56 protein-coding genes (1 of these 56 only partly in view) are annotated in these 55,834 nt (G+C 70.9%); 27 read left to right on the forward strand and 29 right to left on the reverse strand.

The features are described from left to right. Positions 1-1,011 precede the first annotated feature (1,011 nt). Both AQI94_RS40910 and AQI94_RS40915 read left to right on the forward strand, forming a co-directional pair. Positions 1,012-2,085, forward strand: a complete 1,074-nt coding sequence (locus AQI94_RS40910) for a C40 family peptidase (protein WP_031056534.1) — start codon at positions 1,012-1,014, stop codon at positions 2,083-2,085. Between the two features lie 272 nt (positions 2,086-2,357). After that, complete coding sequence (locus AQI94_RS40915; RefSeq protein WP_031056536.1) at positions 2,358-3,677, forward strand: PP2C family protein-serine/threonine phosphatase; 1,320 nt, start codon at positions 2,358-2,360, stop codon at positions 3,675-3,677. 429 nt (positions 3,678-4,106) lie between these two features. On the opposite strand, the gene AQI94_RS40920 is transcribed toward AQI94_RS40915, so the two are convergent. The 3 genes from AQI94_RS40920 to AQI94_RS40930 all read right to left on the reverse strand — a co-directional run bounded on the left by AQI94_RS40920 (position 4,107) and on the right by AQI94_RS40930 (position 5,952). After that, positions 4,107-4,445: a DUF2516 family protein gene (locus tag AQI94_RS40920; protein WP_031056538.1), complete on the reverse strand. Its 339-nt coding sequence runs from the start codon at positions 4,443-4,445 to the stop codon at positions 4,107-4,109. A gap of 143 nt (positions 4,446-4,588) precedes the next feature. Then, positions 4,589-5,260 carry a hypothetical protein gene (locus AQI94_RS40925; protein WP_031056540.1) on the reverse strand — a complete coding sequence of 224 codons (672 nt, stop codon included), beginning with the start codon at positions 5,258-5,260 and terminating at the stop codon, positions 4,589-4,591. 92 nt (positions 5,261-5,352) lie between these two features. Beyond that, positions 5,353-5,952, reverse strand: coding sequence for a helix-turn-helix domain-containing protein (locus tag AQI94_RS40930; protein WP_031056542.1), 600 nt, complete (start codon positions 5,950-5,952; stop codon positions 5,353-5,355). Between the two features lie 134 nt (positions 5,953-6,086). On the opposite strand from AQI94_RS40930, the gene AQI94_RS40935 reads away from it, so the two are divergent. From AQI94_RS40935 to AQI94_RS40950, 4 genes are read left to right on the forward strand one after another with little or no spacing between them, the layout of a single operon-like run. Then, positions 6,087-6,434 (forward strand): ArsR/SmtB family transcription factor, encoded by a 348-nt coding sequence (locus AQI94_RS40935; RefSeq protein WP_031056544.1) that lies wholly within the window; start codon positions 6,087-6,089, stop codon positions 6,432-6,434. Beyond that, the gene (locus AQI94_RS40940; protein ID WP_031056548.1) at positions 6,434-6,934 is read left to right on the forward strand and encodes an SRPBCC family protein; all 501 of its coding nucleotides are present in this window, start codon (positions 6,434-6,436) and stop codon (positions 6,932-6,934) included. Before AQI94_RS40935 ends, AQI94_RS40940 begins: the two co-directional genes overlap by 1 nt. Beyond that, complete coding sequence (locus tag AQI94_RS40945; RefSeq protein WP_031056550.1) at positions 6,934-7,617, forward strand: dihydrofolate reductase family protein; 684 nt, start codon at positions 6,934-6,936, stop codon at positions 7,615-7,617. The genes AQI94_RS40940 and AQI94_RS40945 overlap by 1 nt, the downstream gene beginning before the upstream one ends. Positions 7,618-7,627: 10 nt before the next feature. After that, entirely contained in the window at positions 7,628-8,368 is a 741-nt protein-coding gene (locus tag AQI94_RS40950; protein WP_031056553.1) for a VOC family protein, read from the forward strand. Between the two features lie 5 nt (positions 8,369-8,373). Here AQI94_RS40950 and AQI94_RS40955 read toward each other — a convergent pair whose 3' ends face one another. From AQI94_RS40955 to AQI94_RS40965, 3 genes are read right to left on the reverse strand one after another with little or no spacing between them, the layout of a single operon-like run. Further along, a complete protein-coding gene (locus AQI94_RS40955; protein WP_031056555.1) occupies positions 8,374-9,099 on the reverse strand; it encodes a class I SAM-dependent methyltransferase in 726 nt (241 codons plus the stop codon). Continuing rightward, positions 9,092-9,649 carry an HAD domain-containing protein gene (locus tag AQI94_RS40960; RefSeq protein ID WP_051832774.1) on the reverse strand — a complete coding sequence of 186 codons (558 nt, stop codon included), beginning with the start codon at positions 9,647-9,649 and terminating at the stop codon, positions 9,092-9,094. The genes AQI94_RS40955 and AQI94_RS40960 overlap by 8 nt, the downstream gene beginning before the upstream one ends. An 8-nt stretch (positions 9,650-9,657) precedes the next feature. Beyond that, positions 9,658-10,281 carry an RraA family protein gene (locus AQI94_RS40965; protein ID WP_031056561.1) on the reverse strand — a complete coding sequence of 208 codons (624 nt, stop codon included), beginning with the start codon at positions 10,279-10,281 and terminating at the stop codon, positions 9,658-9,660. A 193-nt stretch (positions 10,282-10,474) separates the two neighbouring features. Here AQI94_RS40965 and AQI94_RS40970 point away from each other — a divergent pair, with 193 nt between their 5' ends. Continuing rightward, the gene (locus AQI94_RS40970) at positions 10,475-11,317 is read left to right on the forward strand and encodes a nitroreductase/quinone reductase family protein (RefSeq protein WP_031056566.1); all 843 of its coding nucleotides are present in this window, start codon (positions 10,475-10,477) and stop codon (positions 11,315-11,317) included. A gap of 25 nt (positions 11,318-11,342) precedes the next feature. On the opposite strand, the gene AQI94_RS40975 is transcribed toward AQI94_RS40970, so the two are convergent. From AQI94_RS40975 to AQI94_RS41000, 6 genes are all read right to left on the reverse strand, one after another. After that, positions 11,343-13,388, reverse strand: a complete 2,046-nt coding sequence (locus tag AQI94_RS40975) for a HelD family protein (RefSeq protein WP_031056569.1) — start codon at positions 13,386-13,388, stop codon at positions 11,343-11,345. Positions 13,389-13,443: 55 nt separating this feature from the next. Beyond that, the gene (locus AQI94_RS40980; protein ID WP_031056571.1) at positions 13,444-14,052 is read right to left on the reverse strand and encodes a TetR family transcriptional regulator; all 609 of its coding nucleotides are present in this window, start codon (positions 14,050-14,052) and stop codon (positions 13,444-13,446) included. Between the two features lie 29 nt (positions 14,053-14,081). Beyond that, the gene (locus AQI94_RS40985) at positions 14,082-16,049 is read right to left on the reverse strand and encodes a phosphotransferase family protein (RefSeq protein ID WP_225890407.1); all 1,968 of its coding nucleotides are present in this window, start codon (positions 16,047-16,049) and stop codon (positions 14,082-14,084) included. A 245-nt stretch (positions 16,050-16,294) separates the two neighbouring features. After that, entirely contained in the window at positions 16,295-17,179 is an 885-nt protein-coding gene (locus tag AQI94_RS40990) for a GntR family transcriptional regulator (RefSeq protein ID WP_037945023.1), read from the reverse strand. A gap of 208 nt (positions 17,180-17,387) precedes the next feature. Continuing rightward, positions 17,388-18,056, reverse strand: coding sequence for an HAD family hydrolase (locus tag AQI94_RS40995; protein WP_031056578.1), 669 nt, complete (start codon positions 18,054-18,056; stop codon positions 17,388-17,390). 80 nt (positions 18,057-18,136) lie between these two features. Continuing rightward, positions 18,137-19,015 carry a winged helix-turn-helix domain-containing protein gene (locus AQI94_RS41000; RefSeq protein WP_031056581.1) on the reverse strand — a complete coding sequence of 293 codons (879 nt, stop codon included), beginning with the start codon at positions 19,013-19,015 and terminating at the stop codon, positions 18,137-18,139. 169 nt (positions 19,016-19,184) lie between these two features. Between AQI94_RS41000 and AQI94_RS41005 the strand changes: the two genes are divergently transcribed. Next, positions 19,185-19,373 (forward strand): hypothetical protein, encoded by a 189-nt coding sequence (locus AQI94_RS41005; protein ID WP_031056585.1) that lies wholly within the window; start codon positions 19,185-19,187, stop codon positions 19,371-19,373. Between the two features lie 35 nt (positions 19,374-19,408). On the opposite strand, the gene AQI94_RS41010 is transcribed toward AQI94_RS41005, so the two are convergent. Further along, positions 19,409-20,326: a winged helix-turn-helix domain-containing protein gene (locus tag AQI94_RS41010; protein ID WP_078902903.1), complete on the reverse strand. Its 918-nt coding sequence runs from the start codon at positions 20,324-20,326 to the stop codon at positions 19,409-19,411. 186 nt (positions 20,327-20,512) lie between these two features. Between AQI94_RS41010 and AQI94_RS41015 the strand changes: the two genes are divergently transcribed. Continuing rightward, positions 20,513-20,698, forward strand: a complete 186-nt coding sequence (locus tag AQI94_RS41015) for a hypothetical protein (RefSeq protein ID WP_031056588.1) — start codon at positions 20,513-20,515, stop codon at positions 20,696-20,698. A gap of 278 nt (positions 20,699-20,976) precedes the next feature. On the opposite strand, the gene AQI94_RS41020 is transcribed toward AQI94_RS41015, so the two are convergent. Together AQI94_RS41020 and AQI94_RS41025 are read right to left on the reverse strand one after the other, a co-directional pair. Next, the gene (locus tag AQI94_RS41020) at positions 20,977-22,227 is read right to left on the reverse strand and encodes a GNAT family N-acetyltransferase (protein ID WP_031056591.1); all 1,251 of its coding nucleotides are present in this window, start codon (positions 22,225-22,227) and stop codon (positions 20,977-20,979) included. Between the two features lie 79 nt (positions 22,228-22,306). Then, a complete protein-coding gene (locus AQI94_RS41025) occupies positions 22,307-22,930 on the reverse strand; it encodes an RsiG family protein (RefSeq protein ID WP_031056593.1) in 624 nt (207 codons plus the stop codon). 158 nt (positions 22,931-23,088) lie between these two features. Between AQI94_RS41025 and dtd the strand changes: the two genes are divergently transcribed. Continuing rightward, positions 23,089-23,514: a D-aminoacyl-tRNA deacylase gene (gene dtd, locus AQI94_RS41030; RefSeq protein ID WP_031056595.1), complete on the forward strand. Its 426-nt coding sequence runs from the start codon at positions 23,089-23,091 to the stop codon at positions 23,512-23,514. A 2-nt stretch (positions 23,515-23,516) separates the two neighbouring features. Here the strand turns inward: dtd and ygfZ are convergent, their stop codons facing one another. The 6 genes from ygfZ to AQI94_RS41060 all read right to left on the reverse strand — a co-directional run bounded on the left by ygfZ (position 23,517) and on the right by AQI94_RS41060 (position 29,160). Then, a complete protein-coding gene (gene ygfZ, locus AQI94_RS41035) occupies positions 23,517-24,482 on the reverse strand; it encodes a CAF17-like 4Fe-4S cluster assembly/insertion protein YgfZ (RefSeq protein WP_031056598.1) in 966 nt (321 codons plus the stop codon). A gap of 10 nt (positions 24,483-24,492) precedes the next feature. Then, positions 24,493-24,930 carry a Fur family transcriptional regulator gene (locus AQI94_RS41040; protein WP_007382988.1) on the reverse strand — a complete coding sequence of 146 codons (438 nt, stop codon included), beginning with the start codon at positions 24,928-24,930 and terminating at the stop codon, positions 24,493-24,495. An 81-nt stretch (positions 24,931-25,011) separates the two neighbouring features. After that, positions 25,012-25,587: an FABP family protein gene (locus tag AQI94_RS41045; protein ID WP_007382989.1), complete on the reverse strand. Its 576-nt coding sequence runs from the start codon at positions 25,585-25,587 to the stop codon at positions 25,012-25,014. Between the two features lie 215 nt (positions 25,588-25,802). Next, positions 25,803-26,639, reverse strand: a complete 837-nt coding sequence (locus AQI94_RS41050) for a hypothetical protein (RefSeq protein ID WP_063760204.1) — start codon at positions 26,637-26,639, stop codon at positions 25,803-25,805. Between the two features lie 923 nt (positions 26,640-27,562). Further along, a complete protein-coding gene (locus AQI94_RS41055; RefSeq protein WP_078902844.1) occupies positions 27,563-28,405 on the reverse strand; it encodes a hypothetical protein in 843 nt (280 codons plus the stop codon). Continuing rightward, positions 28,402-29,160 (reverse strand): hypothetical protein, encoded by a 759-nt coding sequence (locus tag AQI94_RS41060; RefSeq protein WP_225890408.1) that lies wholly within the window; start codon positions 29,158-29,160, stop codon positions 28,402-28,404. Before AQI94_RS41060 ends, AQI94_RS41055 begins: the two co-directional genes overlap by 4 nt. A 109-nt stretch (positions 29,161-29,269) precedes the next feature. Between AQI94_RS41060 and AQI94_RS41065 the strand changes: the two genes are divergently transcribed. From AQI94_RS41065 to AQI94_RS41090, 6 genes are all read left to right on the forward strand, one after another. Next, on the forward strand, positions 29,270-29,632 hold the full coding sequence (locus AQI94_RS41065; protein ID WP_031051812.1) for a DsrE family protein: 363 nt from the start codon (positions 29,270-29,272) through the stop codon (positions 29,630-29,632). A gap of 242 nt (positions 29,633-29,874) precedes the next feature. Beyond that, a complete protein-coding gene (locus AQI94_RS41070) occupies positions 29,875-30,603 on the forward strand; it encodes an LmeA family phospholipid-binding protein (RefSeq protein WP_031051811.1) in 729 nt (242 codons plus the stop codon). A 417-nt stretch (positions 30,604-31,020) separates the two neighbouring features. Then, positions 31,021-31,860, forward strand: a complete 840-nt coding sequence (locus AQI94_RS41075; RefSeq protein ID WP_031051810.1) for a sulfurtransferase — start codon at positions 31,021-31,023, stop codon at positions 31,858-31,860. 59 nt (positions 31,861-31,919) lie between these two features. Next, positions 31,920-32,207, forward strand: a complete 288-nt coding sequence (locus AQI94_RS41080) for a DUF1416 domain-containing protein (RefSeq protein ID WP_007382995.1) — start codon at positions 31,920-31,922, stop codon at positions 32,205-32,207. Positions 32,208-32,282: 75 nt separating this feature from the next. Continuing rightward, the gene (locus tag AQI94_RS41085) at positions 32,283-32,543 is read left to right on the forward strand and encodes a DUF3099 domain-containing protein (protein WP_031051809.1); all 261 of its coding nucleotides are present in this window, start codon (positions 32,283-32,285) and stop codon (positions 32,541-32,543) included. Positions 32,544-32,553: 10 nt separating this feature from the next. Beyond that, entirely contained in the window at positions 32,554-32,943 is a 390-nt protein-coding gene (locus tag AQI94_RS41090) for a VOC family protein (RefSeq protein WP_031051808.1), read from the forward strand. On the opposite strand, the gene AQI94_RS41095 is transcribed toward AQI94_RS41090, so the two are convergent. Genes AQI94_RS41095 through AQI94_RS41105 form a run of 3 tightly spaced genes read right to left on the reverse strand, consistent with a single transcriptional unit; the run spans position 32,936 to position 35,243 of the window. After that, complete coding sequence (locus AQI94_RS41095; protein ID WP_062230316.1) at positions 32,936-34,099, reverse strand: hypothetical protein; 1,164 nt, start codon at positions 34,097-34,099, stop codon at positions 32,936-32,938. The two genes, AQI94_RS41090 and AQI94_RS41095, sit on opposite strands and share 8 nt — an antisense overlap. Positions 34,100-34,101: 2 nt before the next feature. Next, complete coding sequence (locus AQI94_RS41100) at positions 34,102-34,356, reverse strand: MoaD/ThiS family protein (RefSeq protein ID WP_031052027.1); 255 nt, start codon at positions 34,354-34,356, stop codon at positions 34,102-34,104. A gap of 38 nt (positions 34,357-34,394) precedes the next feature. After that, positions 34,395-35,243 carry an alpha/beta hydrolase gene (locus tag AQI94_RS41105; RefSeq protein WP_031052023.1) on the reverse strand — a complete coding sequence of 283 codons (849 nt, stop codon included), beginning with the start codon at positions 35,241-35,243 and terminating at the stop codon, positions 34,395-34,397. A 118-nt stretch (positions 35,244-35,361) separates the two neighbouring features. Here AQI94_RS41105 and AQI94_RS41110 point away from each other — a divergent pair, with 118 nt between their 5' ends. The 10 genes from AQI94_RS41110 (at position 35,362) to AQI94_RS41155 (ending at position 46,850) form a co-directional block, all read left to right on the forward strand. Then, positions 35,362-36,129: a winged helix-turn-helix transcriptional regulator gene (locus tag AQI94_RS41110; RefSeq protein WP_031052020.1), complete on the forward strand. Its 768-nt coding sequence runs from the start codon at positions 35,362-35,364 to the stop codon at positions 36,127-36,129. A 119-nt stretch (positions 36,130-36,248) separates the two neighbouring features. Next, on the forward strand, positions 36,249-37,271 hold the full coding sequence (locus tag AQI94_RS41115) for a LacI family DNA-binding transcriptional regulator (protein ID WP_078902847.1): 1,023 nt from the start codon (positions 36,249-36,251) through the stop codon (positions 37,269-37,271). A gap of 143 nt (positions 37,272-37,414) precedes the next feature. Then, entirely contained in the window at positions 37,415-38,569 is a 1,155-nt protein-coding gene (locus AQI94_RS41120; protein ID WP_031052014.1) for a S1C family serine protease, read from the forward strand. Between the two features lie 28 nt (positions 38,570-38,597). Next, positions 38,598-38,777: a hypothetical protein gene (locus AQI94_RS41125; RefSeq protein WP_062230317.1), complete on the forward strand. Its 180-nt coding sequence runs from the start codon at positions 38,598-38,600 to the stop codon at positions 38,775-38,777. Positions 38,778-38,886: 109 nt separating this feature from the next. Next, the gene (locus AQI94_RS41130; protein ID WP_031047084.1) at positions 38,887-39,624 is read left to right on the forward strand and encodes a response regulator transcription factor; all 738 of its coding nucleotides are present in this window, start codon (positions 38,887-38,889) and stop codon (positions 39,622-39,624) included. Beyond that, on the forward strand, positions 39,621-41,084 hold the full coding sequence (locus AQI94_RS41135; RefSeq protein WP_031047082.1) for a sensor histidine kinase: 1,464 nt from the start codon (positions 39,621-39,623) through the stop codon (positions 41,082-41,084). The genes AQI94_RS41130 and AQI94_RS41135 overlap by 4 nt, the downstream gene beginning before the upstream one ends. A gap of 132 nt (positions 41,085-41,216) precedes the next feature. Then, the gene (locus AQI94_RS41140) at positions 41,217-42,074 is read left to right on the forward strand and encodes a hypothetical protein (RefSeq protein ID WP_031047080.1); all 858 of its coding nucleotides are present in this window, start codon (positions 41,217-41,219) and stop codon (positions 42,072-42,074) included. 79 nt (positions 42,075-42,153) lie between these two features. Further along, positions 42,154-44,193: a pectinesterase family protein gene (locus tag AQI94_RS41145; protein WP_031047075.1), complete on the forward strand. Its 2,040-nt coding sequence runs from the start codon at positions 42,154-42,156 to the stop codon at positions 44,191-44,193. Positions 44,194-44,273: 80 nt separating this feature from the next. Next, complete coding sequence (locus tag AQI94_RS41150; RefSeq protein WP_031047072.1) at positions 44,274-46,034, forward strand: immunity 49 family protein; 1,761 nt, start codon at positions 44,274-44,276, stop codon at positions 46,032-46,034. 114 nt (positions 46,035-46,148) lie between these two features. Further along, complete coding sequence (locus AQI94_RS41155; RefSeq protein ID WP_031047070.1) at positions 46,149-46,850, forward strand: response regulator transcription factor; 702 nt, start codon at positions 46,149-46,151, stop codon at positions 46,848-46,850. 17 nt (positions 46,851-46,867) lie between these two features. On the opposite strand, the gene AQI94_RS41160 is transcribed toward AQI94_RS41155, so the two are convergent. From AQI94_RS41160 to AQI94_RS41170, 3 genes are all read right to left on the reverse strand, one after another. Next, positions 46,868-48,652 carry an ABC transporter ATP-binding protein gene (locus AQI94_RS41160; protein WP_031047067.1) on the reverse strand — a complete coding sequence of 595 codons (1,785 nt, stop codon included), beginning with the start codon at positions 48,650-48,652 and terminating at the stop codon, positions 46,868-46,870. 596 nt (positions 48,653-49,248) lie between these two features. Next, positions 49,249-50,385, reverse strand: coding sequence for an LmeA family phospholipid-binding protein (locus AQI94_RS41165; protein WP_031047065.1), 1,137 nt, complete (start codon positions 50,383-50,385; stop codon positions 49,249-49,251). A 70-nt stretch (positions 50,386-50,455) separates the two neighbouring features. Continuing rightward, positions 50,456-52,297, reverse strand: coding sequence for a bifunctional metallophosphatase/5'-nucleotidase (locus AQI94_RS41170; protein WP_031047063.1), 1,842 nt, complete (start codon positions 52,295-52,297; stop codon positions 50,456-50,458). Positions 52,298-52,443: 146 nt separating this feature from the next. On the opposite strand from AQI94_RS41170, the gene mshD reads away from it, so the two are divergent. Continuing rightward, positions 52,444-53,370: a mycothiol synthase gene (gene mshD, locus AQI94_RS41175; RefSeq protein WP_031047061.1), complete on the forward strand. Its 927-nt coding sequence runs from the start codon at positions 52,444-52,446 to the stop codon at positions 53,368-53,370. Between the two features lie 613 nt (positions 53,371-53,983). On the opposite strand, the gene AQI94_RS41180 is transcribed toward mshD, so the two are convergent. Both AQI94_RS41180 and AQI94_RS41185 read right to left on the reverse strand, forming a co-directional pair. After that, entirely contained in the window at positions 53,984-54,643 is a 660-nt protein-coding gene (locus AQI94_RS41180; RefSeq protein ID WP_062230319.1) for a hypothetical protein, read from the reverse strand. After that, a protein-coding gene (locus AQI94_RS41185; RefSeq protein ID WP_031050625.1) for an ABC transporter crosses the window boundary here: on the reverse strand, positions 54,630-55,834 show its 3' portion. The gene runs 340 nt beyond the window's last position; the window shows 1,205 of its 1,545 coding nt (coding positions 341-1,545); the start codon falls outside the window, past its right edge; it ends in the stop codon at positions 54,630-54,632. Before AQI94_RS41185 ends, AQI94_RS41180 begins: the two co-directional genes overlap by 14 nt.

The following is a 55,834-nucleotide window of genomic DNA, read 5'->3' on the forward strand; positions in this document are numbered from 1 at the left end:
CTCCGGCGCATAGTGGCCGCTCAGTGAACTCCGTCGCATGGTTGTCCCTGAGGTGAACTCCGGTGCGCCGCGTGGCGGCGCCCATCCGCTTGCGTGAACTCCCGCTTGGCGTGGTCACTCGGGAGAACTCCGGCGCGTGGTGCCCGCGTACGCGAACTCCGGTGCGCCGTGTGCCGATGCCACCCGCGCGCGTGAACTCCTGCCTACCCTGGCCACTCGGACGAACTCCGACGCACGGCACCGCGCAGGGGAACTCCGCTGCACCGCGCGGCACGCGTGCCGACGCCCATCCGCGCGCTTGAACCCCCGCATTTCAACTGACGCGCAGGCCAACCCGCTGCGCCGTGCGCCGGCCGCGCCGATACCCACCCCCTCGCGCAAACCCCCGCCCACCCTGCCCACTCAGGCGAACTCCCATGTACCGGCCCGTGGCCCCCGGCGCGCGCAACACGCAAACTCCGGTCCTCTCGCACGGGGAGACCGGGAAGTCCCCGCACTCGCCCCCCGCACAGGCCGCCACGCACGAACTCCGGCACACGACCAACCTCGGGCCCATGCCACCCTCAGTTCGCCTCCCCCGTGAACCCCGCGACACCCCTCCCCCCCCCGAAACCCGAAGGCCACGCGCCACCGCACCGCACGGCATGTCCGACGCACCCCGCCCCTGTTCGCCCCGCCCGGAAGCCCGGAAGCACCGGGACTGCCCACCCCCAACCCCGCGGAGCCACCCCGCAGACAGACCCGGCACGCCCGCCGCCCATGAACTCCGGGATGCCGCCCAGGAATCCCTCCGGACGCCCTGACCTGCCGGGGAACGATCTCGGTGAGTCGTTCGTCACAAAGTCGGGGAGATCGTCTTCGGGGGGCGGGGAGTGGGGGAGGCACCGTGCAGCGCCGGGACGTGAAGGGATACGCCAGGAAGGCCTACCTCTGTCGCTTTCGGCCCTGACGTGGCACGATCCCCCGAGCACCGCAAGTTACTGACGGTAAATCAGCTTTGGGGGCAAGGGTATGGGGACGGGCAAGCGCGGTCTGATCGCCACGGCCGTGACCGTGATCGGCGCGATGGCCGTGCTGGCGGCGCCGGGCACCGCCTTCGCCGCACCGAGTCCGACACCCTCCCCCACCGCCTCACCGACGGCCGTCACCAACAAGGACATCGAAGCCGTACGCACACAGCTCGACGCGCTCTACCACGACGCGGCCGTCGCCACCGACGCCTACAACGCCGCCGAGGAGAAGGCCGAGCAGCAGTCGGCGCAGATCGTCGCCCTGGCCCAGAAGATCGTCAAGGGCCAGGAGAAACTGGCGAAGCTGAAGGCCCGCGCGGGCGCCGCGGCCGCCGCCCAGTACCGCACCAACGGCCTGCCGGACGGGGCCCAGCTGGTGCTGAGCGACGATCCGCAGGAGTTCCTCGACGGCACCCGCCGTGTCCTGCAGGGCCAACGCGCCACCAAGGCCCTCATCACGGAACTGACCCGGACCCAGCAGGACTTGAAGCAGTACGCCGCCGACGCCTCCGCCCAGTGGACCCGGCTGGAGGCCAACCGCAAGGCCAAGGCCACGGCCAAGAAGCGGGTCGAGCAGCAGATCGCGGCGGCCGAGAAGCTCGAGTCCCAGCTGGAGGAGAAGGAGAAGAAGCGCCTGGCCGAACTGGAGGAGCAGGCCGCCCACCAGGCACAGACCGCCTGGCTGGACTCCGGCATCCTCAAGGACATCAGCGGCAGGGCGAGCGAGGCCGGGAAGGCCGCCGTCGACTACGCGACGACCCAGATAGGCAAACCGTACGAATGGGGCGCCGAGGGCCCGAAATCGTACGACTGCTCCGGACTGACCTCACAGGCCTGGGCGAGCGCCGGCAAGCCCATTCCGCGCACCTCGCAGGAGCAGTGGAAGCAGCTCAAGCACGTCGACGTCAAGGACATGCGGCCCGGCGACCTGATCATCTACTTCGACGACGCCAGCCATGTCGCCATGTACCTCGGCGACGGCGCGATCGTGCACGCCCCGCGGCCCGGGCGGACGGTGACGATCGCCGGGGCGGGATCGATGCCGATACTCGGCGTGGTGCGGCCCGACGCGTGAACACCCGGACGACCGGCTGAGACCTGGGTCATGTGATGCGGCGCACGCCTGACGACGCCGCAAACCTGCCGCGAACGTGACGTTCGTCATCCCCGCGACACCCGCAACGTGTCCAACTGCGGTACATAACGCGGCATATGACAGTGGCCACCGGCCAAGCGGCGTGTCTCACGCCATTCCTTTCCCGGCCCGGCACCCGCTATGGTCCCCGTCGGTGGATCGAGGTCCCTCGCTCCACCATGCCCTCGGGGGGAGGGAAGGAATCCAAGACGATGCCCGTACCCATACCGCGGCAGCGAGCGATCCCGGCCGTGGAAAGTGGTCAGGCGCCGGCCGCACCCCAGGACGAGCCCTCTGCGAAGGACGAGCCCTCCAAGAAAGAAGCCCCGCGCAAGGAAGCCACGGTCGACAACAACGCCGCCACCCAACTGAGCCTGCTGGTGATCGAGGACGATCCCGGCGGGTCCACGGTCGTCCCCGAACTCGTCGACTCGGCCGGCAAGCCGATCCGGGTCCGTACGGCCCGCAACCTCACCGAGGCGGAGCGGCTGCTCACGGATGACGTGCACTGCATCCTGCTCGATCTCGCGCTGCCCACGCCCGGCCGCTCCCCCGACGACGACGAGCTCGCAGTACTCCGCCATGTCCTCGAACTCGCACCCCGGCACGCCGTCCTCGCGCTCACCGCGTCCGGCGACGCCGAGCGCGGCGCGGAGGCGGTCCGGGTGGGCGCCCAGGACTACCTCTTCCGGGACGAACTGGACGGCCGGCTGCTGAGCCGGGCGATCCGGTACGCGGTCGAGCGGAAACGTTCCGACACGGCGGAGCGCAGGCTCGCCGAGGGACGGGTGCGGGCGCAGGAGAACCGGCGCCTGGAGCGCGGGCTGCTGCCCACACCGCTGCTGGAGGGCTCGTCGCTGCGGTTCGCCGCACGCTACCGGCCGGGCCGGTCGCGGGCACTGCTCGGTGGTGACTTCTACGACGTCGTACGGACTCCCGACGGGACCGTGCACGCGATGATCGGCGACGTCTGCGGGCACGGCCCCGACGAGGCAGCACTCGGCGTGGAGCTGCGGATCGCCTGGCGTGCGCTGACCCTGGCGGGGCTGTGCGGGGACGAGCTGCTCGGCACGCTGCAGGAGGTACTGGAGCACGAGCGCTCGGACGACGAGATCTTCGCGACGCTGTGCACGGTGGACATCGCGCCGGACGGACGACGGGCGGGCCTGTGTCTCGCCGGGCACCCTTCGCCGCTGGTGGCCCGACCGGGGCGGCCCGCGCGGCTGCTGCCGTACGACAACAACGGCCCCGCGCTGGGGCTGCTGCCGGGGGCTCGCTGGCCTCGGATGCAGGTGGAGCTGGGGGCCGAGTGGAGCCTGATGCTCTACACCGACGGCCTGATCGAGGGGCGCGTCGGGGAGGGCCGGGAGCGGCTGGGCCAGGACGGGATGGTGTCCATGATCCGCCGCCAGCTCTCCGAGGGACTGCGCGGCGAGGCGTTGCTGCGGGCCGCGGTGAACGAGGTGCGCACGCTGAACGGCGGCGAGCTCGCGGACGACGTGGCGGTACTGCTGCTCGACCGGGAGAGCTGACGGCCGAGCGAGCCCGGCTCACCCTCGCGGTTCGGGCGGCTCCGGCGGGTCCGCCGGCGTTCGTCGCGGGTCACGGCGGGTCCACCGCAAGCCCACCGCGGCTCACCTCGAACCCGTCGCGGACCCGTCCCGGCTCACACCGGCCCCTGGCGATTTCTGTCATGAGCCGTCTGCGGGCTCACGGCGGTCCACGGAACAGGTTCCGGCCCAGGCGGCGGCCCGCCCGTGGGTGCACAGCGGCCCACGCGCGGCCCTTCCCTCGTAAGCCGTCCGCGGGGCTGGCTCGTCGTGGCCTCGCGCTTGTGTCGTAAGCCGTGGCCGTCCGGGGTTCACCCGGCCGCCACGGCACTCCACGCACGCCGCAGAGCAGGACACCCGACCGCCAGCCGCGTCAGCCGGGCCCCGCGGTGGAGCCGCCGGGCGCTGGGCCTATCGGCCGCCGTTGTACGGGCCGTAAGGGCCGTCACTGCTCGAACCGCTGCCCCGGCCGCTGCGGCCGCCGCCCGGGAGGGCTCGGATCGCCGGGCGTACGTCGACCATGTAGACGATCGTCGCGATGAGGCCGATGATCGGCAGGAACGACAGGATGTTGAAGATCAGGTTCACCACGAAGGCGAGCCCGAGGACGATCAGCCAGAAGGGCTTGGTCTTCTTGTCGGCCGCTCGGTAGGCGTCCTCACGGCGGATGGCGGCGTCGAACAGCGCGAACCCGCTGAAAACGATCAGGGCCATGCTCAGCAGCCACATGAAGCCTGCGAACCCCTGCATCAGCACAACGTCCACCACCCGACTCGGCTCGTCATTTCGCGATTACGCGGTCACCGTACCCGTTCCCGCAAGGTCGCTACCCGGAGAACGGGCCGGGCACTCGGTAAGTGCCCGGCCCGGTGTCCGTCGTGTCCCGCGGTGCCTTACTTGGCGGGCGGGGTCTTCTTCGCCGTGGTGGTCTTGCGCGGCGTGGCCTTCTTGGCGGTGGGTGCCGCCTTCTTGGCCGGGGCCGGGGCGGCGACCGTGGCGGGCGTGACCGGCTTCGCGACCGGAGTCGCGGTCTGGTCCTTGACCTCGCCCGGCTCGGCGTTGGGCTCGACGGCGATCGCCAGTTCCTCGATCTCCTCGGCGGCCTCGCCACGCCAGGTCTTGACGGCCTGCTCGCCGTGCTCGGCGACCTTCTCGTACGCCTCGCGGGCCTTGACGGCGTACTCGGCGGCGACGCCGACGCCACGCAGGGCGAAGTCCTGGGCGGACTCGCCGAGCTTCTTCAGGTCCGCGTCGAGCGTGCTGCCGAGCTTCTTCAGGTCACCGTCGAGGGTGTTGATGAAGTCGCCGACCTTGGTCTGCAGGGTCTCCTGCGTCTCCTTGACCTTGGCGCCGGCCTCCTTGGCACGGGCCTGGGCCTTCTCCTGGACCGCCTTCGGGTCGGTGCCGCGCACGGCCTCGATACGGGCCGGCGCCTCGGCGCGCAGCTGCTCCACCAGACCGGGCACCTTCTTGGCCTCCTGGAAGGCAAGGTCACCGGCGCCGGCGAGGAAGTAGAGCGGGGTCGGGTCCTTGACGGCCTTGCGGATGTCGTCGGTGATGGCCATGGTGATGGTCCTCCCGGATCGCTTTCTGATGAGGGTTTTGGGTCCCGCGGTGCCTGTCGGCGGGCGTCGGGCCATGTCGAACCGTGTCGGTATCAACTGGCCGTCTGCTGCGGGTCGGCGTCGCTGCCGTCGGTCTTGGGGGGCTTGGTGGTGCGGGGCTTGCGGGTGCTGCGGGGCCGGCGGGCCTGCCGTATCGCGGCGGCCCCGTCGGGGTCCCCGCCGAGGTCCGCGTCGGCCGGGACGTCGTCGTCCCGCAGGTCCGCCCGGGTGTCCGCCGTACTGTCGTCCGGCAGGTCGCTCTGCCCGTCGCCCGGCGCGGGAGCCGCGTCCGGCGGGGCGATCTCGAAGCCGTTCTCCTTGCGGAAGGACTCGTAGATCTGGAGCAGCACCTGCTTCTGCCGCTCGTTGAGCGTGGGATCGGCGAGGATGACCGCACGCGTCTCCACGTCGTCCCGGTCGCGCTCGGCGTCGAGGATGCCGGCCCGCACGTACAGCGTCTCGGCGGAGATCCGCAGGGCCTTGGCGACCTGCTGCAGCACCTCCGCGCTCGGCTTGCGCAGCCCGCGCTCGATCTGGCTCAGATACGGATTGGACACCCCGGCGGCATCGGCGAGCTGCCTGAGCGACAGCTGCGCAGTGCGCCGCTGTTCACGCAGATAGTCACCGAGATTGCCGACGTTGAGCGATGCCATGCGTCCACTGTGCACCACTCGCGCTAACTATTGCAAGCAGACGCTTGCAATAGTGTGTCGCGCCACACCCCCCCTCGCGTCGCCGCAACCACTCCCGGAGGACACACATTCCGATATAGGCATATGATGCTGCCATGGCACGAGCGGCGACAACCTCGGACGCGTTCAACGCGATCGCCGAACCGCAGCGACGGGAGATCCTGGTGCTGCTGCGGGACGGTGAGCGGCCGGTGACCGATCTGGCGCGGGACCTCGGGATGACCCAGCCGCAGGCGTCCAAGCATCTGCGGGTGCTCCGTGAGGTCGGGCTGGTGCGGGTCCGCGGGGCGGGCAAGCAGCGGCTGTACGGCCTGGACGCCCACGGGCTGCGGCCGGTCCACGCGTGGCTCGGCGGCTTCGAACGCTTCTGGAGCGAGAGCTTCGACCGGCTGGACGAGTACGTGCAGGAGCTTGCGGCAGGCGACACAGGAGGGACCGCATGATGACGACGACCAGTAGTGACGGCGAGGCCGCGGACCGCGAGATCGTGCTCACCCGCATGATCGACGCCCCGCGGGAGCTGGTGTTCGAGGCGTTCACGCAGGTCCGGCACCTGTCGCGGTGGTGGGGACCGGAAGGGTTCACGACCACCACGCGGTCCTTCACGTTCCGCGTCGGCGCCGAGTGGGACTTCGTGATGCACGGGCCGGACGGAACCGACTACCAGGAGTGGATCACCTGGCGGGAGATCGTCCCGCCGGAGCGGATCGCGCTGCTGCACGGGGAGTCCCGCGACGACCCCAACGCCTTCGAGTCGGTCCTGACCTTCGAACCGGCCGGCGGGCAGACCCGGATCGAGATGCGCACGCTGTTTCCCACCAGGGAGCTGCGCGACGAAGCCGTGGAGAAGTACCACGCGGTCGAGGGCGGCGAGCAGACCCTGCGCAACCTGGCGGCCTACGTCGCCGTACTCGCCGGAAGCGACGAGGGAGCGCGGAGCTGATGGCCGGAAAAGTGTTCTTCAGCGTGACGATGTCGCTGGACGGCTTCATGGCGCCCGAGGCCGTGCCCGTCGAGTCCGTGTTCACACCCGAAGGCCCGCACGACCCGGGAGCCCGGCGCTGGTTGGCGAAGTGGTCGGAGCTGCAGGCGTGGCTGTTCCCGCAGCGCTGGTTCCGGGAGAACCTGGGGCTCGGCGAGGGCGGCGAGGAGGGCGTCGACAACGACATCGCGCGGGGGACGTACGAGCGCACCGGCGCGAGCGTCATGGGCAGGCGGATGTTCGACGCCGGCGAGCTGGCATGGCCGGAGAACGCGCCGTTCCACACCCCGGTGTACGTCGTCACCCACACCCGGCGCGAACCGTGGGAGCGGCCGGGCGGCACCACCTTCCACTTCGTCGACGAGGGCATCGAGAGCGCCCTGCTCCTGGCCCGCGAGGCGGCCGGCGACCGCGACGTGCGCATCGCCGGGGGCGCCGAGACCATCCAGCAGTACCTGGACGCCGGCCTGATCGACGAGTTCTCGATCACGCTCGCACCGGTCCTGTTCGGCACCGGCATCCGCCTGTTCGATCACGTGGACCCCGACCGCCTCAGCCTCGACCAGACCCGCTCGGACGCCTCGTCCCGGGTGACACACCTGACGTACACCGCCGCGAAACGCCGTCCGGCGGCGACTGCCTAGGATCGCCCCCATGGCGCTGCGACCTGTTCAGGTGAACATCAAGGCCGTTGACGCGGCCGCGGTCGGACGGTTCTGGGCCGAGGCGCTCGGATGGTGTGCGTACCGTCCCGGAGTGACCGCCTACGTCGGCCCCGCGGGCGGCCTCGTGTGGCCGGACCCGGTCGTCCTGGGCATCGACGTCGTCCCCGTCCCGGAACCGAAGCCGGCGACGAAGAACCGGGTGCACCTCGATCTCGCCACCACGTCCGCGGCCCATCAGGCGGAGGTGGTGGCGCGCGCGAAGGCCGCCGGCGCGACGCCCGTCGACGTGGGCCAGGGTGACGTGCCGTGGACGGTCCTCGCCGACCCCGAGGGCAACGAGTTCTGCGTGCTGGAGCCCAGGGAGGTCTACCGGGACATCGGGCCGATCGCCGCCGTGGTCGTGGACTGCGTGGATCCGCGGGCCATGGCCCGGTTCTGGGGCGAGGCGACGGACTGGATCCCGCACGAGGTGGCCGACGAGCTGTCGTCGCTGCGTTCCGCCGAGGGAGCCGGCCCTTTTCTCGAGTTCCTCCGCACGCCCGGCGCGAAGACCGTGCCGGACCGCGTCCATCTCGACCTGCTGCCGTCCCCGGGTGACGACAGGTCCGCCGAGGTGGACCGATTGCGTGCCCTCGGCGCCACCGACCTCGACCTCGGCCAGGGCGACGCCCCGTGGACGTGCCTGTCCGACCCGGAGGGCCACGAGTTCTGCGTCCTCGCCCGGTCCTGACGGTCCTATGGGCGCCGCGCCACGAAAACCAGCTCCTTTCCCGGCCGGTCCGGCGCGTCCCGTACGTCCTCCACCACGAACCCCCGCGCGCCCAGTTCCGCCTCGATCTCCGCCCGCTCCCGGAAGCGCAACGTCGAGTCCGAGGTCAGCGTCCGCCCGTCCGAGGCGAACACGTATGTCCACCGGAACGTGACCAACTGCCCGGCCACACAGGTCACTTCCACCCAGCTCTCCACCACCCCGGCACCGGGCACGTCCGTCAGGGCGTACGACGTCTCCCGGTTCCACTCCTCCCAGGCCCGCCGGGCGGGGTCCCGCGTCTCGAATACCAGCCGTCCACCGGGCCGTAGCGCCGCGTACGTCCCCCGCAGCGTCTCCCGCCAGGCATCCGCTCCTACGATCTGCTGGGCGACGTTGGCCGTCATGGTCACCAGGTCGACGCGCAGCGGGGGCAGTTCGCGGGCGTCGCCGTGGATCCAGCGCACCCGTTCACTGCCCGGCTTCCCCCGGGCCACGTCGAGCGAGGCGAGCGCGGGATCGACCCCGACGGCCACGATCCCCCGCTCGGCCAGCAGCAGTGCGAACACCCCTGTCCCGCACCCGACGTCCAGCACTTCGCGCGCCCCGAACTCCTCGACGATCCGGAGATACGCGTCCAGGTCGCTCCGATCGGGATCGAGGGCGTCGTAGATCGCGGCAAGCCGTGGATGCGTGAAGCCTTCGTCAGCCATGCGGGCGACGGTAGGGCGAGCGCGCCGGGCCCGCAGAACGGATATCGCCCCGCCACTCCCCGAGCCACTCCTCCAGCACCTCGAAGTCCCTTTCGGTGAGACCCACTTGGTGATCCACTCGGTGCAGTAGGGCGCGTGCGGGGTGGTGCGCCGCCACCCAGACCCGATCGGCCTCGGTGATCTCGTCGTCGACCCAGACGAAGGGCCGCCCGGCCGCCCAGGAGACGAGCGGACGGGTCTTCCAGTGCGGACCGGCCGGGCCGCCGTCGTCGTCCGGGTCCGGGTCCGGCCAGTCCACGAACGGGAGCCGGGGCAGCCCGAGCCAGGGCGACAGACAGGCGTTGGCGTCGCCCATCCAGGTCGTGGCCCACACCGGCGCGCAGCCCAGCGACAGCAGGCGCGTGCCGAGCGCGGGGTCGACACGGTTCAGCAGCGGATGCCCGGCCACAGCCTCAGGCAGAGGGACGGCCGGCTCGTACGTCGGATACGGCCCACCCCCGAACGGCAGCAGAGTTCCGTCGATGTCGAGGAAGAGCAGGACCGGGTCCACAGCGGTACTCAGTCCTCGAACCCGCCCGCCGCGAGGATCTCGTCGATCCGCCCGCGGTGTGCCGCCTCCCACTCGTCGAGCGTCTCCGCGGCCTCCTTGGCCAGCTTGGCGCGGGCTGCCGTGAGGATGTCCGTGCGGCGGGCGGCCGGGACGGCCACGATCCCCTCCTCGTCGGCGACCACCACGTCCCCGGCCTCGACCCGCACTCCCCCGCACCGCACCGGCTCGCCCAGCGGCGCCACCGCCTTCTTCGTGCCCGGGATCGGGATGACGCCCCGGGCGAAGACAGGGAAACCGGCCTCCCGCACCTCGGCCAGGTCGCGGATCAGCCCGTCGGCGACGAATCCGGCGATCCCCCGCCGCTGCGCGACCGCGCACACGTTGCCACCGGCCAGCGCGTAGTCGAGGTCCCCCGACTCGACCACGATCACCGACCCGGCCGGCGCCCGGTGGATCGCCGCGTGCAGCATCAGGTTGTCGCCGGGTGGACACCGTACGGTGAACGCCGGCCCGGCGACCCGCGGGACCGGCCCCCACAGCGGCCGGATACCGATGTCCATGACCCGGTCACGGCCGAGCAGATCGGCCAGGGTGGTCGTGGGAACGTCAGCAAACTCGGTGGTCTCGATCACGCTCCGGACGTTACCGTGCGGGCATGACTGCCGGGTCGGCCTTGTGCCGTGAGCGAGTTGGGTGCCCGGCCTCTGAGTGAGGCCGGTGAGGGTCCCCCCGCCCGAGCGCAGTCGCCGGTGGGGCAGGACCAGGGGTCCGCCGCTTTCTCCGAGTCGTCCAGGACATGACCGGAGACCAGAGAGAGCAGAGAGAGTGACCAACCCCTTTCACGACTTCAACCAGCAGATCATCGACGAGTTCCGCGCGAACCACGGCCGGGTCGGCGGCCCCTTCGAGGGCGGCCGCCTGATCCTGCTCACCACCACCGGCGCCCGCACCGGCACCCCGCACACCACTCCCGTCGGCTACCTCCCCGACGGCGGCGACCGCATCCTCGTGATCGCCTCGGCCGGCGGCTCGCCCCGCCACCCCGACTGGTACCGCAATCTCCTCGCGCACCCCCGGGTCACCGTGGAGAGCGGGGTGTTCACCTACGAGGCCGAGGCGGTCGTCCTCGCGGGCGAGGAGCGGGACCGGGCCTTCGCTCGGGCCGTGGAGGCGGACCGCGGCTGGGCCGTGTACCAGGAGAAGACCGACCGGGTCCTCCCCGTGGTCGCCCTGCGCGAGATCGCCCGCCCGGGCCCGCCGGACATCAACGCCTCCTCCCCGGCCGAGGCCGTCAGACTCGTCCACGACGTCTTCCGCCGGGAACTGGCTCTCATCCGGCGCGAGTTGGCGACCGGCAGCAGCACCCTCGGCGCCCAACTCCGCGTCAACTGCCTGACGTTCTGCCAGGGCCTGCACAACCACCACACCGGCGAGGACGTGGCGATGTTCCCGTTCCTGGCCGAACGCCACCCGGAGGCCGCCCCGGCCCTGGACCGGCTGCGCGCCGAGCACGAACACATCGCCGCGCTGGTCGAGGAGTTGCGGAGGACCCTCTCCGGCACGGACCTCGACTCCGTCCGCACGGAGGTCGAGCGCCTGACGACCGAGCTGGAGGCCCATCTGGCCTACGAGGAGGAACAGTTGCTCCCCCTGCTCGAACAGGCCTGACCTGATCACGGGCGGCCGCCCCGCGCTAGAACGGCAGCGGCCGCCCGTGCACCACCACCAGCCGTGACACCGCCCGGGTCAGCACCACGTACAGCCGGTGCAGCCCCCGCTCCTCCGCCTCCGCGATCGCGGCCGGCTCGACGGCGACGACATGGTCGTACTCAAGGCCCTTGACCACCCCGGCCGGTACGACGCTCACCCGCGCACCCAGCTCGTCCGGCCCGGCGGTGGCGATCCCGGCCGCGTCGAGGGCCTGCCGTACGCGGGCCACGTCGGCGTCGGCCGCGACGACCCCGACGGATCCCTCGTGGGCGAGCGAGTCCCGTACGGCGTCCACGACCGCGTCCGGCAGAGCGTCCGTCGACGTGGCCCGGATGGCCAGCTCCCCGTCCCCGCGCAGCGACAGCCCCTCCGGCACCTCCACGTCCAGCCGGGCGAGAAGCCGGTTGGCGAGCTGGACGACGGCCCGCGGCACCCGGAACCCGACGGTCAGCGGCACGACCGCCGCGTCCGGCTTGCCGAGGTGCCGCAGGACGGTGTGCCACGAGCGGGCCGCCCAGGGCGTGGTCCCCTGAGCCAGGTCGCCGAGCACGGTGAGCGAGCCGAAGCGGGCCCGGCGGGCGATCGCCCGGCACTCCATCGGCGACAGATCCTGCGCCTCGTCGACGACGAGATGGCCGTACCCCTCGGGATGCTCCACCAGCCCGGCGGCCTCGTCGAGCAGCACCAGGTCGGCCGCCGACCACCGCGCCGACTTCCACGACCTCGGCGGCCTGGCCCACAGCAGGTCCTTCTGCTCCTCGGCGTCGAGAATCCCGTCGGCGGCGGCCGCCAACTCCGCGCTGTCACTCAGCAGTTCGGTCACGACCTCCTCGGGCCGCGCCTTGGGCCACACCGCGTCGAGGAACGCCCCGATCACCCGGGACCGTGAAACCCGCTGCACCCAGGCGCCGTTCTGCGGCCCGGCCCGCCGCTCGGCCTGCAACTGCACGCTCCGCACCACCCGGCTGCGCACCCGCTCCCGCCCGGTCCCGTAGGGCGGTTCCTCCTCCCGTACGTCCGCCACGATCCGAGTGAGTTCACCGGCCCCGACCCGCCAGCTGTACGAACCGTCCCTGATCTCCAGGGAGTCGACCCGGGCGGTCGACACCCGTGCGTACAGCGCCCGGCGCAGCACCTCGGCCATGCGGGGGTCGTGCTTGAGGGCGGCGGTGGGGTCGGCGTCGGTGGCCGTGACCGGATGGCGGGCGATCTCGTCCTGGAGCGTGGACTGCCGTACGCCGCTCTCGCCGAGCGCGGGCAGCACCTGGGAGATGTAGGAGAGGAAGGTCCGGTTGGGCCCGAGGACGAGGAGCCCGCCGCGCCGCATGCGCTGCGGGTGGGTGTAGAGGAGGTAGGCGGCCCGGTGCAGCCCCACGGCGGTCTTGCCGGTCCCCGGGGCGCCCTGGACGCAGACGGACACGGCGAGGTCGCTGCGTACGAGATCGTCCTGCTCGGGCTGGATGGTCGCGGCGATGTCCCGCATGGGACCGACGCGGGGACGTTCGATCTCCCGGGTGACGATGGCACTGGGCCCCGACTCCCCTTTGCCCAGGTGCTCGTCCTCCAGCCCGGTGAGGTCGCCGGAGTCCCCCTTGCTGCCCGCCGCCCACCCGAATCGCCGCCGCACGGCGACCCCCTGCGGATCACTGGCGCTCGCCTGGTAGAAGGCGCGGGAGACGGGCGCACGCCAGTCGACGACGAGGGGCGGGGCGGCGGGATGCTCGGTGATCCGCAGCCGGCCCAGGTGATACGCCTGCCCGGCATGGTCGCCGCGGTCGAACTCCAACTTCCCGAAGAACAGGGGTCCTTCGGGAAGCTCCCGCATCTCCTTGGCCTGGCTGCGCAGCTGGTAACCGAGCACCTCGGCGTCCGCCCCGGACGCGGAGACGTCCTCACCGACGACGACCTGCTCCTGCGCCCCCTCGACCATGGCGGCCAGGGCGGTACGGCAACGGTCGTGGTGGACGCGCTCGCGACGGAGGGACTCTTTCAGGGCGGCGGGGGGCGGAGCGGGGTCGGCTGACGTCATGGGGCCAGCGTACGCGATAAAACGTAACCGAGTTAAATTTTTAACCCGCCCTCACTCACGCGAGCCACGGCAACCCGTCCGCCAGCACCCCGAACCCGCGCTCGGCCGCGGCCACGGCGTGCCCGCGAACGTCCTCGACGGACTCCCCTTTCGCAATCCGCCCCCAGTTCTCCATCGCGAGAATCCGCCGCACGGCGATGATCTGCCCGGCGGCCAGCCGCGCGTCGAGATTCCCCCCGAGCACCTCGGCGAGCGCGGCCTCCTGCCGCTCCAGGTGCCGGTGGGCCCGGGCGACGAGGGCGGGAGTGCCGTAGAGCAGCGAGTGGAAGGCGAGGACATCCGGGTGGTCATTGAGCCCGGTGACGGGATCCTCCCGCTCCAGCCCGTCGAGGAAATGCCGCCGCAGGGCCACGAGAGGCGCCTCGTCCGACTGGGCCACGACCCGCGCGGCCTCATCCTCGTGATCGGCGATCCGGTGGAGGACGAGGTCCTCCTTGGCCGGGAAGTACCGGAAGAGGGTCGGCTTGGAGATCTCGGCGGCGGCGGCGATCTCGGCCACGGAGACGGCGTCGAACCCCTTCTCCAGAAAGAGCCGGACGGCGATCGCGGACACCGTCTCGTACATCCGCTGCTTCTTGCGCTCACGCAGGCCGGGGGCGGTCATGAGGTGAGCCTACGCACCTGGATCGGGAGTCAGGACGCCTTGAGCGGGGCGGGCAGCTTCGGCACCACGCGCTTGCGCATGCGCAGCCCCAGGGAGCCGGTGGCTGCGGTCAGGGTCATCTCGTACGCGTCGACAGCACGCCGCACGTTCGGCGTGTCGAGAGCGGCCCCCGTCGTGATCCGGTCCAGGTCGACGTAGGCAGAGCGGACCTGCTCGATCCAGCGGTAGACGCGCCAGTCCTGCTCCCATCCGGCGACATACTCGGGAGGGAGGGCCCCGCTCCAGCGCTTGAACATACGCGTGCGCATCTCGGGACGGGTCGGCGTCAGATGCAGATGGCGCACCAGGTCGTACAGCGGGTCACCGATCATCCCCATTTCCCAGTCGATGATCGTCAGCCCGCCACGACGCCCATCACGGATCAGATTCCAGGGATTGAGGTCGCCATGGAGGAGGGCGGCGGTACGTTCCGTCACCTGATAGCGACGGAGGATCTGCCGGAGCACCGAGCCGTCCGGCAGCCCCCAGGTCCGGGCGGCCTGCCGGGTTTCGATAGGGAGGTCGTCGACGAATGCGGCCAGCCGTTCACTCAGCCGCGCGTAGAAGGTCTCTTTCGTCGTTTCGAAAGGCAATGTCGAGTAATCCATCATGGCAAGCGTGGCGAGCGCGTCCACGAGTTCATCGGCCTCGCCGGGCAGCAGTCCGTCCTCGGGATGGCTCGGAGCACGGTTCGACGGCCCCTCGTAGGTGTGGATCGCGAAGTGGCGTCCTCGGTCGTCGTATCCCAGCGCCAGGATTCTCGGTGCGCGGAACCGCCGACTGGACTTCTCGATCACCTGCAGGACGGCGTGTTCCTTGAGTTCCCCCTGCTCACGACGGGGTGCCGCCGCAGTTTCGCGCCGGACCACCACGGGCTTCGCGTACGCGTCGAGGTGGACGACGGTGTTGAGGTGAGCCGTCCCGCGAAAGACCCGGTGAGCGGGGGCGACGCCCTCCAGAGCCAGAGCTTGCCGGACCAGGCCGTACGGGAAGTCCTCCCGGTCGGTGACACGTGTGTCCCGCACCCACCGGAACAACGGGATCGGCAGCTGCTTCTTCCGATGCGCGATACGCCCCGACTGCCATCGGAACAGCGCGTCCGCGATCTCCCTCACGGGCGGAACCTCGGACATCCCGAGCACGTCGGACGCGGCCTCCAGAGCGGCCCTGACATCCTCGGCAGCCGCGGCCAGCCGGGGTAGGGCGACCTCGTCGCCGAGAGATTCGGCTGCCGTGATCACTTCGGCGTAAGCGACATTGATGCGCTCGAAGGTGACATAACGCGAAAAATCCCGGCGGGCGCCGTTGACCGCCGTGAGCCTCACGCTTCCCATATCGCGCACCCACGCGTCGAGGACCTCGTCCAGCTGGTGCTCGGGGTAACGCATCCGCACCACATGACTCGCGAGACCGTGCAGCGGATCCCCGTACGACGCGGACCTCCAGTCGAGGCGGGCCATCGAGAGCTTGGGGCCCTCCAGGACGATCGCGTTGTCACGGTTGAGGTTCATGAGCAGGAAGCCGTAGGGGCGGCGGGCCGGGGAGGGCATCCGTCCGGCGAATCCGGCCAGAGCGTCGCCGGGTACGCCCAGCACGGCGAACAGCCCGCTGAAGTCGGTACCACCGGAGCCGAGGATCCGTTGGGTCGCCCGCCGCACGACGGTGTCCAGATAGGCCCGGCTGTCCCTCTCGTTGGGCGGCCATTCGGCCGGCAGCGGAGGCAGCGCTTCCTTGCGCACCAGCATCAGTTGCGCGAGGAGACGGGTCAGTGCCCTGATGGTGATGGGGTCGACGGGCTTGCCGACGGGACATGTCCTGGGCTGCAAACTGCCGCCCGCCTCAGGAAGGGACATGGGTGCCCGCGTGGAGATCTCCAGCCGGTATCGGCTCTTACTGATCTCCGAGAGGACGGCATTACGGACTTCACCCCCGCGGTCAGGCCAAGCCCCGATCGCCACTTGTGCTCCTGAAACGGTAGTTCTAAACCTCGGAGGGGAATGCGCACCCAGGAAAATTGATGCACACATTAGCGGGACGCGCCCCCGCACACGGCCGCTATGCCGCTCTTGGGGAGAGACCTGTCGGACATGTCTGGGCCACGTCGGACTTTTTAACGTCTCCGTGCCCACTTTGTTACGTGGCGAGAAGCCAATCCGCCGAGTCGAAGCCCACGACATCAACGACGTCGATGGCGGACTTGCCGTCACATCGGCGCGAAGCGATGCCAGCAAGAGTCGAACCAGTCCTGCCAGCTCTCCATGAACACGGATCCGATGGCGCGGGGGTCACCCTCGTCGTGAACGAGACGTATCAAGGTGGAGCCCAGCCCCTGGACGTCCCAGACATCGATCTCGGAATCGTCATCCATCAGGATCGTGCGTTCCACGATGCGGTACGGGCCGAGAAGTCCCTCCGCACCACGCCTCAAGTACAGCTTGTGCGTCGGCACGAACGGCACCTCACGGACCGTGACCTCCACGTCCTCCACCAGCCCGTCCGCCTTGAGGTTGCGCAGGACATTGCGCAAAGACGAGGCATGCCGACGGACGATCTCACGGGTTCGCACCTGAAGCTTCCGGTCCAGTTCCGCGACATCGGCAGTGGAGTCCTTCGGCACCCTGGCCCGCGGGTACGGCAGCTCCACCTCATCCGAGGGCAGCAGTATCCGGAGCGCGATGCGCTCGGGGGCCGGAATCTGTCCATGCCGGATCGCCTCGGCCTGCACCCGGACGTGGGTGTCGAGGCTCTCCGAGGTGAAGGTGAAGACATCCAGTTCCACGCTCGGTTGCGCGAAGACGCGGGCGACGAAGGGGCCGAGCGCCACACGACCGGCCGGCACCTCCGTCGCCGACGCCACTTGCAGGGGAGGAGTCGCCAGGACCCTGGATCCGCTGCCTTGGCGGGATTCGATCCAGCCGTCCTCGCCCAGGGCTCTCAGGACCCGCTGGATCGTGTCGCGCGAGACGCCGAACTCCGTGGCCAGATCGCGCTGCGGGGGCAGGTTGCTGCCCGGCTTGTACTTCCCCTCAGAGATGCGGGATCGCAGCGTTGCCAGGACGGTGGCTCCCTTGCCGCGTTCTTCGCTCACACCGCGACCGTACCTCTCCCCTCGGTCACGCAAACCACTTCGCATCCATCAGCAGTCCAACTCGCCGGACCAACGGTCCCACATTTGTTGGTTAGTTAGTCGATCAGGCAGTCCGGGCACAACCCAATTCAAGAGATCCGGCCAATTGGACGGTACCGGTCAGGCAGGGCCTACCAATGTGGATGGAGATGGCTGAGTGGTGGACCGGTTACATGAACGCGGTTCCCTGCCGACGGCGCAGGACGTCCAGCACTTGCTCCATCGAGCCCACGACGACCTCGGCACCCGCCTCCCTCAGGATCCGCTCCTTGTCCTCGTTACGCGCGTAGCCCAGGAACGCGACCCTGGCCTGCTGCGCGGCCTTGAGGTCCGTGGGGGCGTCGCCGATCATCAAAGTGGCCGCGGGAACAGCTCCCATGGCCTTGATCGCCTCTTCCAGACAGTACGGATTCGGCTTCATCAGATCGAGGTTCGGCGTGCGGCCGTAGACGTAAGGGAAACAGTCCGTCAGCCGGCGGCTCTCGACGTACGCCGCGGCCGCAAGGGCGGCGTTGTTGGTGGTGATCGCGAACCTAACGCCGCGCGACGACCACGTCCTGATCAGCGGATCGGCATACGGCGTGGGCCTCGCCTTGGGCACGGCCTGCAATTCACGCCGGGTGAGCCACTCCTCCAGTTCGAGGACCAGATCGCTCCCAGGGCGCCGATCATGGACACCTCGCAATGCATCGTGCGGGTCGTCGCTGGATCGTTCCTGCTCGGTCAGCAATCCGCCCATGCCCAACTGGTCGATCTTCTTCACCAGTTCTCCGGCTATCTGATGCGCCGGATACCCCGCGAACAACCGGCAGATCGGTCCGTCCAGGTCCCAGAGCACGTACCGAGCGGAGGCGACCAGTGATGCGAGTCGTGCTGTCTCTGCTGTCACCGGTTCAGTGTGCGTCGTCTCAGGAGTCACTAGGAGAGTGTCAGGTCCGTCGTGATGGTTTCCCAGAGGGCGTCGAACCACTTCTGCGACTGCGCCACGAACGCGGCGTCGCGTTGGCCGGCGTTCTTGTCGAAGGAGAAGAGCAGGGACTCCGTGCCGAGGACGTCGTACATGTCGAGCATTCCGGTGTCGGTGGCCTCCTCCCGGCGGGCGACCATGTAGTACGCGATCAGCGCCTCCACGCCGTTGAGCAGGTACAGCTTCACCGGCGGAGTGAACGGCAGCGCACGGAACCTGACCTTGACGTCGATCCCGTGGGAGGAGCGCAGGGAGCGGAGGTTGTGGCGCAGGACGTGACCCTGGGCGTTGCGCATCTCCAGCCAGCGCTGGTGGACCGGGTTGTCGTCGTCGGGGGCCTCGACCGGGACCGGGAAGGCCAGGTTGATGTCGCGGGAGGGCAGCAGGATGCGCACGTCGATGGACTCGGGCTGGATCCGGCCCTCGTGAATGAGGCGGACCGGTTCGCTCAGGGCCACCATCAGGGTCTCCGCCGTGAGACAGGCGGCGTCGATCCGGACCTGCGGGCTGGCGAACGCGTCGGCCAGACGGGGCGCCAGGGCCACCATCGTCGGCTGCGGACCCCCCTGGGTGACCGGCACCTCCGCGATCCGCGGCGGACTGCCCTTGCTCACATTGCTGAGCAGCCCGTCCTCCTGCAGCGCGCGCAGCGCCTGGCGGACCGCGCCCCGCTCCACCCCGAACTCCTCGGCGAGCTCGGCCTGGGTGGGGAGGCGGTCACCGGCCTTGAGGTCACCCGTGCGGATGCGTTCCCGCAGGGTGTCGGCGATTTCCTGGGGCGAGAGCCTTCTGCTGCCGTTCACTGCCACGTTCTCCTGGGTCACGACCAAACGGTACAACTCCGATCCATCTATGGGGAGTTGTTCCGAAGTTGTTTATCAACTGCCACCAAGTGGGGACAACATATATAGAGTTGGTTGCCAACTTGGTTGAGTTGGTGGAAGTTTTGCCTCCGCACTGCCCGCCTCGCCCGCCCCGAAGCCCGAAGGGGGAACCACCATGCCTGCCCTCGCCCTCCTCTCCGCCGTCTTCGTCGTCGGCGTCGAGCAGACCCTGCAGTGGAAGTACGGAGCCAGCGGCATCATCGGGATGCTCCTGCTCACCATCGGTCTCAAGGCCAAGAACCCCGCCATCAGCTCGGTGGGGGCCGTGGTGCTCGCCCTGCTCGTCGCGGGACCTGCCCTATGACCCGAGCACACCCCGATCCGCCCCTGTGGGAGACCTCAGCTCGTGAGCGTCAGCTCCGAACTGATCGTCTCCCACAGTGCGTTGAACCACAGGTGGGACTGCTCCACGAAGGTGGTGTCCCGCAGGCCGGCGCCCTGCTCGAAGGCGAACAGCATCGACTGGGTGCCCTCGGAGTCGTACAGCTCCAGGTGCTCGTCGTCGATCTCCTCCTTGCGGCGGGACAGCGTGTAGTACGCGAAGAGCGCCTCCATGCCGTTCAGCAGGTACAGCTTCACCGGCGGCGTGAAGGGCAGGGCACGGAAGGAGACATGGACGTCTATGCCGTGCGTGGCCCGCAGGGCCAGGAGGTTGTGCTGGAGGACCTGCCCCTGCGCGTTGCGCTGGGCCAGCCAGCGCTCGTGGACCGGGTCGTCCTCGCCGCGGCCCTCGACCGACACCGGGAAGGCGAGGTCGATGTCCCGGCCCGGCAGCAGGACACGGACGTCGACCTTGGCCGGATTCAGCCGTCCGGCGTGGATCTGGCGCAGCCCTTCGCCGACGGCGAGGTTGAGGGACACCGACGTCAGACACAGGGCGTCTATCTCGACGTGCGGCGCCGCGAAGGCCGCGGCGATGCGGGGGCCGAGCGTGACCATCGTGGGCTGCGGCGCGGCCCCGGGGCCGCTGAGCGTCCTGCTGAGCCCCAGGTCGGGGGCGACGGTCGCCGGGCTTCCCTTGGAGACGTTGGTGAGCAGGTGTTCCGTCTGCAGCAGGTGCAGCGCCTGGCGTACGACCCCCCGCTCGACGCCGAACTCGTCGGCCAGGCGCGCCTGGGTGGGCATGCGCTGACCTGCCCGCAGCGTGCCGGACCGGATCCGGGTGCGGAGCTCGTCGGCCACTTCGCGATGTGATTTCTGTGGCCGCTGCGACCTCTTCCGTCCATTGACGGAGGCGTGTTTCGGGTCCACGACCAAACACTACAACTTCCCGCCATCTTTGGGCAGTTCACTGAAAGGTGGTTATGAGCCGCATCCAAGCGGAGATAAGTACAGTGAAGTTGGTCGCCAACTTGAGCAACCTTGAAAAACATGGTCAAAGCTTCACAAGGTTGGCCAACTCGGTGGCCGACAGGGGCCACCGTCCCGAAAGGGGGGACCGTCATGCCGTTCATCGCCGTCGCCATCGCCGCCCTCGCCGTCGGCTTCGAGGCGCTCGTCCAGTGGAAGTGGGGTGCGATGGGCATCATCGCGTTCCTCGCGCTGACCATCGGCGTCAAGTCCAAGAACGTCGCGATCGGCGGCATCGGAGCGGTCATCCTCGTGATGCTGCTCGCCCAGTCCGGATGACGCCCGCCCCGCCGGGCCCAGGATCCGGCTGACCGGGCTCCCCCCTGGAGGGGAGCCGGGAGCCCGGTCGGTCTGCACAGCCACAACTGAACATCGTCGGCACCGAGCACAGCCACAACTCAACAGCTCCATGGGGGAGCACCCGCGCACAGCCACAACTGAACACCTTCGCTACGGATGCGAAAGCACGATCAGGAACACCATCAGGAATCCCGACAGCGACACCGTCAGGAATCCCGTCAGGAACAAGGGACACCCGTCCCCGCCGGAAGGGAGCGTCAGAACATGTCCGGGCACCACGGTCGCCTGGACGTGTGCAGCAGGGCGTCGGCCCCCCGGCCGGCGCCCGCTCGTTCTTCCCGCACCCGCCCCAGCGCCGCGAGCCGCACCGCCGACTCGTCCCCGAGCCACAGCGTCGCCAAGTCCCGCACGTCCAGCGTGAGATCGGCGCTCCGGCTCGTGGCCGTACAGGAGGCACCGTCCGGCGTGGCGTCCAGCAGGTAGCGGCCGCCCGTCGTCCCGGAGCCGTCCACGACCTCCAGCACCAGCGTCCCCTCGCCCTCGTACGTCCGCGCCTCCAGGGCCCGTACGACATCCAGGATCCGCACCCACAGCCAGTCCGCCTGCATGGTGATCCTGGCCGCCGGGGGGTTCGGCAGGAGATGCGGGAGCAGGTCGTCAGGGGCTCGCCAGCCGCTCTTGACCCGCATGACCCAGTCGATCGAGCACAGGTAGTGCCACAGGACGCGCTCGGCCGCCGGGGTCGAGGCGATCATGCCCCGCACGCTCGCCGTGTTCGACGGCTGCATGGTGTCGGCCCACTTCTCGTCGACCTCGTACGCCATCAGCCCCTCGACCGTGCCGTCCGCCGCCCGGTACACGGCGAAGAACGGCTCGGTCCACCCCGGTTCGGTGCGCACGGCGCCCGTGTTCAGCTGCCACCACCACTCGTCCCGGCTGATCGCGCCCGGTGTGGCCCGGCGCATCCGGTCGTGCAGTTCGGGACCTAGCTTGCGCACCTCGTCGGGGTCCACCAGATCGATACGGCCGCCGCGCAGATCCGGGCCCCGGGGATCCAGGCCGGCGCGCGGGACGTCGATCGTCCACTCGGTGCCCGAGGTGGCGGGGCCGAAACCGTACCGGCCGTAGATCCGGTACTCGGCGGCGATCAGCGTGGCCAGGACGTCCCCGCGCTCCTTCGCGGCGGCGAGGTCCTCGTTCATCATGCGGGTCAGCAGACCGCGGCGGCGGTGGGTGGCGGTGACGGTGACGCCGGAGATGGCGTCGGCGGCCACCAGCTGCCCGCCGACCGCGGTGACCTCCTGCGCGAACGACCGGAAGGTCGCCACGCAGCGCTCCCCCTCGAAGGCGCCGATGAACCGGCCGTGCTCGAACTGCCCTCTGCGGGCCGCCAGTTCCGCCGCCGACACGACGGGCTCCCGCAGGAACCCGGCCCGCAGGGCACGCAGCCACTCGGAATGCTCGGCCTCGGTGATCGGACGCACGTCGATGTCGGCTGGGGCGCTCATGGGGCCACGGTAGGCGGGCGGGGTGGGAGTGTCGCGCGGTTTTCCGTGCCGCGGACGCACCCCGGACGGCCGCCCGTCGCTAGGTCAGCAGATCCTCCACCTGCGCCTCGCCCTCCCGGTACCGCCGCGCGATCTCCCCGCTGCACTCGTCCGCCGTCCGCTGCAACCGCTGCCGGCGCCCCGACACCCGCTGCTCGTACCGCACGAGCCGGCCCATGGCGGTGCTCAGTTCCAGGTCGGTCCGCGCCGAGAGGTCCGAGAGCTCGACCTCCGCGAGCATCTCGGCGGCCAGCAGCCGGTACTCCTCGCTGTGCGGGGTGCCCAGCCTGACGTGGCGGGCCGAGGAGCGGTGGCGGGCCGGGGCGTCGGTGAGGATCTCCGGGAGCCGCTCGACCACCGACGCCTCCGGGAGCCGCTCGGGCACCGAGCCCGTCGGGGACCGGCGCAGCAGCTCCGCGCGAAGGATGTCGATACGGCCCTGCAACAGCCGTCGGACGTAACTGAGGTCGGCCTCGTCGCGCTGCGCGTCCCTGCGCAGGGTGCGCAGTTCGGGCAGGCTCAGCGCGGCGAGGTCCTGCTCGGGTGGATCAGGGGGCAGCAGGGGGCTGTCCGTACGCTGCGCGGGCGGCCGGGGTGGCTCCGGCTCCGCTCCGCGGGCAGCGCGGACGGGCCCGGAATGCTGCCCGGTACTCGGTGTGCTCATGCGCCTCAACCGTCCCCTCGACCGGCGTGTGGAAGCATCGTGCCACCCCAAGTGGCCGCTATGTGACCGAGTGCCCCCGAACGGCCCCAGATGGGGGGTTAGGGATCAAATACAAACCCGAACACGGCCCCTGTCCGCGGGACCGGCATGATGGGCGCATGCGTGCAGTGGTGCAGAGGGTGGACGGCGCGAGCGTCGTCGTCGACGGGGAGACGGTCGGGGAGATCAGCGGCGAGGGACTGTGCGTTCTCGTCGGGGTCACCCACGAGGACACCAAGGAGAAGGCGGCCCAACTGGCCCGCAAACTCTGGTCGGTACGGATGCTGCACGACGAGAGGTCGTGCAGCGACATCGACGCCCCGCTGCTGGTGATCAGCCAGTTCACCCTGTACGGCGACGCCCGCAAGGGCCGCCGCCCCACATGGAACGCGGCGGCCCCCGGCGATGTCGCCGAGCCTCTCGTCGAGGAGGTCGTCGCCCAGCTCCGCGCCCTGGGCGCGACGGTGGCCACCGGCCGCTTCGGCGCCTCGATGCGGGTCTCCCTGACGAACGACGGCCCGTTCACGGTCCTGCTGGAGATGTGAGCCTACGGCTCGACGACCGCCTCCTGGGCGGCCGCCGTGCTGTCGGCCAGCAGCCTCGCGTCCAGGGGGACGTTCCGCTTGACCAGCGCGAGCGCGACCGGGCCGAGCTCGTGGTGCCTGACCGACGTCGTCACGAAACCGATCTTGCGGCCGTCGGGCCCCTCGTCCGCGAGCCGGAGGTCCGCGCCCGCGGGCGGCAGGTGCACCTCGCTGCCGTCCAGGTGCAGGAAGACCAGCCGCCGCGGCGGCTTGCCGAGGTTCTGGACGCGGGCCACGGTCTCCTGGCCGCGGTAGCAGCCTTTCTGGAGGTGCACCGCGGTGCCGATCCAGCCCAGCTCGTGCGGGATGGTGCGGTGGTCGGTCTCGAAACCGAGGCGGGGGCGGTGCTGCTCGACCCGCAGCGCCTCGTAGGCGAGCAGGCCGACCGCGGGACCGGCCTTGTCCGCGTACGACTCCAGGTCCGCGCGCGGCAGGAACAGATCGCGGCCGTACGGCGTCTCGCGTACGACGACCCCCTGCGGCACCTCGGCGATGGAACCGGCGGGAAGGTGGACGACGGCGATCTCGTCGGTGCGGTCGGCGACGTCGACCCGGTAGAAGAACTTCATCGACTCCAGGTAGGCGATCAGCGCGTCCTGGGTGCCGGGTTCGACGTGCGCCCACACGGTCGTGCCGTCGTCGACGAGGTACAGCGCGTGCTCGATATGGCCGTGCGCGGAGAGGATGAGCGCCTCGGTGGCCTGGCCCGTGGGGAGGTCGCTGACGTGCTGGGTGAGCAGCAGGTGCAGCCAGCTGAGGCGGTCGTCGCCGGTGACGGACACGACCCCGCGGTGCGAGAGGTCGACGAATCCGGTGCCGCCGGCGAGGGCGCGCTGTTCGCGGAACAGGTCGCCGTAGTGCGCGGCGACGCCTTCGTCCACGCCCTCGGCGGGGACGGCGCCGGGCAGGGACAGCAGGGGACTCTTCATACGCCTAAGCCTACGACTCGGTAGTTGAAGCCTTGAGTGAGCAGTCCTTGCAGCGGCCGAAGATCGCGAAGTGCTTCATGTCGGTCTCGAAGCCGAACTCCTGCCGGAGCTTCGCGGTGAAGTCGGCGGCCACCTTGATGTCCGCCTCGATGACGTTCTCGCAGTCGCGGCAGACCAGGTGGATGTGGTGATGGCGGTCGGCGAGGTGGTACGTCGGCGCCCCGTGCCCCAGATGGGCGTGGCTGACCAGGCCGAGTTCCTCCAGGAGCTCCAGGGTCCGGTAGACCGTGGAAATGTTGACCCCCGACGCCGTCTTCTTCACTTCCGTGAGGATGGCGTCGGGGGTCGCGTGCTCCAGGGTGTCCACGGCTTCGAGGACAAGCTGACGCTGCGGCGTCAGCCGGTAGCCGCGCTGCCTGAGGTCGCTCTTCCAGTCGGTGCTCACCACACCGGGAAGTCTAGGACCTCTCGGTGCGGGACCCACTTGAATGCGGGACCTACTTGCTGCGGGGCCTATTTGCTGCGGGACCTACTTGAAGAAGGCGATGCCGTCGTCCGGCATGTCGTCGGGCAGGGCCTTGGCCCAGCGCTCGACCTCCTCCGGGGTGACGACCTTCTTCAGGTGGGCGGACATGTAGGGGCGCAGCTCGACCTCGGGGGTCTGCTTCTCGCCGACCCACATGAGGTCGCTCTTCACGTAGCCGTACAGGCGCTTGCCACCGCTGTACGGCCCCGAGGCGGCCGTCCGCGCGACGGCGTCGGTCACCAGGTCGATCTGCGGCTTCTGGTCGGCCATCTCGCCGTACCAGATCTCGACGACGCCGTCGTCCCTGACCATCGTCACCTCGACCTTGCGGTCGGCGTCGATGCGCCAGAAGCCGTGCTCCGACTCCAGCGGGCGGACCTTGTTGCCGTCGTTGTCGAGGACCCAGGTGTGGGACTCGTACTCCAGGAAGTCCCGGCCGTCGTGGCCGAAGGTCACCTCCTGGCCGAAGTTGCACTTCTCCGAGCCGGGGAAGTCGTGCACGCCCGCGCCCGCCCAGTTGCCGAGCAGGAAGGCGAGCGGGACGAGGTCCTTGTGGAGGTCGGACGGGATCTCGATCATGAGTGGCGGTTCCTAGAGGGGGATCAGCGCTGGCCCTGGTACAGCTTCTTCACGGTCAGTCCGGCGAAGGCGAGAACGCCGACGCAGACCAGGACCAGCAGGGCTTCGAAGAAGATCTCCACGGGGTGCTCCTCGGATGAGCGGGGTGCGGTGCATGTACACAGGGCCGGGCCCCAGCTTACGCGGCCGGGGCCCGGCGGGCCGTGCGGGTCTCCTCAGCCCAGGAGCTGGCTCTGGAGCGTCACCGTCTGCTGGAAGGGGACGGGGTTCGCGGTGCCCTTGCGGGACTGGACGACCAGGGCGAGGACGTCGCCGGCGCCGATGTAGGCGTGGCGGGCCTGTTCCTTGCCGTACGGCTTCGACTCGACGTAGACGGACGCGGTGATGTCGTGGATCCGGGCCGCGTCCGGGAATGCCTCGTCGGAGACGGAGTCGGGGGCGTCGCGCAGTTCGTAGCCGGGGCTGCCGTACGGGGCGATGTCCCGGCCGAACAGGTCGTCCACGACGGCCGCGGTGTCGAACTGGAGCAGGTAGATCCGGGTGCTCGTGCCGTCGGGGGTGGTCCAGCCGCGGGCCGCGATGTGCCGCAGGCCGTTCTCGGAGAGCTTCGTCCCGAACTCCTCCCGGTCCTCCTTCTCGGCGTACTCCGAGAGCAGATCCTTCGTCGGCAGCCAGCCGTCGGTACCGCTGAGCGCCTTGTCGACGGTGGCCCCTTCGGGCGCGGGCAGCACGAGCGCGCGCAGATCGGCGTAGTGGCTGCCGGCCTTGTTCTCCGGGGCGAGCGGACCGGGGCTCCCGGAGGGCAACGGCGCCTTCGTCAGCACCGGAAAGTCCCACCGCCCGTCCGACACGGTCCCCAGCCCCGGCACGTCCGTCCGCTCCATCCCGGCGATCCCGTACGCGCTCCCGGCACCGAACGCGGCGAAGGTGAGGAGGGCGGCGGTCCAACGGAGAGCTGCCCGCAGGACACGGCGGTCCTTGGGCGCGGGTTCCGGGGCGGCTGCGGGGTCGGTCCCGGGCCCGGAGTCGAGCAGCGCCACGTCGTCGGGCATGTGCTGCGGCTCGGGGGCGGGCGCGGTTTCGGGTACGGGTGCAGGCACCGGCGCCGAGGCGGGACCGGCGGCCGGGGCCGACGGGGACGGGGGCGCGGCCGCGGCTGCAGGCGCGTGCTGCGGCTCGGGAGCGAGCGCGGTCTCCGACACGGGTGCATGCACCGGCGCCGAGGCAGCCGCGGCCACCGGGCCCTGCACGGGCTCGGATGCACGCACCGCCGCGGCCTCGGGCACGTCGTGCGGCTCGGAGGCGGGCGCGGTCTCCGACACGGGTGCAGGCACCACCGCCGGGGCGGGCGAGGCCACTGAGACCGGCCGGGGCTCGGACGCACGCACCGCCGCAGCCTCCGCCACGTCCTGCGACTCGGCGACGGGCCCGGTCTCCGACACGGGTGCAGACACCACCGCCGGGGCGGGCGAGGCCACCGGGGCCGGCACGGGCTCGGATGCACGCACCGCCGCGGCCTCGGGCACGTCCTGCGACTCGGCGACGGGCCCGGTCTCCGACACGGGTGCAGGCACCGGCGCCGAGGCAGGCGAGGCCACCGGGGCCGGCCGGGGCTCGGACGCGCGCACCACCGCAGCCTCCGCCGCGTCCTGCGACTCGGCGACGGGCCCGGTCTCCGACACGGGTGCAGGCACCGGCGCCGAGGCGGGCGCGGTCACCGGGACCGGCGCAGGCTCGGACGGGCGCGCCACCGCGGCCTCAGACGCGTGCGCGGGTTCAGGCCCGGATGCGGGCACAGGCCCCCGCTCGGGTGTGGACGGTCGGTGATCCTTCCGCTGTGCCGGGTCGCCGGGAACGATGGTCCCCGGCACCGGCTTCCCGGGCTCGCCGGACGTATCCGTCACCCCGGCCGCCTCGGGACCCGCAGTCGGTTCCGCTGCCGCGGAGCCGACGGGCTTCTCTTCCGTCTGCTCGGTCATACCGACTCCCCCGGTTCCGCGATGCGGTCGAGCTGTTCGCGCAGCAGCATCGCGATGCCCGTCTGCTGCATGGGCTTGGCGCTTTCCGCGATGAGGCTGACCAGGACGTTGCCCTGCCGGGCCGCGCAGAACATCGCGTCCAGCTTCTCGTCGTCGTCCGTCGGCAGCAGGACGCAGCGGGCGTCCTTGTGGCCCTCGACCCGGGGGCCTTCCCGCCCGGCATCGCCGAGGGCGGCGAGGAGCTCTTTCCCGGCCTCCGCGATCCCCCGCGCCGCCGCCTTGTTGTCCAGCTGCGAGAGCTCGATGGTCACGGTGGAGGCCTTGTCCGTGTAGACGGAGGACAGTTCCTCGGTGCTCAGGTAGCTGCGCATCGCCATTCCCGTGATGCGCTGCTTGTCGATCTGCTTCTCCACCGCCTTGCGCTGGGACCGGGGCAGCATGCTGAACGGCTTCTTGCGCAGCGCCGTGGCCTGCGCACCGCTGAGCCGGGCGTCGTACCCGTACTCCCCGATGTCCGGCCCCCGGCTCCACCCGTCGGCGCCGTACGGCACGAGCATCGCCGACAGTCCCTTCGGCGCGGCCGCCTGCTCCTTGCCGGCCCCGCCCTTCGGGAACTTCCACACGGGCGCACCCGCGTCGCGGTCGGCGCCGTCGACGGTGATCACGGTGTAGCCGACCCCCGCGACGACCGCCACGGCCAGCACCACGGACCCGACGACCGCGGCGACACGGCCTCGGCGTACCGGCTTCCCGGCGGGCGCAGCGGCCACAGGCTCGCCGGAGACCGTGAGCTCCACGGGACCGACCTCACCCATCTGCTGGTTCTCACTCTCGCTCACAGCTTCTTCACCTGCCGCTCCGCCAGGTCCATGATCTTCGCCTTCGGAATGGGCTTGGCGTCCCAGACGAAGATCTTCATGACGATGTCCCCCCGCCAGGCGACGGCCGTGGCGCTGTACTGCGGCAGATAACCGGGCTTGGTGTCCGGCTTGGTGTGGACGTAGACCATGGCGTTGTCGCTGCCAGCGACCGGCCAGCTCTTGGTGCCGCTCTCGGCGTCCTCGTAGTAGTTCTCGCTGTCGGCCCTGTCGGAGGCCTGCAGTTCCTCCTCCTGCCGGTACTGGACGAGGCGGATCTCGACGCCGTAGGTGCTGCCGACCCGCCAGCCGGTGTCGGCCGCGCGGCGGAACTCGCCGGCGACGAGGTCGCTGAACGCCCCGGCCGGCTTCTCGTACGACTCCGCCATGTCGGCCAGCGTCATCCAGCCGTCGATGCCCGCCCATACGGCGGCCTTGGCCCCGCCCGGCTTCTTCAGCAGCAGCTTGCGCAGGTCGCCGTCGGTCTTCACGCGGCGGTCCTCGGCGGCGGACAGCGGCTCGGGCGCCGGGCCCTTGGCCTGGACGAGCGTCGACTGCGAGAGCGAGGACAGCTTCGTCGGCTCACGGTCGGCCTGGATCAGATAACCGGTACAGCCGCCGGCGACGACGCCGAGTACGGCGGCGCCGGCGATCAGTGCCGTGGTCCGCCCGCGGCGGCGCGGCGACCGGCCCCCCGCCCGGGCCGATTCCCCTGTTTCTTCTGCTACTTCGGGCACTTGCAAGCCATCCCTCACACCCAGCCTGAAACGCGCATGTCATATACACGCGCACAGGTGACTCACGGTCAACGGCCGGAGTTGTAGCCACGCTGGTTACGATTCGGCCATGGCGAAGAAGCTCGTGATCAAGGTGACCGCCGGGGCCGACGCCCCCGAGCGCTGTTCGCAGGCGTTCACCGTGGCGGCGGTGGCCGTGGCCAGCGGGGTGGACGTCTCGCTGTGGCTGACCGGGGAGTCGGCGTGGTTCGCACTGCCGGGGCGGGCCGCCGAGTTCGAACTGCCGCACGCGGCCCCGCTGCCCGACCTGCTGGAGTCGGTCCTCGCGGGCGGCCGGCTCACCCTGTGCACGCAGTGCGCGGCCCGCCGGGACATCACGGAGAAGGACGTCATCGAGGGCGTACGGATCGCGGGGGCGCAGGTCTTCGTGCAGGAGGCGCTGGCCGACGGGACGCAGGCACTCGTCTACTGAGCCCCGGGCCGGAGAGCGAAGGGCGTAGAGCTGAGAGCGGGGCCAGGGTCTGCGCGCGCCCGGTGTCGCGGGCAGGCAGCCGCCCCCTCCTCACCACGCGCACGAGGTCAACTCCCCGACAACGCCCCCGCCCTGTCACAGGTGATCGACAATTTCGCTGTCCCCCCGCCCGGCGGGACTACTCTCACGCTCGACGGCCACCCGTCCGTCCACCACACCGCCGCTCTGGGGGAACCGACCGCATGCGCGCCCTGCGAATACTTACGATCATCGCCGTGATCCTCGGCGGGCTGTTCGTCGCCGCCGACCGTCTGGCGGTCCACTTCGCGGAGGGCGAGGTCGCGGACCGGCTGAAGACGCAGGAGGGACTGACCACGACGCCGAGCGTCGACATCAAGGGGTTCCCGTTCCTGACCCAGGTGGCCGGCGGTGAACTCGACGACGTCGAGGTCGGGATGAAGGACTACGACGCGGACACCGGCACCAGCGGGGGCACGATCCGTATCGACGACCTGAACGCCGCCATGAAGGGCGTCGCGTTCTCCGGCGACTACAGCTCCGCCACCGCCACCACGGCCGCCGGGACCGCGACCATCGCCTACGACCAGCTGCTGAAGGCGGCCGGATCGCAGGAGGCCAAGCTCCCGCTCGGCGTCACCGCCAAGGTCGTCGGCCTCTCCGACGGCGGGAACGGCAAGATCAAGGTCGACATCGAGGTGAGCGCCCTGGAGAAGCCCGTCTCCGTGCTCAGCACCGTCTCGGTCGTCGACGGGGACACCGTGCGCGTGCACGCCGACTCGATCCCGAGCTTCGGGAACATCACCCTCGCCGATTCCGACTTCCGTTCGATCGCCGACTTCGACCAGAAGATCGAGGGTCTGCCGGGCGGTATCGCACTCGACAAGGTCCAAGCGGGTGCGAACGGTGTGGAGATCGCGGTGAAGGGTTCGGGCGTCAAGCTGGCCGGGTAGGACGAGCCGGGCGGGGCGAACGACAGGCCTGGCGTCGCGCCGCCGCGTTAGCGTCCGACAGGCGAGACGGTGACGTCCGTACCGTAGATGTGATGACGACTACACCCGCCCGGGAACCGTGCGACCACGGCCCGGGCGGCTTTCTGGTCCCACATCCCGGACGATCGCGTCTCAGCATGCGACACACCGGTGACATGCCGGTATGTCCGTCCCTACGATCGACCACTATGAAGCGACAGGCGGATCTCACGAAGCGGCGGGCAGTAGACCTGTGCCGCGTCGCCGCCATGCTCTGTCGCCCCTTCTGAGCGGACGGCACCGACCTCCGCATCCCCCTGCCCTGGCACTCTCAGGCACCCGTGCGCCCCGCGCACCCTTCCGCACGCCCCGCCGCAACTGCCCCGGAGGAGAAAGAGCATGAGCCGCAGCGACGTCCTGGTCGATGCCGACTGGGTCGAGGCCAACCTCGACAACCCGAACATCGCGATCGTGGAGGTGGACGAGGACACGTCCGCCTACGAGAAGAACCACATCCGCAACGCGATCCGCATCGACTGGACCAAGGACCTGCAGGACCCGGTCCGCCGCGACTTCGTCGACCAGGAGGGCTTCGAGAAGCTCCTGTCGGCCAAGGGCATCGCCAACGACACCCTGGTGATCCTCTACGGCGGCAACAACAACTGGTTCGCGTCCTACGCCTACTGGTACTTCAAGCTCTACGGCCACGAGAACGTCAAGCTTCTCGACGGCGGCCGCAAGAAGTGGGAGCTGGACGCCCGCGAGCTGGTCGAGGAGGTCCCGGAGCGGACCGAGACGACCTACACGGCGAAGCCGCAGAACAAGTCCATCCGCGCCTTCCGCGACGACGTGGTGGCGGCCATCGGTTCGCAGAACCTGGTCGACGTGCGGTCGCCCGACGAGTTCTCCGGCAAGCTGCTCGCCCCGGCCCACCTGCCGCAGGAGCAGTCGCAGCGTCCGGGCCACGTCCCGTCCGCGCGCAACATCCCGTGGTCGAAGAACGCCAACGACGACGGCACCTTCAAGTCGGACGAGGAGCTCAAGGAGCTCTACGCCGACGAGCAGGTCGACCTCGCCAAGGACACCATCGCGTACTGCCGTATCGGTGAGCGCTCGGCCCTGACCTGGTTCGTGCTGCACGAGCTGCTCGGTGTCGAGAACGTCAAGAACTACGACGGCTCCTGGACCGAGTACGGCTCCCTGGTCGGCGTTCCGATCGAGCTCGGCGCCAACAAGTAAGACACCCCGTCCAACCCGACCGGCCTTCCTTCCGGTCAGACCCCTCTTTGGAGAACGACATGTGTGGAGCGAAGGCCGGCGGCCCGGACGCCTCGACGATCAAGCCCGGTGAGACCACGATCCAGGGTCAGGTGACGCGTGACGGCGAGCCTGTGGTGGGCTACGTCCGCCTCCTGGACTCGACCGGCGAGTTCACGGCGGAGGTCCCGACCTCCGCGACGGGCCAGTTCCGCTTCTACGCGGCCGAGGGCACCTGGACCGTCCGCGCCCTGGTTCCGGGCGGCACCGCCGACCGCACGGTCGTCGCCCAGCAGGGCGGCCTGGCCGAGGTCGCAATCGCCGTCTGAGGCACCTGACCGACACCGGAGGGCCGTACCCCCAGGGGTACGGCCCTCCGGCCTTTCCCGGCCTACGCTGGACGTATGTTGGCGCGACGGCGGCATGTCTACTTCGCCATGATGGGCACGTGCATCGGGCTGTTCGTCCTGGCCTGGGGCGTCGTGCGGCTCTGGTCGATCCCGGTGGCCGTGGGCATGTGCGTGGTCGCCATGGTGATCCCGCCGGTCGCCGCGATGGTCGCCAACCGGCGCGGCCCCGACGACCGCTGGTGGGACGACCCCTCCGGCGACCCCAAGTCCGACGAGTGGTGGGACGAACTGGACGGGAAGAAACGGCGGCAGTAGGAAGGCGGGCATGTCTTCTTCCGCGAGGCTGTCCACCGTCGTCCTCGACGCCCACGACGCGCACGAACTCGCCGCCTTCTACCAGCGCCTCCTCGGGTACGTGGTGCGCGCCGAGGAGCCGCACTGGGTCCTCATCGGCCCGCCGCCCGGCACCGGGGGCACGTCCCTGGCCTTCGAGACCGAACCCGCGTACGTGCCGCCCGTCTGGCCCACCCGAAAGCCCGGCGACCAGCAGATGATGCTGCACCTGGACATCGAGGTGGACGATCTGGAGGCCGAGACCACGCGGGCGGTGGCGGAGGGGGCACGGCCCGCCGATCACCAGCCGCAGGACGACGTACGGGTGCTCTACGACCCGGCCGGGCACCCTTTCTGCCTCTGGACCGAGACGCCTAGCTGATCGCCCGGCCCAGCACGTACACCGCCGGGGCCGCCGCGGCCAGTGGCAGGGCCACGCCGGCTGTGAAGTGCACGAAGCGGGACGGGTAGTCGTAGCTCGCGACCCGGTGGCCGATCAGCGCGCACACCGCGGCGCCCGCGCCGAGCAGGGCGCCCTTCGCGCCGAGGCCCGTCATGCCGCCGACGGCGATGCCCGCGCCCGCCGCGGCGAGCAGCGAGACCACGACGGAGGCCGGGGTGGGCAGGGGCAGCGCGCGGGCCAGGACCGCCACGGCCACCGCGGCCGCGCCGACCGTCACCGCGTCCGGGTCCGCCGCGAGGTGGCCGGTCGCGACGATCGCCAGGGCCGCCGAGGCGACGGTCGCCATCAGGCCGTACATCCGCTCGTCCGGGTCGGCGTGCGAGCGGAGCTGCATGACCAAAGTGAGCAGGACCCAGATGCCGAGGGTGCCGAGGATCGCCGCGGGCGCGTTCTCCCGGCCGGCCGTCAGCAGGGCCGCGTCGGCGACCAGCGCACCGAGGAACGCCAGCGCGATGCCCTGCCGGGCGGGCCACATGCCGTTCAGCCGGAACCAGCCGGCCGCGGTGACGGCCTGGAGGACGACGAGGGGCACGAGGAGGGCGTACGAGCCGACGGCCGCCGCACCGGAGAGCAGCAGGCCGAGCAGCGCGGTGAGCGCGGCGGGCTGGATGCCGGGCTCGATGATCGGGGACCGGCCTTCGAGCCGGGCCCGCTGGGCGTCGGTGACCCGGGCGTTGCCGGCGACGGTGGCGGGGCCGTAGTCGGAGGCGGACGCGGCCCCGGAGCCGTGGGTGCCGGGTCCGGGAGGGGTGGGCGACGCGGGCTCGTAGGGGGCGGAGCCATAAGGGCCGGGAGCCGGTGCCGGGGAGCCGTACGCGCCGGGGTCCTGCCCGGGTGCGGCGGCCTCCTGCCGGCCCGTGCCGTATCCCTGGGCCTGGGCGTCGTACGCCTGCTGCGGCAGATACGCCGTCTCCGCGGCCCCCGCGGCCGGTGCCTGGACCTGGGTGTCCCAGGTCTGGCCCTGCCACTGCTGGGTGTAGTGCTGCTGGGCGGCCTGCGGGTCGTCGTACTCCTGCTGGGCCGGCCAGCCCTGCTGCGGGTACTGGTCGTAGCCCTCGTACGGCTGGTTCGTCATCGTCACCCTCCTGCGAACGGCGGGAGCACCTCGACCGTGCCGCCGTCGGCCAGCCGTACCGTCTCATGTCCGCGGGTGCCCACGGGGTCACCGTCGACGAGGAACGAGCATCGCCGCAGGACGCGCACGAGTTCACCGGGGTGTCGCCCGCGCGCCGCGTCCAGCGCCTCGGCGAGGGTGGCCGCGTCGAACGGCTCCTCGGCGATCCCGGCCGCGGCCTTCGCGGCGGCCCAGTAGCGCACCGTGACCTTTGGCATCCGCTTCCTCAATCGATCGATGGTGTACGGGGCCCAGGCTAGCCGCCCGCTGTGACAGCCCAGTCCCCGATACGGTCCAGCAGCTCGTCGCCGACCGCGTGCTCGGCGTGGCCCATGGGCTCGATCCACAGCTCGCCGTGGTCGCCGGCGGCCTCCGCGAGCATCCGCGGGTGGTCGAGGGGGAAGTAGCCGTCGCGGTCGCCGTGGACGATGAGCAAGGGGGTGGGGGCGATCCCCGGGACCGCCTCGACCGGGGAGAGGGGGACCGGGTTCCAGTCCCGGTGGTGGATACGGGTGCGGAATCCGTAGCGGCCCACCAGTCGGCCGGCGGGGCGGGTCACCAGCCAGTGGAGCCTGCGCATGGGGGCCGTACCGCGGTAGTACCAGCGGGCCGGGGAGCTGACCGAGACCACCGCGTCCGCGCCGGCGCCGTTCTCCCGCCCGTGCAGCGCCGCGTGCCGCAGCACCACCGAGCCGCCCATGGAGAAGCCGACGGTCACCACGCGCGCGTGACCGAGTTCGCGGGCCCACGCCACCGCGGCGGCCAGGTCCAGCACCTCGCGGTCGCCGACCGTCGAGCGGCCGCCGGAGGCGCCGTGGCCGCGGAAGGAGAAGGTGACGACGGCGCCGTACCGCGTGAGCGCCTCCACCACCCGGCGAACATGCGGGCGATCCACGTCGCCGGTGAAACCGTGCGCGATCACGAACACCAGGTCACGCGAGGGTGGCCGGGAGGCTTCGTATACGACGGCGGGCGGATCGTATACGGAATCGATCGTCACGCCGTCGTCGGTGTACAGAAACGTCCGTATAGGTGCATGTCTGCGCGTCTCAGAGTGCGGACTTCCCGTGGAACGCAGCACACGACCTGCCGGATCAATGCTCATGTGGGCTATTCTCGTCGGAACAGGACTCGGGCAATGCAGCCCCCGGGTCCTTTTGTGCTTTCGGATACCCCTGTATACGAAAGCCGTGACCTCGCGGGACCGAGGAGGAACCAGACGTATGAGTTCTCTGCTGCTCCTGACCAACGCCCTCCAGCCGTCGACGGAGGTGCTGCCGGCCCTCGGCCTGCTCCTGCACAACGTGCGCGTGGCTCCGGCCGAGGGCCCCGCACTCGTCGACACCCCCGGCGCCGACGTCATCCTCATCGACGGACGCCGTGACCTGCCCCAGGTCCGCAGCCTGTGCCAGCTGCTGCGCTCGACCGGGCCCGGCTGTCCGCTGATCCTCGTCGTGACCGAGGGCGGCCTCGCCGCCGTCACCGCCGACTGGGGCATCGACGACGTGCTCCTCGACACCGCGGGACCGGCCGAGGTGGAGGCGCGACTGCGCCTGGCCATGGGCCGCCAGCAGATCGTCAACGACGACTCCCCCATGGAGATCCGCAACGGCGACCTGTCGGTCGACGAGGCGACCTACTCCGCGAAGCTCAAGGGCCGGGTCCTCGACCTCACCTTCAAGGAGTTCGAGCTCCTCAAATACCTCGCCCAGCACCCGGGCCGCGTCTTCACGCGCGCACAGCTGCTGCAGGAGGTCTGGGGCTACGACTACTTCGGCGGCACCCGGACGGTCGACGTGCACGTACGACGGCTGCGCGCGAAGCTCGGCCCCGAGCACGAGTCGCTGATCGGGACCGTCCGCAACGTCGGTTATCGATTCGTTACGCCCGAGAAGGGCGACCGCGCCACCGACGAGGCGAAGGCCAGGGCGGACCGGGCAAAGACGGAGGATGCGGACGACAGCGCCGCCCTCGAAGACGTAGAGGCGTAGCGGGCACCGCGCATGGGCATGGCTTCGGCACCGACGTACTCCCGCGCACCGCTCGGCGGGAGTACAGGGAGGTCCTTCACGCCCTGCCCAGAGCGGGTTTATCCGCGTAGACTCCGCGCGTGGCCAAGGTAACCAGGGATGACGTGGCGCGGCTGGCGGGAACGTCCACCGCCGTAGTGAGCTATGTCATCAACAACGGACCCCGGCCGGTCGCCCCGGCCACGCGCGAGCGTGTCCTCGCCGCGATCAAGGAGCTGGGGTACCGGCCCGACCGGGTCGCCCAGGCGATGGCGTCGCGGCGCACCGATCTCATAGGCCTGATCGTGCCGGACGCGCGCCAGCCGTTCTTCGCGGAGATGGCGCACGCGGTCGAACAGGCCGCGTCCGAGCGCGGCAAGATGGTGCTCGTCGGGAACTCCGACTACATCGGCGAACGCGAGGTCCACTATCTGCGGGCGTTCCTCGGGATGCGGGTCTCCGGGCTGATCCTGGTCTCGCACGCGCTGAACGACAACGCGGCCGCCGAGATCGACGCCTGGGACGCCCGGGTCGTCCTGCTGCACGAGCGGCCCGAGGCGATCGACGACGTCGCCGTCGTCCTGGACGACCTCTCCGGAGCGAAGACCGCCGTCGAGCATCTGCTGGGCCACGGCTACCCCTACGTCGCCTGTATGGGCGGCACCGCCGACACCCCCTCCGTCGGCGACCCGGTCTCCGATCACGTCGAGGGCTGGCGGCGGGCCATGGAGGAGGCGGGGCTCCCGACCGAGGGACGGCTCTTCGAGGCGCCGTACAACCGCTACGACGCCTACCAGGTGGCGCTCGGGGTGCTCTCCGGGCCCGATCGGCCGCCCGCGATCTTCTGCTCCACCGACGACCAGGCGATCGGCCTGCTGCGGGCCGCGCGCGAGCTGCGCATCGACGTGCCGGGCGAGCTGGCGGTCATCGGGTTCGACGACATCAAGGAAGCCGCGCTCGCCGATCCGCCCATGACGACCATCGCGTCGGACCGCTCGGCGATGGCCCGGGCCGCCGTGGATCTCGTGCTGGACGACGGGCTGCGGGTCGCCGGTTCCCGCCGGGAGCGGCTGAAGGTGTTCCCGTCGAAGCTGGTCGTGCGGCGCTCCTGCGGCTGCGACTGACGGCTGCGCGGGAGTTTCTGAGAACTGTCTGAGAACGCCCGGCCGGAGGCCAGCGGCGCCTTTATATCGGGCATACGAGGTTCTGCCGGGCTTCTCAGGGAGCACTCAGCAAGCTCTCATGGTCGCGGGACAAGCTTTTTGTCATGACCGAGAGCTTCCGCCGCGACGGCGAGTACGAGCAGTACGAGAACCCCTACCAGGGCGCCCAGCAGCAGCACGCTTCCTCGCCCGTGAACCCCGAGTGGCCGCCCCCGCCGGCTCAGCCGCCCGCCACTCCCCCGCAGGCCCCGGCCCACGCTCAGCCCGCCGCCTTCGCCTCCGGGGGCGCCGGCTCCTACGGCGGTGACGGCGGCGGCGGAACCGCTCTCCTCACCCCGGCCCCCGCGGAGCCCGGGGCACCGGCCCCCGCTCCCCGGAGGCGCACCCGCGGCCCCCTCGCCCTCCTCGCCGCCGTCGCGATCGTCGCCGCGGCGATAGGAGGCGGCACCGCCTACGGCATCCAGGAACTGACCGGCAACGACACGGTCGCCTCCAGCAGCACCAGCACCAACGTGGTGCCGTCCTCCGCCAAGGGCACGGTCGCCGGGGTCGCCAAGGCGGTCAGCCCGAGCATCGTCGAGATCAACGCCACCTCGAACGCCGGGGAGTCCACCGGCTCCGGCGTGATCATCACGAGTGACGGCGAGATCATCACCAACAACCACGTCATCTCCGGCGCCTCCACCGTCAAGGTGAGCACCAGCGACGGCAAGACGTACACCGCGAAGGTCGTCGGCACCGACAGCAAGAAGGACCTCGCCCTCATCAAGCTGGAGAACGCCTCCGGCCTGACCCCGGCCACCCTCGGCAACTCCGACGGCGTCCAGGTCGGCGACCAGGTCGTGGCGATCGGCTCCCCCGAGGGTCTGACCGGCACCGTGACCAGCGGCATCGTCTCGGCCCTGAACCGCGACGTGACCGTCGCGACCGACGAGGGCCAGAGTCAGAGCCAGGGCCAGGGCCAGGGCGGCGGCAACGGCCAGTGGCCGTTCGAGTTCGGCGGCCAGCAGTTCAACGGCGACACCGGCTCCTCCACGACGACGTACAAGGCGATCCAGACGGACGCGTCCTTGAACCCGGGCAACTCCGGCGGCGCGCTGATCGACATGAACGGCAACATCATCGGCATCAACTCGGCGATGTACTCGGCCACTTCGGACTCGTCCACGGCTGGCAGCGCGGGTCTCGGCTTCTCCATCCCGATCAACACCGTCAAGTCCGACCTGGCCACGCTGCGGGCCGGCGGCACCGACAGCTGACCCCCTGACCCCCCGCGAGGAGTACGTCATGATCAAGCAGGTTTCGCACACGGTGGCCGGTACCGACCCGGCCGGGTTCGCCCTGGCCCTCGACGTGGCGTACGCACTGCACGCCCCGACGCCCCGGGCGCCCGAGGTGGCGTCCACGGCACCGGCCCGCCGCGGGGCGGGCGCCGCCCGCGGCCGCCGCCGTTCCGTACGCGGCTGACCCCCCGCAGAGCACGTCCTTCAGCGCCACCGGGGAACCGTGCGAGGCTGAAAGCGTTCACTACCTTCAGTCCCCTGTTCTCCCCACCGCACCCGAGGAATCCCCAGCCATGAGCCCCGCCGAAGGCGACCGTGACCCCCAGCGCATCCTGATCGTCGACGACGAGCCGGCGGTGCGCGAAGCACTCCAGCGCAGCCTCGCCTTCGAGGGCTACGACACCGAGGTCGCCGTGGACGGCGCGGACGCACTCGACAAGGCGACCGCGTACCGGCCCGACCTGGTCGTCCTCGACATCCAGATGCCCCGCATGGACGGGCTCACGGCCGCCCGGCGCATCCGCGGCGCGGGCGACACGACCCCCATCCTGATGCTGACGGCCCGCGACACGGTCGGCGACCGGGTCACCGGGCTCGACGCGGGCGCCGACGACTACCTGGTCAAGCCGTTCGAGCTGGACGAGCTGTTCGCCCGGGTCCGTGCGCTGCTGCGGCGCAGCTCGTACGCGGCGGCGGCCGGGGCGGCGTCCGTCGACGACGACGAGGCACTCACCTTCGCCGACCTGCGCATGGACCTCGCGACGCGTGAGGTCACCCGGGCGGGGCGGCCGGTGGAGCTGACCCGTACGGAGTTCACCCTGCTGGAGATGTTCATGGCCCACCCGCGCCAGGTGCTGACCCGCGAGCAGATCCTGAAGGCGGTGTGGGGCTTCGACTTCGAGCCCTCCTCCAACTCGCTGGACGTCTACGTCATGTACCTGCGCCGCAAGACGGAGGCGGGCGGTGAGCCTCGGCTCGTGCACACGGTGCGGGGCGTGGGGTACGTACTGCGGCAGGGCGGCGCGGAGTGAACCGGCTCGCACGGCGTTACCGGTCCCTTCCGATCCGCTCACGGCTGGCGCTGCTGGTGGCGGCGGCGGTGGCGTTCGCGGTGGCGGCGGTGTCGGTGACGTGCTGGTTCATCGTGCAGGGGAAGTTGTACGACCAGGTGGACAACGACCTGCAGAAGTCGGTGCGAGGGCCGGCGCTCGAAGGTCAGGCCAACGCGGCGGTCGGCGACTGCACCACCCAGACCTCCTCGCAGAACACCGACGGCCCCCGCAACACCTACTTCCAGGTGGTCGCGGAGAGCGGCAAGACCTGTGTCTTCCCGTACTCCCTCGGCGCGGTCAAGGTCACCCAGGCCGACAAGGACCTGATCGAGAACGGGCAGCCCGGCCAGGGTGTCATCCACAACAGCACCGACGCGGACGGCAACAACGTACGTGTCCTCGCGCTGCCGGGATACACGGTCACGGAAAAGGACACGGGCGCCACCTCCAAGGCGGCCATTCTCATCGCCCTCCCGCTGCACAACACCGAGAAGACCCTCAACGACCTCGCCCTCATCCTCCTCCTCGTCTCCGGCATCGGAGTCCTCGGTGCCGGGGCCGCAGGTCTCTTCGTCGCTCGTGCCGGTCTCCGTCCCGTCGACAAGCTCACCGAGGCCGTCGAGCACGTGGCCAGGACCGAGGACCTGGGTATCCGCATTCCCGTGGAGGAGGACGCCGAGGACGAGGTCGCCCGGCTGTCCCGCTCCTTCAACTCGATGACCAGCTCCCTCGCCAGCTCCCGCGAGCTCCAGCAGCAGCTCATCGCCGACGCGGGGCACGAGCTGCGCACCCCGCTCACCTCCCTGCGCACCAACATCGAGCTCCTCACCCGCAGCGAGGAGACCGGCCGCCCCCTGCCCGAGGCCGACCGCAAGGCACTGCTCGCCTCGGTGAAGGCGCAGATGACCGAACTGGCCGCCCTGATAGGCGACTTGCAGGAACTGTCCCGCTCGGAGGGCCAGCGCGGTGAACGCGTGCAGGTCGTCTCGCTGGAGGACACCGTCGAGGCGGCGCTGCGCCGGGCCCGGCTGCGGGGCCCGGAGCTGACCATCAACGCCTCGCTGGAGCCCTGGTACACCCGCGCGGAACCGGCCGCGCTGGAGCGCGCGGTGGTCAACATCCTGGACAACGCGGTGAAGTTCAGCCCCGAGGGCGGGATCATCGACGTCCGGCTCGCCCAGGGCGTCCTGACCGTCCGGGACCACGGCCCCGGCATCCCCGCCGAGGAACTCCCGTACGTCTTCGACCGCTTCTGGCGCTCCCCCAGCGCCCGCGCCCTGCCCGGTTCCGGCCTCGGCCTGTCCATCGTGGCCCGCACGGTCCAGCAGTCCGGCGGCGAGGTCACCCTCGACCACGCCGAGGACGGCGGCACCGTGGCGACCGTACGGCTGCCGGGGGCGCCGACTCCGCCACCGCAGGCTCCCGCCGCCGCCCAGTGACCTCAAGCTGTCGATGTCCTGTCAACCTTCACGCGTTCCCGACCCTACTCACGGGTTCTCTGCCAGCTTCCTGAGGTGTCGCACAGGTGCCCCACGCATCTGTCCTCAGCACTCAGGAGTGAAGAACCCCCCATGCGTCTGTTTCGTGCATCGACTCTGAAGAAGAGCGCCCTGGCCGCCGCGTCCGCGGCCCTCGCCGTCACCGGCCTGCTGGCCGGCTCGGGGACCGCCCAGGCCGCCGGGCCCGGCGGGGCCCAGAACGTCCGGGGCGTGGACCCCGGGAACACCGACGTCATGCTGGACCGGCTGTGCGGCCAGGAGTCCAGCCTGACCGGCGTCTACGGCGCGCTGAACGTCGACACCGGTGAGTTCAAGACCCACGACGAGTACCTGCGGGACGTGTTCGGGCTGTGGGTGCCCGCCGGGCCGTGGGAGCTGTTCCGCGGCTGGTGCGGGTACGCGCAGGCCTCGACCTGGTCCGTGAAGGGCGAGCCCGTGCGCACCTCCGAGTGGACCGGCAACCACGGCACGACCGAGGACAAGGTGACCTTCGTCAGCGGGTACAGCACCAAGACCTTCGCCAAGAAGAGCGTCGGTGCCAACATCAGCCTGTCCCTGGCCAAGAGCATCTTCTCGGGCACCCTGGGCGGCAGCGCCGGCTACGAGTGGGGCTGGGAGAAGACCTCGTCCTTCGAGCGGCGCAGCGAGAAGTCGATACCACCGTGCACCCAGGTGGCGACCACGTGGACGCCGTACCAGCGGGTGGTCCGCGTGAACCCGGTGTTCTACGTCGAGGACTACCAGTGGAACAAGGGCGACGGCGAGGTGACCGCGCACACCTGGCGGGGCCGGGACGCGAGCTGGAAGTCGGTCTACTCGTACGGCTACTACATCGACGGCATCTCCGACAAGCTCCTGCCGAGCGGTCAGCCCGACGGCCGTGAGGACAAGTGGCAGGAGAGCCTCGACCCGAAGTCCTGCGCCAAGTAGGCGAATTCAGGCGGCAACCTTCCGTGTGGGGGTGGCGACTGCTCTGCGGTCCCTACCCCCGCACGGATCGGATGACCCCATGGCCCAGCATCGTCGACGCCGCACCACCGCACTCGCCCTCGGTGTTCCGCTCGCCCTGACGGCCGCCGGAGGACTCGCCTACGGCTTCCTGCCCGGCGCCCAGCCCGAGGCCTCCGCCGCCACCACCGCCGCCCCCGCCTGGGCCACCGCCACCGCGGACGGCTTCGCCTCCGTCAACTCCCTCGGGCAGAACGGGACCTACGGCGGCCGCGACGGTCAGATCGTCACCGTGAAGTCGCTCGCGGACCTGGAGAAGTACGCGACGGCCAGTGAGCCGTACGTCATCGTCGTCGCCGCGACGATCACCATGGACCCGGTCGGCAAGGAGATCAAGGTCCAGTCGAACAAGACCATCGTCGGCTCCGGGACCTCCGGACAGATCGTCGGCGGCGGGTTCTTCCTCGGCTCCGGTGTGCACAACGTGATCATCCGCAACCTGACGATCCGGGACGCCTACCAGGACGTCTGGAACGACAAGGAACACGACTTCGACGCCATCCAGATGGACGGCGCCCACCACGTGTGGATCGACCACAACGACCTGCGGCACATGGCCGACGGGCTCATCGACGTCCGCAAGGACAGCACGTACGTGACGGTCTCCTGGAACAAACTCAGCCAGGACAACAAGGCGTTCGGCATCGGCTGGACGGAGAACGTCGTCACCGACATCACCGTCCACCACAACTGGATCCGCGAGACCGAGCAGCGGAACCCGTCCACGGACAACGCGGCCCACGCGCACCTCTACAACAACTTCCTGGAGGACGTGGCCGGGACGGACATCACCTCCTCCTACGGCAACTACTCGCGCGGCGCCACGAAGATGGTCCTGGAGAACTCCTGGTTCCAGGGCTTCAAGAACCCCGTCATCAAGGACAGCACCGCGAGCATCGTCCAGAAGGGCAACACCTTCGTCGGCACCAGCGGCAGGAACGAGAGCGGGGGCACCGCCTTCGACCCGAGGACGTACTACGCCTACACGCTCGACAAGACGGCCGATGTCCCGGCGCTGCTGAAGTCGGGTGCGGGGCCGCGCGGTTCGATCGGTACGACGGCCACGGCCACCACCAAGGCGGCGGCCACGACGCTCACCGTCGCCAAGGACGGCAGCGGCCAGTACTCGACCGTGCAGGCCGCGGTGAACGCCGTACCGGCGAACAACTCCTCGCGGGTGGTGATCTCCGTGAAGCCGGGGACGTACCGCGAACTGGTCAAGGTGCCGTCCAACAAGCCGCACGTGACCATCCAGGGCACGGGTTCCAGCCGTAACGACACGGTGATCGTCTACAACAACGCGTCCGGCACGCCCAAGCCCGACGGCTCGGGCACCTACGGCACCGGCGGCAGCGCCACCGTCGCCGTGGAGGCCGACGACTTCCAGGCCCGCAACCTGACGGTCTCCAACGACTTCGACGAGGCCGCTCACCAGGACATCGCCAACCAGGCCGTCGCCCTGCGCACCGCCGCCGACAAGGTGTTCCTCGACGGGGTCATCGTCAGCGGCGACCAGGACACGCTCCTCGTGGACACCGCGGCCAAGGAGAAGCTGGGCCGGGTCTACATGACCAACTCCTATGTCATCGGCAACGTCGACTTCATCTTCGGCCGGGCCACCGCCGTGATCGACAAGTCCGTCATCACGCTGAAGAAGCGCTGGAACGGCACCTCGGCCGGCTACGTCACCGCCCCCAGCACCGCCGCGAACCGCAAGGGCATCCTCATCGCCAACTCGACGGTCAACGGGGACGTCTCCGCCGCGAGCTTCTACCTGGGCCGCCCCTGGCACGCCGGCGGCGACACGACCCTCGACCCGCAGACCACCGTCCGCAACACGTCGTTGAGCGCCGCGATCAAGTCCACGCCGTGGACCGACATGAGCGGCTTCTCCTGGAAGGACGACCGGTTCGCGGAGTACCGGAACACCGGCGCGGGCTCGGGTGCGGCGAGCAGCAACCGGCCGCAGCTGACCGACGCCCAGGCCACCGGTCAGGAGGTCGCGGACTGGCTGGGCGACTGGACGCCGAGCGCGTCCTGATCTGCTCCGTTCCTCTGTCAGTGCCTCGTTCTAGGCTGGTCGTTCGGATCGAGCAGAACTGACGGGGGAGCGGAACAATGATGCGTATCGAGAGGCATCGGGTCGGCGAGGCGGCCGTTTCGGCGGTGCGGAAGGACTTCGCGAACAGGATCGGTTCGCAGGTCCACTCCCTGTCCAAGGCCGGCCCGGTGACGGCGTGGGAGTGGTGGCTGATCGCCCAGGAGTTCGTCGAGTATCTCGGCGCGCTCTCGGTGGAGACCCCCGACCTGCACTCCCCCGAGGCGAAGGCGGTCCTGGAGGACGCCGCCGAGGCGGCCGCCGGCGCGGTGGCGTACGCGGCGTACTTCCCGCGCGACCACTTCGAGGTCTTCCTCAGCTACCCCGACTGGGGCCTGGAGTACGACCGCGAGCCCGGCGGCACCCCGGAGCCGGTCACTGCCGCCAGGTGGCTGGACGCCTTCTGCCTGGCGATCCTCGTCGAGAAGACCCAATGGCACGGCGAGGCCTTCCACTTCGCGCGCGAGGCGCCGCAGCAGGGCCGCTCCGGACACCCCGACGCCGAACTGATCAACGGCTTCATGGCGTACGTCATCGGCGACACCGCCGACGACGACGCCACCTACCCGCCCTCCCGCGCACAGAAGCTCAGCGCGCTGGACGCGGCGCTGGAGCGGGTCCGGGCGCTGGAGACGGAGACCGGTGAGCGTCTGACCGACCAGCCCTACGGCATCGGGTTGCGGGCGCTGCGCGCGCTGGCCGCGGGCGACCGGGAGGAGTTCGGCGGGGCGGTGGTCCGCCTGCTGAAGCCGCTGACCCGCACGCCCGGGCCGGGAGCGCGCCCGGGCGGACTTCTCCCCCTCCTGCCGATCGCCCTGACCGCGCTGGCCCACCGCGACGCGGGCTGGCCGCCGGCCGTCGACAGCGACTACCTGCCGGACGCGCTGGTCACCGGGTTCCGGGCCACACCGCCGCGGGTGGGCCCCTACGGCCGGGACCGCCGCCCGGACGCGGTGGCCGAACTCGCCGCGGGGGTCGTTGAGTTCGCGCGATCCCTGGAGCCGAGCCCCCTGGACCCGGACAGCGAGGAGCAGTTCGAGCGGTACACCCGCGACGCCGTCACCCCGGTGCCGGGCAGGCCGCTCACCACCTTCGAGCTGGCCTACGCCGTCACCTGTCAGGAGCTGCTCTTCCGGACCCGCGCCTCGCACGCGCCCGACGCGAGCGACGGCCAGCTGGAGAACCTGCGGCTGGCCGCGGAGCTGGGGGCCGCGCTGTTCCGCACCACGCTGGCGGAGCCCGGCACCGACGTGCCGGTCACGATCGACGGCAGGACGGTGACGTACCCCGCCTGCCGGGACGAGGACGCCGGTCCGGGGGCCTGGCACCGGGCGGTGCACCTCGCGCTGATCACGGGCCGCCGGGAGCATCTGGCGCCGCTGGTCCTGGCGGGGCCGGAGCGGGTCGGCCCGGACCGCTCCGTGTCCGCCTCCTACCGGCGGGCCCTGCACGCCTATCTGCGCGGCGAGGACCCCGAGCCCGCCACCGACCAGGCGCTGCGGGACGCCGGTAAGGCCCGCGACCAGGGGGTCCTGCCACCGCCCGCGGTGCTCTTCTCCCAGCTCGTCGAGGGGGACGAGGAGAGCTTCAACCTGGCCCTCCTGGACGCGCTCACGGCCCATCGCGACCACTACGCCGTCGCCGACCGCCCCTCCGACCCCGACGCCGTCCTCAGCCTCGACGTCCTGGCCCTCGTCTGCCACGCGCGCCGGCGGGGCTGGGAGATCAGGGTGCGGTCGCCGTATCTGCCGGCGCGGATCGTGGCGGCGGCGGAGCCCTTCTGACCGGGCGGGGCGGTGGTGGCCGGGCGGGGCCGGTCCTCGGCAGGGAGGGCGCACCCAGCTCAGCCACATCCCCCTGCCAGCCGCACCACAGCGCCGAGCTCCAGTGTTGGCGGGATGGCGGAGAAGATTCTGCTGGCCGACGACGACGAGGACCTACGGGAGGGTCTCGGCCGGCTGCTCAGATTCGAGGGGTACGAGACCGTGCTCGCCGAGGACGGCCGGACGGCCCTGGACCTCGTGCGCGACGCACCCGACCTCGTGCTGATGGACGTCTCCATGCCGGGCCTGGACGGCCTGGCCGCGACCCGCAGGATCCGGGCCTCCGGGTCCACGGTCCCGATCCTGATGATCACGGGCCGGGACGCGGTGGGCGACCGTATCGTCGCCCTGGACAACGGCGCCGACGGCTATCTGATGAAGCCGTTCGCCCCGGAGGAACTCCTCGCCCGGGTCCGCGCCCTGCTGCGCCGCACCGCCCGCCGACCCGCCCCGGCGCGCCCGCCGTCGAACCGTCTGGCCTTCGAGGACGTCACCGTGGACCTCCGCACCCGCACGGTCACCCGCGGCACCCGCCCCCTCGACCTCACCCGAACCGAGTACGCCCTCCTCGTCCACCTGATGCGCCACCCCGGCAAGGTTCTCAGCCGCACCCAGCTCCTCAAGGAGGTCTGGGGCTTCGACTTCGAACCGTCCTCCAACACCCTGGACGTGTACGTGATGTACGTCCGCCGGAAGCTGGAGAGCCGCGGCGAACCGCGGATCGTCCAGACCGTGCGGGGGATGGGCTACAGCCTGCGGGTGAGGGCCGGCGGGTGAGGGCCGGCGGGTGAGGGTCAGCGCCTGAGGGTCAGCGTGTCGTCCGGCATCTTCCGCAGGATCATCGTGTCCTCCGGGAGCGGACCCAGCAGACGGGCGTAGGCCCCGCGCCGGGCCACCAGTTCCGCGTGGGTGCCCGCCTCCACCAGGCGTCCGCCGTCCACGACCAGGATGCGGTCCGCGTCCGGGGCCAGGCTCAGATCGTGGGTGATCATGATGGTCGTGCGGCCGGACACCAGTCGGCGCAGGGGCTGTACGACCTGGCGCGCGGCCACCGAGTCGAGGCCGGCGGTGGGCTCGTCGAGGACGAGGACGGGCGCGGCCCGGAGCATCGCGCGGGCGATGGTGATCCGCTTGAGCTGGCCGCCGGACAGGGCCGCCGTACCGGGGGCGATCTCGGTGTCGTAGCCCTCGGGAAGTGCGGTGACGAAGTCGTGGGCCGCGGCCGCGCGGGCCGCCTGCTCGATCTCCGCGTCGCTCGCGCCCGGCCGGCCCGTGCCGATGTTCTCGCGGATCGTGCCGTTGAGGATCAGCGTCTCCTGCGGAAGCAGGGCGATCTGCTCCCGCAGGAACTCCAGTCCCAGGTGCGTGAGCGGCACGCCGTCCAGGGTGATCACGCCCGCGCACGGGTCGTAGAAGCGGGTGAGGAGCTTGGACAGGGTGGACTTGCCGGCGCCGCTCGGGCCGGTGACGATCACCAGCTCGCCGGGGGCGGCCGAGAAGGACACGTCGGTGAGGGAGTCGCGGTGCCCGGTGGGATAGCGGAAGCGCACACCGTGGAAGCCGACCCAGCCGTGGACCGGCCAGGCGGGGACGGGTTCGGCCGGGTCGCCGACCGACGGTTCGGCGTCCAGGATCTCGTTCAGGCGCTGGGCGCCCGCGGTGGCCGCCGTGAGGGTCAGACCCAGCTGGCCGAGGTTGCGGACCGGCGGGTACAGGTAGCCGATGAAGGCGGCGAAGGCGAGCAGCTGACCGAGGGTCATGCGGTCGGCGGAGATCTCCCAGACGCCCAGGCCGATCACGGCCAGCACGCACAGTGTCTCGACGACCTCGACGAACTGCTCGTACATCTCGCTCAGCCGGGCACCGCGCACGGACGCCCGCATCCAGGCGCGGGCCTCGCGGTCCAGGCGCCTCTCCTCGTCGCGGCGGCGGTTGTAGGCCTGCGTGAGGACGACGTTGCCGAGCGACTCCGCCACCACGGAGGTGATCGCGCCGTCCGCGACCCGCTCGTCCTGCGAGGCCTGCCTGATCCGGCCGGAGAACCGGCGGGCGGCGAACAGGAACAGGGGCGCCAGGACGAAGGTGGCGAGGGCCAGGTCCCAGCGCAGGTACAGGGCGGCGGCGGAGTAGAAGACGGCCGAGAAGGCGGCGGCGACCGTGCCGACGACACCGGAGACGACCATCTGCTCGATGGCCTCGACGTCACCGGTGAGGCGTTCGACCAGGTCTCCCTGGCGGTGCTTCTGGAAGAAGTGCGGGGGCAGCTCCTGGATGTGCCGGAAGACCTTCGCGCGCAGCCGCAGCACGAATCTCTCCGCGGTCCAGGTCGCGAGGGAGTTGCCGAGGTAGCCGACGAGCGCGCCGAGTGCGGCCACGCCCAGCCAGGCGCCGGCCGGGCCCCAGAAGGCGCTGAGCGAACCGGCTTTCAGGGCGGTGTCGGTGAGCTCCGCGAACAGCAGGATCGCGGCGGTCTCGGCGAGCGCGGACACCACCACGCACGCGACGATCGCCGCCAGCCATCTGCGGTCGCCGCGGGTCAGCGGCCAGAAACGGCTGAAGGCCTCACGGACTTCGCTCATGACGACTCCCTTTCAGGTACGGCGGTCCCGGTGGGCGGGGACGGCCGAGGCGGGGCCGCCGGCGCGAGACGCGCTCGCTGACCGGTGACCCCGCCTCGTGGCGAGCTGCCTCAGCCCTGGTGGGCGACGGGGCGGCGCTTCGGCGCGGGCTTCTTCGGCTGGGGCTTCTTCGGAGCCGGGGCGGGCTTGCGGGTCTTCTTCACCGGGGCGATCTTGTGGAAGCTCATGTCTGCATCCTTCTCCGTCTTGGTTCTGCAACAGTTCTTCTACCGATCTGCTGCAATTACTTATGAATGAATTCGCTTTACTTCAGTGAATTCTGTGTCAGCCCTTGGGTGCGACCGGTCGGCGCTTCGGAGCGTGCTTCTTCGGCTGGGGCTTCTTCGGAGCCGGGGTCGGCTTGTGGTTCTTCTTGACCGGGGCGATCTTGTGGAAGCTCATCGTGTCGTCCTTTGCGTTTGCGTTGTTCGCTCTCGACATGGAAAACACTACGGCATTCCCGCGGCCGAAAAGGCCATTCCGCCTTAGACCTCAATAAGACTGGATGTGCATCGCCTGAGAATCGAAAGGCTGACACAGAATTTAAGGGCGGACATTCACGGACCGACCGCCAATCCGGAGCCCTCGACGCGCACCCGGATGCCGTCCTTCACCACCCGCACGTCCCGCAGCCGCAGCGCGCCGCTGGGCGGCTCGGGCAGCCGGAAGCCGAGGGAGAGGCGGTCGGCGAGGACCGGGCGGGTCAGTCGGGACAGCGCGCCCAGGAGCGCCGGGTCCAGGCCCAGGCGGTCCAGGAGCTCGGGGTGGGCCACGGCCAGGTCGAGAAGGTTCAGGCGCATGGCCTGCCGTACGAACTCCGGGCGGCCGGTCAGACGGGACAGCGCGGTGTCGGAGCGCTGCGCCTCGCGCACGGTGGCGTCGGGCACCCCCAGCGCCCGCACCACGGACGGGACCGCCAGCAGAGCCCGGGCCCGGCGCGTCTCCCAGGCCAGCGCCGCGGCCGACCCGGGCGTCAGATGCAGCCCCTCCGAGGCACGGCTGCCCGGCCGGTAGGTCGCCAGGTCCCCGATGTCCAGGCGCATCCCGCCGATCCGGGTGTCGACACCTCGCTCCCCGTCGCGCGCCACCCGCACCTCGGCCCGCAGCCGCAGATCGTGCCCGGCGACCGGGAGCGTGCCGCGCACGGCGACCCGGTCACGGCCGGCTCCCCTGAACGTCACCTGGGACGCGCCGAGTTCACGGTTCATGTCGGCGAAGGAGAGCAGGGCGTCACCGTGCAGCTCGGGAACGCGCGCCCCGCGCACGGAGGTCGGCCCGTCGCCGTCGAGCCGTATGTCATGAGCGGTGGCCGACACCGCGGCCAGCGTGACCCGGTCGGCGGCCACGTCCGGGACGGTCAACCTGACCGAGTCCAGGTGCCGGCCCGCGAGTTGGGTCAGGAAGGGAAAGCCGCCGATCTCCACCTCGGGCGCCGCGGGCAGCCGCAGCCGGTCCTTGAGGGTGTCCGCGGCCCGGTGCTCGGCGTAGAGGACGGCCCAACGGTCGGCGAGGGTGAGGAAGGCGGCCAGCACCAGCAGGGAGGCGACGGTCTTCAGCGCGAACGGCAGACCTGTGAAGCGGCCCCGCCGGCGCCTCCGCCCGGTGCGGCGGTGGGTGGCCGGCGGGGCCGGGGACTCTTCGTACGGGAGATCAAACGGGTGGGGATGCGTGGGTATGTGGTGGGGGGAACGCATCGATCCATCCGATCATGCGAACGCCCCCCACCCGCAACCCGCTCCGGGCCGGTGCGACTCAGCTCACGATCTACTGAACGACCGTGATCCGGTTCGCGGCCGGCGGCGCGATCGGGCTGCCCGCCGACGAGTTGGCCGTCAGGTACTCCACGAGAGCGGCGAGGTCGTCGCCGCCGACGAGGTCGTTCGTGCCCTGGCCCAGGGTGGTGAAGCCGTCGCCGCCGCCCGCGAGGAAGCTGTTGGTCGCGACACGGTAGGTGGCCGCCGGGTCGACGGCCGTGCCGTTCAGCTTCACGGAGCCGAGAACGATCCGGTCCGCGCCGGTCTTCGTCAGGTCCAGCGTGTAGGTGAGGTCCGCCGACGGCAGCAGGATCTTCGGCGAGGCCGCGTTCGACCCGCTCACCTGCTCCTGGAGCACCTTGAGCAGCTGGGCGCCGGTGAAGTCCTGGAGGTTCACGGTGTTGGAGAACGGCTGCACGGTGAAGCCCTCGGCGTACGTCACCACCCCGTCCCCCTCGGTCCCCTTGGCCGCGTAGGTCAGGCCGGCCCGGACCCCGCCCGGGTTCATCAGCGCGAGGTCGGTCTCGGGGTCGAGCTCCTTGCCGTACGCGAGCTGCGCGTCGGCGATCAGGTCACCCATCGGGGACTCGGTGCCGGTGCTCGGGATGTCGGCGGAGATGTATCCGACCGCGCGGTTGCCGATGGGCGCCGCGAGGGTGTTCCACTTGCCGATCAGCTGGGTCATGTCGGGCGCCTTGGCGACGGTCCGGGTGACCACGTGGTTCGCGGACTTCACGGCCGTGCGGGCGATGTCGCCGGTGAAGCGGTCGTACGTCAGCGTGGTGTCCGTGTAGAGCCGGCCGAAGGAGGCGGCCGAGGTGACCATGCGGGGCTTGCCCGACGGGTCGGGGATCGTGCACACGTACGCCGCGTGGGTGTGACCGGTGACCAGCGCGTCCACGGACGGCGAGATGTTCTTGGCGATGTCGACGATCGGGCCGGAGATGCCGTCGCCGGCGCCCGGGGAGTCGCAGTTGTAGTTGTAGGAGCCCGAGGCGGGCTGCCCGCCCTCGTGGATGAGGGCCACGATCGACTTCACGCCCTGCTTCTGCAGCACCTTGGCGTACTTGTTGATCGTCTCGACCTCGTCCTTGAACTTCAGGCCCTTGACGCCCTCGGCGGAGACGACACCCGGGGTGTCCTCCAGGGTGACGCCGATGAAGCCGACCTTGACGTCCTTCTTCTTCCACACCCAGTAGGGCTTGAGGATCGGCCTGCCGGTCTTCTCGTCCAGGACGTTGGCCGCCAGGTACGGGAAGTCGGCGCCCTCGAACTTCTTGTCCGTGTAGCAGCCGGCGGTCGGGTGGCAGCCGCCGTTCTGCAGCCGGGCCAGTTCCTTCGCGCCCTCGTCGAACTCGTGGTTGCCGACGCTCGTCACATCCAGGTCGAGCTTGTTCAGCGCCTCGATGGTGGGCTCGTCGTGGAAGAGTCCCGAGATCAGCGGCGAGGCCCCGACCATGTCACCGCCCGCCGCGGTGACGGAGTACGGGTTCCCCTTCCGCGCCTCGCGCAGATGGGTCGCGAGGTACTCGACGCCCCCCGCGTCGATCGTCTTCGTCGTCCCGTCCGCCTGGAGCTCGGTGACCCGGCCGGAGGAGCCGGACGGCGGCTCCAGGTTGCCGTGCAGGTCGTTGAAGGACAGCAGCTGGACGTCCTGGTAGCGGCTCGGCAGCGGCTTGCCGTGCCGGTTGTCGTGCGCCCCCGCGGGCAACGCGGCGGCGAGGGCGCCGACGGTGGCGAGACCGGCGGCCGCGGCGACCAGACGGTACGTACGGCGTCGGCGACGGCCGGCGTCCGACCGGTTCGGCCGATCCGACCTGTTCGCCTGGTCCGACTGGGATATGGCTGGCATACGCCCCCCTGTGTTCCGGATGTGAGAGTGGCCCCCGTCCGGCGCAGCCTAGGGTCAACGCGCGTAGCGCGACAGTGGTTTCGTGGTTACATCCTGGTTGCTTCTTTGCCGCCGCTTTGCCCGGACCTCCCCTTACCCTCGTAGCCATGACCAGCGACGACATCGCACGCCCCGGCATCTCCCGCTCCATCGAGACCCTTTCGGCGCTCTCGCCGCAGCAGACCGAGGCGGTTCTCGGGCTCCTCGCCGAGGCCGCGCACCAGGACGGCCAGCAGGCGGTGTCCGAACAGGGCCGGTTGCAGCTGCGGGGCGGTGCCCGCGAAGGCGTGTCCCATCTGCTCCTGTACGTCGGCGACGAACTGGCCGGTTACGCCCAGCTGGAGGACACCGACCCGGTGGAGGCGCCGGCGGCGGAGCTGGTCGTCCACCCCGCCCACCGGGGCCACGGCCACGGCCGCGCCCTGGGCTCGGCGCTGCTCGCCGCCTCCGGCAAGCGGCTGCGGGTGTGGGCCCACGGCGGCCACAGCGCCGCCCGGCACCTCGCCCAGGTCCTGGGCCTGACCCTCTTCCGTGAGCTACGGCAGATGCGGCGCCCGCTGGCGGGCCTTGAGCTGCCCGACCCGGTGCTCCCGGCGGACGTGACGGTCCGCGCCTTCGTCCCCGGCGAGGACGACACCGCCTGGCTCGCGGTGAACGCGGCCGCGTTCGCCCACCACCCCGAGCAGGGCTCCCTGACCCAGCGCGACCTGGACGACCGCAAGGCCGAGTCCTGGTTCGACCCGGCGGGCTTCTTCCTGGCCTTCCACGGCGCCGAACTCGTCGGCTTCCACTGGACCAAGGTGCACGCGGCCGAACAGCTCGGCGAGGTCTACGTCCTCGGCGTCCGCCCCGGCACCCAGGGCGGCGGCCTCGGCAAGGCCCTCACCACGATCGGCCTGCGCCACCTCGCCGCCCAGGGCCTGCCGACCGCGATGCTCTACGTCGACGCCGACAACAAGGCGGCCGTCTCGGTCTACGAACGGCTCGGTTTCACCACGTACGAGACGGACCTGATGTACCGCACCGAGACGTGAGGTCCCGATGACACGGGGCACCTCCTCTACGAGGGCTGGGGCATGTCGCCGACCGGATCCCTGACACCTGCGCCGAGTTGTACGCCGTCGGCCTGCCGCTCGTACCCGGCACCCGGCGGCCGGCCCCTGGTCCTGCCCGGTGGGCCAGTACGCCGCAGCCGAGCGGCCGGGACACCGGGCGGGAACGAACACCGACGCCGTCACCGTCCAGACGCTGGGCCCGACACCGCCGACGTCACAGTCGGAACGCCAGACGTGATCCGACACCGCCACCATGCGGCCCGCGAGCCCGGCCCCAACCCGGCACCCTCACATCCCGACGCCGGGCCTGAATCGACACCGCGCTGACATCCTCACGGTCTGGGCACCGGACGTGATCCGGCAACGCCGCCTTCCCGGTCCGGGCTCCGGGCCCCACCCAAACCCGACGCCATCACCGGTCCCGACGCCAGGCCCGATCCGGCACCGACGCCGCACGGCCCGCACGCGGGCCCGACCCCGACGCCCTCGCAGCCCCGGTGCCAGGGCCCGATCCGGCACCGGCACAATCACCGCCCGGCGCCAGACCGACCCCCTCACGGCACTGGTGCCAGGCCGCCCCGCCCCCGGCCCCTCACCGCCCCGGCGCCACGCGCGCTCTGAGGCTGTGGGTGGGTTCCGGTGTGCAGGCTGCTCCCAGCAGGGCCGCGCCTGCCAGGACCGCGGCCCATCCCACGTGGGCCGCCTGCCAGTTCGGGTCTCCCACCGCGACGAACAGATTCCAGCGGGTGGGGAGCAGGAGCGGGGCGAGGAGGCCGAGGGTCAGGAAGCCGGCCGCCACCGAGGGGCCGGGTTCCGGTTCGTCGGTGCAGCGGACCGCCACCGCCGCGGCGGCCACCGCGAGGACGGCCGTCGCCGCGGCCTCCAGGGTGACCGCGCCGATCGGGGGGCGGGCCGGTGCGGGGACGAGGGCCAGTGCCGCCGTCCACCACAGCGCGGCGACCGGAGCGACCAGCGCGACCCGCAGCCCGCTGCGGACCCAACGCCGGGTGGGTACGGGGGTGGTGAGCCGGCGTGCCGGGTCGTCCAGGAGGAACGTCAGGCCCAGGGCGAAGACGAGGGCGGCGGCCCGCAGAAGGGGCAGGCCGAGCCACGCGGCGAGCGGCCCGGACAGCCGCGGCAGACCCACGACCAGCAGCCCCACGACCGCCCCGGCGCCGACCGCCCGCCACGGCACCGTGCGTGCCACGGCCACCACCAGCGCCCCGCGGGCGCCCCCGTCACTCCTCCGCACAGTCCTTCGCCCCCTTCGGCGCCTCGGTCCCCAGCACCCGCGCCACCCGGGCCGTCGAGACCCCCGACGCGGTCAGCTCGGCCCAGTGCTGCTTCACGGAAGCGGTCACCTCGGCGCGCGGCCGGTGCAGCAACTCCCGTACGACATCGGTCTGTCCGGCCGTCATGGACAGCCCGCTGGTCGGGGCGAGGACGCTCGCGCTCCCGGTGACGCTGTCGTCGAGACGGACGTTCGCGAGGTCGGCCATCGGGTGCGCGGCCCCGCCCAGGGCCAGCCACATCGCGGTGACCACCCGGCCGTCGCACAGCTCGCTGCCCTTCGACTCGTCACCGGTGACCAGCACATAGCCGACGGCGACCGCGAACTCGGGGACCCGGTTGCCGCCCCACCGGGTGCCGACGGTGACCTGGTGCGCGGTGGTGAGCGGTTCGATCGCCGCGTCGCCGTCCAGGCCGTAACGGGCCTCGATCCGCTGCCGTACCAGCAGGGGCTGCCGGGCGGCCGTACCGCCGGCCAGGGACTGGACGCGGTCCACGACCCCCGCCCAGTCGCCGGTCACGCCGGTCCACTCGGGAAAGGCGCAGTACGTGGAGCCGCCCCGCCGCACACAGGTCTGGTCCCGCTGCGGGGAGACCGAGACCCGTTCGCGGGCGGCGGCCAACTCCGGTGAGACGCCCCCGGACTGGCCCACCGCGCCGGCCAGTGTCAGCGCGAGCGCGCCCGCCGCACCGGCCTTCAGCCACAGCGTCCGACCGCCGCTCGCCAGGACCGCGCCGAGGGCGAGCAGCAGGAACAGCCCGGTCAGATACAGCGCGTGCCAGGCCGCCGGGCGGCCGATGAGGTCCGAGGGGAGAACCGTGTTGGTACTGGTCTCGCCCACGATCGGGGACAGCCACCGGGTCCACTCCGCGCCGCTGGTGCCCGCGGAGACGAACACGCTGAGGACGAAGAGTCCGACCACGCCCACCGGCACCGCGAACGTGGACGGGACCAGCCGGGCGAGCAGCACTCCGAACGCGCCGCACAGCAGCACGTACAGGGGGCCGACGGTCAGTTCGAGGAGGGAGCCGTGGCCCACCGCGCCCGGCCGAAGGGCCTGCCGGGCGAACTCACCGAGCACGACCAGCGCGGTGACGGCGGCGAAGGGCACCACCGACAGCACATGGGCGACGGTCCGCCGCCACGGCTCCA

Source organism: Streptomyces pseudovenezuelae (assembly GCF_001513955.1).
Classification (GTDB): domain Bacteria; phylum Actinomycetota; class Actinomycetes; order Streptomycetales; family Streptomycetaceae; genus Streptomyces; species Streptomyces pseudovenezuelae.

Excerpts from the sequence above, each read along its gene's own strand:
- AQI94_RS41045 (WP_007382989.1), bottom strand. The coding sequence starts at position 25,587 with ATGATCGAGATCCCGTCCGACCTCCACAAGGACCTCGTCCCGCTCGCC.
- AQI94_RS40980 (WP_031056571.1), bottom strand. The coding sequence starts at position 14,052 with ATGACCGCCCCCGGCCTGCGTGAGCGCAAGAAGCAGCGGATGTACGAG.
- AQI94_RS41155 (WP_031047070.1), top strand. The coding sequence starts at position 46,149 with ATGGCGGAGAAGATTCTGCTGGCCGACGACGACGAGGACCTACGGGAG.
- AQI94_RS41130 (WP_031047084.1), top strand. The coding sequence starts at position 38,887 with ATGAGCCCCGCCGAAGGCGACCGTGACCCCCAGCGCATCCTGATCGTC.
- AQI94_RS41170 (WP_031047063.1), bottom strand. The coding sequence starts at position 52,297 with ATGCCAGCCATATCCCAGTCGGACCAGGCGAACAGGTCGGATCGGCCG.
- AQI94_RS41075 (WP_031051810.1), top strand. The coding sequence starts at position 31,021 with ATGAGCCGCAGCGACGTCCTGGTCGATGCCGACTGGGTCGAGGCCAAC.
- mshD (WP_031047061.1), top strand. The coding sequence starts at position 52,444 with ATGACCAGCGACGACATCGCACGCCCCGGCATCTCCCGCTCCATCGAG.
- AQI94_RS40945 (WP_031056550.1), top strand. The coding sequence starts at position 6,934 with ATGGCCGGAAAAGTGTTCTTCAGCGTGACGATGTCGCTGGACGGCTTC.
- AQI94_RS41050 (WP_063760204.1), bottom strand. The coding sequence starts at position 26,639 with ATGCCCGACGACGTGGCGCTGCTCGACTCCGGGCCCGGGACCGACCCC.
- AQI94_RS41085 (WP_031051809.1), top strand. The coding sequence starts at position 32,283 with ATGTTGGCGCGACGGCGGCATGTCTACTTCGCCATGATGGGCACGTGC.
- dtd (WP_031056595.1), top strand. The coding sequence starts at position 23,089 with ATGCGTGCAGTGGTGCAGAGGGTGGACGGCGCGAGCGTCGTCGTCGAC.
- AQI94_RS41165 (WP_031047065.1), bottom strand. The coding sequence starts at position 50,385 with ATGCGTTCCCCCCACCACATACCCACGCATCCCCACCCGTTTGATCTC.
- AQI94_RS41160 (WP_031047067.1), bottom strand. The coding sequence starts at position 48,652 with ATGAGCGAAGTCCGTGAGGCCTTCAGCCGTTTCTGGCCGCTGACCCGC.
- AQI94_RS41070 (WP_031051811.1), top strand. The coding sequence starts at position 29,875 with ATGCGCGCCCTGCGAATACTTACGATCATCGCCGTGATCCTCGGCGGG.
- AQI94_RS41120 (WP_031052014.1), top strand. The coding sequence starts at position 37,415 with ATGACCGAGAGCTTCCGCCGCGACGGCGAGTACGAGCAGTACGAGAAC.
- AQI94_RS41140 (WP_031047080.1), top strand. The coding sequence starts at position 41,217 with ATGCGTCTGTTTCGTGCATCGACTCTGAAGAAGAGCGCCCTGGCCGCC.
- AQI94_RS41025 (WP_031056593.1), bottom strand. The coding sequence starts at position 22,930 with ATGAGCACACCGAGTACCGGGCAGCATTCCGGGCCCGTCCGCGCTGCC.
- AQI94_RS41110 (WP_031052020.1), top strand. The coding sequence starts at position 35,362 with ATGAGTTCTCTGCTGCTCCTGACCAACGCCCTCCAGCCGTCGACGGAG.
- AQI94_RS40940 (WP_031056548.1), top strand. The coding sequence starts at position 6,434 with ATGACGACGACCAGTAGTGACGGCGAGGCCGCGGACCGCGAGATCGTG.
- AQI94_RS41015 (WP_031056588.1), top strand. The coding sequence starts at position 20,513 with ATGCCGTTCATCGCCGTCGCCATCGCCGCCCTCGCCGTCGGCTTCGAG.
- AQI94_RS41145 (WP_031047075.1), top strand. The coding sequence starts at position 42,154 with ATGGCCCAGCATCGTCGACGCCGCACCACCGCACTCGCCCTCGGTGTT.
- AQI94_RS40935 (WP_031056544.1), top strand. The coding sequence starts at position 6,087 with ATGGCACGAGCGGCGACAACCTCGGACGCGTTCAACGCGATCGCCGAA.
- AQI94_RS40955 (WP_031056555.1), bottom strand. The coding sequence starts at position 9,099 with ATGGCTGACGAAGGCTTCACGCATCCACGGCTTGCCGCGATCTACGAC.
- AQI94_RS41100 (WP_031052027.1), bottom strand. The coding sequence starts at position 34,356 with ATGCCAAAGGTCACGGTGCGCTACTGGGCCGCCGCGAAGGCCGCGGCC.
- AQI94_RS41125 (WP_062230317.1), top strand. The coding sequence starts at position 38,598 with ATGATCAAGCAGGTTTCGCACACGGTGGCCGGTACCGACCCGGCCGGG.
- AQI94_RS41105 (WP_031052023.1), bottom strand. The coding sequence starts at position 35,243 with ATGAGCATTGATCCGGCAGGTCGTGTGCTGCGTTCCACGGGAAGTCCG.
- AQI94_RS41005 (WP_031056585.1), top strand. The coding sequence starts at position 19,185 with ATGCCTGCCCTCGCCCTCCTCTCCGCCGTCTTCGTCGTCGGCGTCGAG.
- AQI94_RS41065 (WP_031051812.1), top strand. The coding sequence starts at position 29,270 with ATGGCGAAGAAGCTCGTGATCAAGGTGACCGCCGGGGCCGACGCCCCC.
- ygfZ (WP_031056598.1), bottom strand. The coding sequence starts at position 24,482 with ATGAAGAGTCCCCTGCTGTCCCTGCCCGGCGCCGTCCCCGCCGAGGGC.
- AQI94_RS40920 (WP_031056538.1), bottom strand. The coding sequence starts at position 4,445 with ATGCAGGGGTTCGCAGGCTTCATGTGGCTGCTGAGCATGGCCCTGATC.
- AQI94_RS40925 (WP_031056540.1), bottom strand. The coding sequence starts at position 5,260 with ATGGCCATCACCGACGACATCCGCAAGGCCGTCAAGGACCCGACCCCG.
- AQI94_RS40975 (WP_031056569.1), bottom strand. The coding sequence starts at position 13,388 with ATGACGTCAGCCGACCCCGCTCCGCCCCCCGCCGCCCTGAAAGAGTCC.
- AQI94_RS40930 (WP_031056542.1), bottom strand. The coding sequence starts at position 5,952 with ATGGCATCGCTCAACGTCGGCAATCTCGGTGACTATCTGCGTGAACAG.
- AQI94_RS41095 (WP_062230316.1), bottom strand. The coding sequence starts at position 34,099 with ATGACGAACCAGCCGTACGAGGGCTACGACCAGTACCCGCAGCAGGGC.
- AQI94_RS41080 (WP_007382995.1), top strand. The coding sequence starts at position 31,920 with ATGTGTGGAGCGAAGGCCGGCGGCCCGGACGCCTCGACGATCAAGCCC.
- AQI94_RS40950 (WP_031056553.1), top strand. The coding sequence starts at position 7,628 with ATGGCGCTGCGACCTGTTCAGGTGAACATCAAGGCCGTTGACGCGGCC.
- AQI94_RS40910 (WP_031056534.1), top strand. The coding sequence starts at position 1,012 with ATGGGGACGGGCAAGCGCGGTCTGATCGCCACGGCCGTGACCGTGATC.
- AQI94_RS41020 (WP_031056591.1), bottom strand. The coding sequence starts at position 22,227 with ATGAGCGCCCCAGCCGACATCGACGTGCGTCCGATCACCGAGGCCGAG.
- AQI94_RS41090 (WP_031051808.1), top strand. The coding sequence starts at position 32,554 with ATGTCTTCTTCCGCGAGGCTGTCCACCGTCGTCCTCGACGCCCACGAC.
- AQI94_RS40915 (WP_031056536.1), top strand. The coding sequence starts at position 2,358 with ATGCCCGTACCCATACCGCGGCAGCGAGCGATCCCGGCCGTGGAAAGT.
- AQI94_RS41150 (WP_031047072.1), top strand. The coding sequence starts at position 44,274 with ATGCGTATCGAGAGGCATCGGGTCGGCGAGGCGGCCGTTTCGGCGGTG.